The sequence below is a fragment of the Streptomyces sp. NEAU-174 genome, from assembly GCF_052665095.1.
Window position 1 is genome coordinate 57672 of the sequence record NZ_JBQTCE010000024.1, and the last position, 56982, is coordinate 114653.

Consider the following 56982-nt stretch of genomic DNA (forward strand, 5'->3'; position numbering starts at 1 on the left):
CCTACGCCTTCTACCCGCCGCTCTGGTAGCCGAACATTTCGCATAGTTCGGCAAATATGGACAACGTGGACTTGCCACTTGGTGGCCGATGCAGGTAGGCGTAGAGGGTCACACCCGCTACGGCCCGGCTTTGGAGGCGCCGCTCACCGGAGCAGCACGTTATGGCACCGGCAGCCATATGCCGAAGAACGATGGAGGAGACTATGTCACCCCGCCTCGACGACACGCGTACCGAACCCACGGGGAGTACTCGGACCACCGTTTCGTCGGCCCCCCTGCCCGAGCAGTTCACCCCCGACGTTGACGCCTCGGCGACCGTCGGCCATCTCTTCGATGAACTGCCGGAATTGTCCGATCTGCCGGAAATCCCGCCGTATGACACGGTAGCGCCGGTGGACGCGAGGGCTCTGTCGAAGACCCTTTTCGAACGTCTCGAGGTGCTGGAGGAAGGCACCCACGAGTACGCCTATGTGCGTAACACCCTGGTCGAGCTCAACTTGGCGCTGGTCAAGTTCGCCGCCTCCCGGTTCCGCTCCCGCAGCGAGCCGATGGAGGACATCGTCCAGGTCGGCACCATCGGCCTGATCAAGGCGATCGACCGCTTCGAGACCGGCCGGGGCGTGGAGTTCCCGACCTTCGCGATGCCGACGATCGTCGGGGAGATCAAGCGCTTCTTCCGCGACACCAGTTGGTCGGTGCGGGTGCCGCGGCGCCTCCAGGAGCTCCGTCTCGACCTGGCCAAGGCCGGCGACGAGCTGGCACAGCGGCTCGACCGCGCCCCCACCGTCGGCGAGTTGGCCAAGCGACTGGACATCAGCCCGGCCGAGGTCGTCGAGGGCATGGCCGCGAGCAACGCGTACACCGCGAGCTCGCTGGACGCCCAGCCGGAGGAGGACGACTCCGAGGGCGCGCTGGCGGACCGGATCGGATACGAGGACCACGGGCTCGAAGGCATCGAGTACGTCGAGTCCTTGAAGCCGCTGATCGCCGATCTGCCTGCCCGCGACCGGAAGATCCTCTCCCTGCGCTTCGTGGCCAATATGACGCAGTCGGAGATCGGTGAGGAGCTGGGCATCTCCCAGATGCATGTCTCGCGGCTGCTGTCGCGCACCCTCCGTCGGCTCCGCAAGGGTCTGATGATCGAGGAGTGACGCCTCCGCAGACGGATAAGGGCCCGCCCCCGGATCGCCCGGGACGGGCCCTTATCCGTGTGCCCCGCGCCTATGTGTGTCTCGCGTGTCTCCGTCGTGCCGTCAGACCAGGGTGCCCTCGTGCCACACCGCCGAGACCAGCGGCACTCCGGGGCGGTAGGCGAGGTGCACATGGGACGGGGCGTCCAGCAGCGCCAGATCGGCGCGGGCGCCCGGGCTCACCCGGCCCACGTCGGTACGGCGCAGGGCCCGCGCCCCACCGGCCGTGGCGGCCCACACCGCCTCGTCCGGCGTCATCCCCATCTCCCGTACGGCCAGGGCGACGCAGAACGGCATGGAGCTGGTGAAGGACGAGCCCGGGTTGCAGTCCGGGGACAGGGCGACCGTGACGCCCGCGTCGAGCAGCCGACGCGCGTCCGGATAGGTCGAGCGGGTGGAGAACTCCGCGCCCGGGAGCAGGGTGGCCACCGTCTCGCCCTGGGCCAGCGCGTCGACGTCCTGCTCGGTCAGATGGGTGCAGTGGTCGGCGGAGGCGGCGCCCAGCTCCACTGCCAGTCGCACCCCGGGGCCGTAGGAGAGCTGGTTGGCGTGGACCCGCGGGATCAGCCCGCGCTCCTTGCCCGCGGTCAGGACGGCGCGGGCCTGGTCGCCGTCGAAGGCGCCCTGTTCGCAGAAGACGTCGATCCAGCGGGCGTGCGGGGCGCAGGCGTCCAGCATCGGGCCGGTGACCAGATCCACGTACCCGGCCGGGTCGTCGGCGAACTCGGGGGCGACGATATGCGCCCCGAGGAAGGTCACCTCGTCGGTGTGGGCACCGGCGATGGTCAGGGCGCGGGCCTCGTCGTGCGAGGTCAGCCCGTAGCCGGACTTGATCTCGACGGTCGTGGTGCCCTGGCGGCGCGCCTCGGCCACATAGCGGCCGACGTTGGCGTGCAGCACGTTGTTCGAGGCGGCGCGGGTGGCGGCCACGGTGGTGCGGATCCCGCCCGCGCTGTACGGGCGGCCGGACATCCGGGCGTTGAACTCCTCGGTCCGGTCGCCCGCGAAGACCAGATGGGAGTGGGAGTCCACAAAGCCCGGAATGGCGGCCCGGCCACCGGCGTCGACCCGGTTGTCGGTGGCGGGTGCTTTGCTGGACTCACCGACCCAGGCGATGCGGTCGCCGTCGATGACGACGGCCGCGTCCCGGATCAGGCCGAGGGGGCCTTCACCGAGGGAGGGGTCATTGGTGACCAGAGTGGCGATGTCGGTGATGGCCGTCGTGGGCGTCGCGGTCGTCATCGTGGGGGTGCTCTCCTTCGTCGGCCGTGCCGGCGGCGGTGCCGGCAGCGGCCGGGTCACGGTCCGTGCAGGGCTTCGATGGCCTCGGCCAGCGCTTGCGGCACACGCGGGACGAGCTGATGGGCGCCGTCCCGTACGACATGGCGGCCGCCGACCACGGTGTGCCGGACATCCGCGCTGGTCGCCGCGAATACGGCGGTCTCCGCGCCCAGCCGGGGCGGCGGTCCCGCGGTGCGCACCGAGTCCAGCGCGATCGTGGTGAGGTCGGCGAGCGCCCCCACCTCGATCCGGCCCGCCTCCGCGCCCCAGCCGAGCGCCGCATGACCGTCCGCGGTGGCGGCCCGCAGCAGCTGGGCCGCGGTCCAGTGGCCCCGGGCGCGGGTGCGCAGCCGCTCGTCCAGCTCCATGGCGCGGGCCTCCTCCAGGATGTCGATCACGGCATGGCTGTCGCTGCCCAGCGAGAGCGGTGAGCCCGCGCTCTGGAGCTCGACGGCCGGGCCGATCCCGTCGGCGAGGTCACGCTCGGTGGTCGGGCACATACAGACGCCGGTGCCGGCGTGGCCCAGCAGCCGGATGTCGCCCGGGGTGAGATGGGTGGCGTGCACGGCGGTGGTGCGCGGGCCCAGCACCCCGTGGTCGGCGAGCAGCCGGGTGGGGGTGAAGCCGTGAGCCTCCACACAAGCGTCGTTCTCCGCCGTCTGCTCGGAGAGGTGGACGTGCAGGGGCGCCGTGTGCTCGTCGGCCCAGCCGGACACGGTCGCCAGCTGATCGACGGGGACGGCCCGTACCGAGTGGATCGCCGCGCCGATGCGGGTGTTGCCGTCGCCCTTCAGCCCGGAGACCCGCTCGGCCCAGGCTTCGGCGGTGCCGTCGGAGAAGCGCAGCTGGTGCTCGTTGGGCTCGGCCCCGAAACCGGAGGAGAGATAGCAGGTGTCGAGCAGGGTGATCCGGATACCGGCCTCGGCCGCGGCCGCGATCAGGGCCTCCCCCATCGCGTTGGGGTTGCCGTAGCGGGCGCCGCCGGGCGCGTGGTGGAGGTAGTGGAACTCCCCGACGCAGGTGATCCCGGCCATGGCCATCTCGGCGTAGACGGCTCGGGCCAGCTCGAAGTAGCTGTCCGGGGTCAGCCGGTCGGCGACGCCGTACATCACCTCGCGCCAGGTCCAGAAGGAGTCCGGTGCGCCGCCCTTGCGCTGCTGGTCGGGCCGGGCGTTCGCCTCGTCCCCGGTCTCGGCTCCGGTCCCGGCTCCCGGCTCGCCGCCGTTTTCGCCGTCCGCCGCGCCGTTCGTCCTGGCGTCCGCCTGGACGACTCCGCGCAGGGCCCGGTGGAAGGCGTGGCTGTGGGCGTTGGCCAGGCCGGGGAGCGTCAGACCACGGAGGGTGACGGACCCGGCGGGCGGCCGCGGACTCCCGGGCACCACCGCCGTGATCCGCCCATTGGCCGCGGCCACGATCACCACGTCCGACCGCACGCTTCCGTCCACCCAGGCGTGCTCCGCCCAGTACGTCTGCGCCGTCAGTGACACGCCAGGCCCTCCAGTACCTCCGCGAGTGCGGCCACACCGGCGAGGCAATCGTCCTCGCCCGCCGTCTCCGCGGGTGAATGCGAGACGCCGGTGGGGTTCCTTACAAACAGCATGGCCGTCGGAACCGACGCGGACAAAATGCCGGCGTCGTGCCCGGCCCCGGTGGGGAGGATCGGGACGCCGCCGAGCAGGCCCGAGAGCTGGTCACGCAGGTCGTGGGCGAACTCCACGACCGGGGTGAAGGACTCCCGGGTGACCCGGACGTCCACTCCGTCGCGCTGTCCGCGCTCGACCGCGGCGCGCTCGATCTCGCCGACCACGGCGGCCAGGGTCTCCTCGTCGGCCGCGCGCGAGTCCAGCCAGCCGCGGACCAGGCTCGCGATCGCGTTGACCCCGTTGGGCTCGACGCTGACCTTGCCGAAGGTCGCCAGCGCCCCGGCGAGCTTGGCCTTCTTACGGGCGGCGAGGACCGTATTGGCGTAGGTGAGCATCGGATCGCGGCGGTCCTCGATCCGGGTCGTCCCGGCGTGGTTGGCCTCGCCGTGGAAGTCGAACCGCCAGCGGCCGTGCGGCCAGATCGCGGAGGCGACGCCCACGGGGTTGTTCGTATCGTCCAGGGCGCGCCCCTGCTCGATGTGGAGCTCGACGAACGCGCCGATGCGGGCCAGCCGCTCCGGGTCCGGGCCGATGGCGTCCGGGTCGTAACCGGCGCGCTCCATCGCCCGGGGGAGGCTCAGCCCGTCCGCGTCGCGCAGGGCGTACGCCTGGTCCCGGGTGAGCTGCCCCGCCGTGAGCCGGGAGCCGACACAGGCCAGGCCGAAGCGGGCGCCCTCCTCGTCGCCGAAGTTGACGATGGCGAGCGGTTTGGTGGGGTGGGCGCCGCGTGCTCGTAGCTCGTCGAGGGCGGCGAAGGAGGAGACGACGCCCAGCGGGCCGTCGAAGGCGCCGCCGTCGGGGACGGAGTCGAGGTGGGAGCCGGTGACGACGGCGTCTCCGGCTTCCGGGTCGCCCAACCAGGCCCATTGGTTGCCGTTGCGGTCCACTTCGTAGGTGAGGCCGCGGTTTTGGGCTTGCTCCTTGAACCACGTTCTACAGTCGGCGTCCGCATTGGTCCAGGCGTAGCGGCGGTAGCCGTTTGTTGTCTTGTCCCGGCCGACCGGCTTCAGGTCGCGCCACATGTCGTGGAAAGAAGCGGGTGTGGGCAGTCGTTCCGCAGGGGCGGAACGGGTGGGCACACCCGCACCCGCAGTCGGCGACGGCGCCCGACCCCCTGCATGGGTTTCCGCTTCGTGCGCGGGTGCCGCCCGGTGGTCGGGTTGTGCCCACCCGTTCCTCCCCCAGCTACCGCTGGGAGGTGCCCCCTCCGCGGAACGATTGCCCACAACCGGCTGACGATCGTCGCTCACGCTTCTTCCTCGCGCATCGGGATCCGCACGCCGCGTTCTTGCGCTACTTCGTCCGCTCGGTCGTAGCCCGCGTCCACGTGGCGGATGACGCCCATGCCGGGGTCGTTCGTCAGGACGCGGCGGATCTTCTCGCCCGCCAGCGCCGTGCCGTCGGCGACCGTGACCTGGCCCGCGTGGATCGAGCGGCCCATGCCGACGCCGCCGCCGTGGTGGATGGAGACCCAGGAGGCGCCCGAGGCGACGTTGACCATGGCGTTGAGCAGCGGCCAGTCGGCGATCGCGTCCGAGCCGTCCAGCATGGCCTCGGTCTCGCGGTACGGGGAGGCCACCGAGCCGCAGTCCAGGTGGTCGCGGCCGATCGCCAGCGGTGCGGCGAGCGTGCCGTCGGCGACCATCTCGTTGAAGCGCTCGCCCGCCTTGTCACGCTCGCCGTAGCCGAGCCAGCAGATACGCGCGGGCAGCCCCTGGAAGTGGACCCGCTCCTCCGCCATCTTGATCCAGCGGGCCAGCGACTCGTTCTCCGGGAAGAGCTCCAGGATCGCCTTGTCCGTGGCCGCGATGTCCTTCGGGTCGCCGGACAGGGCCGCCCAGCGGAACGGGCCCTTGCCCTCGCAGAAGAGCGGCCGAATGTAGGCGGGGACGAAGCCGGGGAAGGCGAAGGCGCGCTCGAAGCCCGCCAGCTTGGCCTCGCCGCGGATCGAGTTGCCGTAGTCGAAGACCTCGGCGCCCGCGTCCATGAAGCCGACCATGGCCTCGACGTGCCTGGCCATGGACTCGCGCGCCCGCTGGGTGAAGTCGGCGGGCTTCTCGGCGGCGTACGAGGCCATCTCGTCGAAGTCCACGCCGACCGGCAGATACGACAGCGGGTCGTGGGCGCTGGTCTGGTCGGTGACGATGTCGATCGGGGCGTTCATCGCGAGGAGCTGCGGGACCAGCTCGGCCGCGTTCCCCAGCACGCCGATCGACAGGGGGCGCCGGGCGTCCCGGGCCTCGGTCGCGAGCTGGAGCGCGTGGTCCAGGCTGTCGGCGCGGACGTCCAGGTAGCGGTGGTCGATACGGCGCTCGATGGCGCGCGGATCGCAGTCGACGCAGATCGCGACGCCGTCGTTCATGGTGACCGCCAGCGGCTGGGCGCCGCCCATGCCGCCGAGGCCCGCGGTAAGGGTGATCGTCCCGGCCAGGGTGCCGCCGAACTTCTTGGCGGCGACCGCGGCGAAGGTCTCGTACGTGCCCTGGAGGATGCCCTGGGTGCCGATGTAGATCCAGGAGCCCGCGGTCATCTGGCCGTACATGGTCAGACCCAGCGCCTCCAGGCGGCGGAACTCCTCCCAGTTGGCCCAGTCGCCGACCAGGTTGGAGTTGGCGATCAGCACCCGCGGCGCCCACTCGTGGGTCTGCATGACGCCCACGGGACGGCCCGACTGGACCAGCATCGTCTCGTCCTGCTTCAGCGTGCGCAGGGTGCGGACCATGGCGTCGAACGAGCGCCAGTCGCGGGCCGCCTTACCGGTGCCGCCGTAGACGACGAGCTTGTCGGGGTGCTCGGCGACCTCCGGATCGAGGTTGTTCTGGAGCATCCGCAGGGCGGCTTCCTGCTGCCACCCCCGGGCGCTGAGCTCTGCACCACGCGGCGCCCGTACGGGTCGCGGTCCTGTCATGGGCCAAGCCTCCCTGTGCCATCAACTGGTTCGACTGCATGGACTGCGTCGACTGGATCGAGTTATTCACATCTTGATGCTGATGAATATGACTAGTCAATACCGAGGGGTTCCGCATACGCCCAGGTGGTTCCGCGACGCGGGCTCCCCGTGCTGGTCACGGCCGAGACGCGCCGGGCCACGGGGTAGCGTCACCAGGTCGTGTCCCCACGCCCGCCGAGGAGCCCTTCGTGTCCCTCCCCGCCACCCACCGCGAGGTCCGTCTGGCGGCCCTGCCCGACGGGGAGCTCACCCCCGGTCACTTCGAGGTCGTCACCGCTCCCGTCCCCGCCCCCGGCCCCGGTCAGGTGCTGGTGCGCAACCGGCTGATGAGCGTCGCCGCCGTGATGCGCCCGCTCACGCTGGCCGACCCGGACGCCTTCGGCCTGCCCCAGCTGCTGCACAAGGCCGGTGAGGTGATGCGGGGCGCAGCCCTCGGCGAGGTGGTACGGGCGCCGGGCACGGACCTCGCCCCCGGCACCCTCGTCCGCCACCGCGCGGGCTGGCGCGAGTACGCGGTCCTGAACGCCCCCGAGGTCTCGCCCGTCGACCCCGAGGTGCTGCCGGACCCCGCCGCCCATCTCTCGCAGGGGTTCACCGCCTGGCTGGGGGTGGTGCGCGGGGCCGGGGTGCGCCGTGGCGACACGGTGTTCGTCACCGGCGCGGCGGGCGGAGTGGGCTCCCTGGCCGGGCAGTTCGCCCGGCTGCACGGCGCCGCGCGGGTCATCGGCTCCACCGGCTCCCGGCACAAGGCCGACCGGCTGACGCGGGAGCTGGGCTATGACGCGGTCGTGCTGCGGGGCGCCGGGGCGGCCGGATCGATCGAGGGGCAACTGCGCGCGGCCGCCCCCGACGGCATCGACGTCCTCTTCGACACCGTCGGCGGCGAACAGCTGCGGGCCGCCCTGGCGCTGGCCCGCCGCAACGCCCGGTTCGCCCTGGTCGGCGCGCTGGCCGCACAGCTCTCCGACGACGCGCTGGCCCCGACCGCGATCAGCACCCTGGACCTGATCACCCGGAGCGTCACGCTGCGCGGCATCAGCGCGGTGGACCACCAGGACGCCATGCCCGGGTATCTGAGCGAGTTCGGCCGGGCGCTGCGCGAGGGCGCGCTCACCTACCCGTACACCCGGCTGACGGGGATCGACCGGGCGCCGGGCGCGCTGTGCGAGCTGGTGGCGGGCCGCCATCTCGGGGCAGTGCTGGTGGAGCTGTAGGCCGGGTCGGTCGGCCCGGCTCCGGGGCCGCGCTCCCCGCGACCGCCCGGCCCCGCCCCCGGAGCGCCCCCCGCGGAGCTGGTCCGCGGCCGTTCCGGATGGTTGGCTGAAAGCATGACGTCGAACGCGGTTGCGATGGCCACCCGGCGCGAACAGGCCGTACGGGCGGCCGTGGAACAGCGGCTGCTCGGCCCGGACCAGCCCGTCGTGGGGCTGCTGGACGTGGCCGGGATCCGCTCCGCGGCCGCCGGGCTGCGCGCGGCCTTCGAGGAGGTCGTGGCGCCCGGCACGCCCATCCTGCACGCCTTCGCGGTCAAGGCCGCCGCGCTCGTCCCCGTCCTGCGGCTGCTGGCCGACGAGGGCCTGGGCTGCGAGGTGGCCAGCCCGGGCGAGCTGGCGCTGGCCCGCGCGGCGGGGGTGACGCCCGACCGGATCGTCCTGGACTCCCCCGCCAAGACCGCCGCGGAGCTGCGCGAGGCCCTCGACCTGGGCATCGCCGTCAACGCCGACAACCCCCAGGAGCTGGAGCGGCTCGACGCGCTGGTGGGGCACCGCGCGGCCCCGCCCCCGCCCCTGGGCCTGCGGGTCAACCCCCAGGTGGGCGGCGGCAGCATCGACGCGATGAGCACCGCCACCGCGACCTCCAAGTTCGGCGTGGCCCTCCAGGACCCGGGGGCGCGCGCGTGGGTCGTGCGCGCCTTCGCCGAGCGCCCCTGGCTGACCCGGCTGCACGCGCACGTCGGCTCCCAGGGCTGTCCGCTGGAGCTGATGGCGGCGGGCATACGGGTGGCCTACGAACTGGCCGAGGAGATCAACGAGGCGGTCGGCCGGCGGCAGATCGACGCCCTCGACATCGGCGGCGGCCTCCCGGTGAACTTCACCTCCGACGAGGTCACCCCCGGCTTCCGGGAGTACGCCCAACTGCTGCGGGCCGCCGTGCCGGGGCTCCTCGACGGGCGGTACAAGCTGGTGACCGAGTTCGGACGGTCCCTGCTCGCCAAGTCCGGCCTGGTGCTGGCCCGGGTCGAATACGCCAAGTCCGCAGGCGGCCGCCCGATCGCGGTCACCCACGCGGGCGCCCAGCTCGCCACCCGTACGGTCTTCGCCCCCGAGGCCTGGCCCCTGCGGGTCCTGGCCTACGACGCGGAGGGCCGCCCCAAGGCCGGGACCGGCGACGGCCCGGTCCCCCAGGACATCGCCGGTCCCTGCTGCTTCGCGGGCGATCTGGTCGCCCGCGACCGGGCACTGCCGGAGCTGGCGACGGGCGACCTGGTCGCCCTGCTGGACACCGGCGCGTACTACTTCTCCAACCACTTCGCGTACAACAGCCTGCCCCGCCCGGGGATCTACGGCTTCGACGCGACGAGCCCCGACGGCAATGTGCGCTTCGCGACGGTACGGGAGCCGCAGACGGTGGACGAGATCGTGACCGAGAGCGGCGCGAAGCATGCGCTGGGGCTGAGCCGGTTGCGGTAGGGCGCGGGGCGCCCAGGCTGTGGGGCGCCCAAGCTGTGGGGCGCCCGAGCTGTTTCCCAGGCTGTGGGGCTCCGACGTCCGCCGTACAGGTGACGCTTTCGTCTGGGCCGGCGTTGATTGAGCATCGGGGCAGGTGGGGGCGGGCGCGGGCCACGTCGCCGACCACCGGCCGGTGGGGGCGAAGCCCGGTGGCGGCCTCTGTGCCCCGGAGCCAAGGCCGTTGCCGGACTGCGGGCCCCGCGTGGTCCGGCCGAGCCCGGCCACTTCCGCCTGGTGGGGGGTACCCCCTTCAAGAAAACACTTGATCTGGCGCAACTAATTTGTCAAACGTTTTCGAGAGGGGTACCCCAACCCCCCCGGCAGTCCGGATCGGCGCGAAGCCCCGGCCGGACAGGCGCCGCCACCGGGCCCGCCCCCACGGGCGGGCCGCCGGCGACGGGCCCCGGCCAGGGCACCCCTGCCCCCATGCTCAAAGGCGCCGAAGGCGCGAGACGGCGCCGCACCAACCCACGCCGCGCAACCCCGCCGGGGCAACCCCACCGGGGCAACCCCTCAGCGCCCAGCCCCCGCCATCGCCCGGGACCGCCTCGCGCCACCCGGCCCCGCGTCACCGGCCACAATCCCCGTCGTCTGGTAGCCGTCCACCGCCTTGCCCGCCGGCCGCCCCCGGGAGACCCGCTCCGTACGGACCCACAGCAGCGCGTCGTGCGCGCGCTCCCAGCGGCCCAGCCACCACGCCTTGGCCCACAGCCCGGCGCCCAGCCCCGCCAGCAGCATCCCGCCCGCCGCCGGAACGGCGAAGGACGAACCCATCGCGGCGAGGAAGGCCAGCAGCAGCCACCACCGCAGGGCGCGCCGCCGGGTCCTTACGGTCACCGCGCGGTCCTGGAGGAAGACCGCCTTGCCCGCGCGCGAGGCGTCGCGCGCCAGTTCCAGATACCGCTTGCGGCGCACCACGAACACCACGGCCCCCGCGACCAGGAAGAGCGCCGCCCCGGCGAGCACTCCGATCCGTCGCCCGGTCAGCCCCGGCACCAGTGCCCCGACCCCCGCGGCCAGCACACCGGGCCACCACAGCCACCCCGCGGGAGCCCTCACGATCACCGCCACCCGTGCCAGCGCATACGCCCCGCGCCCCACGACCGACCTCCTCACGCCTGGTGAATTCCGGAAGAAATCCCTGTCGAATCGAGGAATCTAGCCAGGATGCCTGAGAATTCGGTGAGAGGAACGGGGGTTGGCACACAGAGCGGCCCGGAGGCCCGGCTCACTCCACGAACAGGCCCCGCTCCGCCGCCTTCGCGTCGAACTCCTCCAGCCGCGCCTGCGCGTCCGGCAGCGCGTCGCACATCGCCTCCAGCAGCACCCGCCCCAGCAGCATCGGCGCGCACGCGGTGTCGAAGGCGAGGCCCGTGCCGACCGCCGCGGGCAGCAGCAGATCGCTGTGGCGGGCGACCGGGGCGAAGGCGCTGTCGGCGACGGTGACCACGGTCAGGCCCACCTCCCTGGCGTACTCCAGACCCTCCACGACCTCGCGCGGATGCCGCGGCAGCGCGAAGCACAGCAGTGCCGTCGCGCCCGCCCGCTTCGCCGCGTCCACGCGGTCGTCGAGCATCGTGCCGCCCTCGTCGAGCAGCCGGACGTCCGGATGGACCTTGCGCGCGAAGTAGGTGAAGCCGCGGGCCTGCGCGGAGGCGGCGCGCAGCCCGAGGACCGGCAGCGGACGGGAGTCGGCGAGCAGCCGTCCGGCGCGGACGACGGGGGCGGGGTCGGCCAGCAGCGCGGCGAGATGGCGCAGATTGTCGATCTCGGACTGCACGGCCTGCTGGTACTCGTTGTAGGACCCCTCGTCCGCCTCCGGCTCCGCGGGCGCGACATCGCGCAGATGTTTGCGCAGCGCCGGATAGCCGTCGAACCCGAGGGCGACCGCGAAGCGGGTCACGGACGGCTGGCTGACGCCCGCGAGCTCGGCCAGCTCGACGCTGGAGAGGAACGGCGCGTCCGCGGCCCGCCGCACCATGCAGTGGGCGATCCGCCGCTGGGTCGGGGTCAGCCGGTGGCCCTCGAAGAGCGCCTGGAGGCGGGCGGCGGTCGAGGCGCCGGAAGCGGCCGGGACGCCCGGCACCCCCGCCGACACCGCCGTGGCGCCCTCGTCCACCTGCGTCATCCGCGCACCGCCCACCCCGTCGCTCACCCCGTGTTCCGTATCCATCACGTCCTCCTGACCCTCGTACCCTCGTCCCTCAGACCCCCGCCAGCCGGTCGAGCAGCCGCGCGGCCACCGCCACATCCTCCGTCAACGGCCGGTCCTCCATCCGGGGATCGAGCACTTCCGACGCCAGGGCGAAGGCCACACCGGCCGGGAGCTCCGGGTCCGGCTCGAGCCCGCGCTGGCGCAACGCCCGTACGGCCGCGACGAGTTCACAGCCCAGGACCAGCCGGTAGTGGTCGGCCACCCGGAGCGTCTGGCGGGCGCCGAGCGAGGCGAAACTGGCTTGTTCCTCCACCCCGCGCGAGAGCACGGCGTGGCCCAGCGAGGCGGGGTGGGAGACCGCGCGCATCTCGCCGAGGGCCGCCCCCGCCGCGTATTCGAGGATCATCACGCCCGAGCTCGCGGGCGCGGCGTCGCCGAGGAAGGGGCGCAGCCGGGTGAAGTCGGGTTCGCTGAGCGCGGCGAGCCGGGCGGTGGAGAGCCGGGCGGTCTGGAGCGCGGCGAGCCGGAAGTGGTCCAGGGCGAGTGCGGTGTGCGCGGCGTAGAAGTTGCCGTGGTGGTAGGCGGCCTCGTCGGTGGAGCTGATCAGCGGGTTCTCGGCGGCGGCGTTGAACTCGACGGCCAGCACCCGCTCCAGCGCGTCCGCCGCGTCCAGCGCCGGTCCGTGGATCTGCGGCAGACAGCGGAAGCCGTACGGGTCCTGTATGCGGCCCAGCGGCGGGGTGGGCCGGGGCGGGGCGCCGAGCAGGGCGCGCATCCGGGCGGCGGCCGCGACGGAGCCGGGGTGCGGCCGGGACGCGTGGACGGGTTCGGCGTACGCCTCGTACGAGCCGCCGACCGCGATCAGCGAGAGCGCGGCCACGGCGAGCGAGGCGGACAGCAGCCGCCGCAGCTCGGCGAGGGCGAGCGCGGACTGGCCGAGGGTGAGGGCGTTGCTGCTGATGAGCGCCAGGGCGTCGTTGCTGTCGAGCGTGATGGGGTCGGGGGCGCGACGGCCAGGGACGGCCTCGGTGAGGTCCCAGGGGTGCTCGCCGACGAGCGCGAGACCGGTCTGGGCGAGCGCGGCGAGGTCCCCGGTGCCGACCGCGCCGTATTCGTTGATCACCGGGTGGGCGCCGCTGTCGAGGCCCTCGACGAGCGCGGTGACGACGGCGGGGCGCAGCCCGGCGCCGCCCGCAAGCAGCTGATTGGCGCGGACGGCCATCATGGCGCGCACCTCGCGGCCGGGCAGGGGTGCGCCGATCGCACCGGCGTGGCTGCGCAGCAGCCGCAGCCCGTGGTCGGAGTCGGCCGGGCCGACGTCCTCGGTGCGGTTGGCGCCCACACCGGTGCTGCGCCCGTAGACGCGGCCGGTGGCCGCGAGCCGGTCCGCGGTCTCCCAGGCGCGCTCGGCCAGGGCGAGCGCGGTGGGATCGGGCGCGGCGGGCCGGCTGAGCCGGTCGGCCAAGCGCACGACATCCACGACGCGTAGGCTCCGGCCGTCCAGCGTGATCCGCGGGTCGGCACCGTCGGCGCCGTCGGCCGCCGCGTGATCAGCGTCCAGCATGTGAGACAACATCCAGGGCAACCCCTCTCGAATACGCCCCTTTCGGGCCAATTGCCTAGCGCTCCGTCCGCATCGCGAGCAGAAGTAACCGGTGATTAACGCAGACCTCTTGACTTCTATTCACTCGACTATGACTGTGCATGACTATATGCAGACAGGGCAAGGGGAAGCGGATGATCAGCTTCAAGGACGTCAGTAAGCACTACCCGAACGGCACCACAGCGGTGGATCGCCTCAGTCTCGAACTCCCGGAAGGGGGCATCACCGTTCTTGTCGGCACCTCGGGCTGCGGCAAGACCACCACCCTCCGCATGGTCAACCGCATGGTCGAACCGAGCAGCGGCACGGTGAGCGTGGGCGGGCGTGATGTCCTGAAGGCGGACGCCGCCGAGCTGCGGCGCGGGATCGGCTATGTGATTCAGCAGGCGGGGCTCTTCCCGCACCGCACGATTCTCGACAACATCGCCACCGTTCCGCTGCTGCTGGGCTGGGGCCGCCGCAAGGCCCGGGCCCGCGCGGCCGAGCTGCTGGAGCTGGTCGGGCTGCCCGCCGACTCCGGCAAGCGCTACCCGCACCAGCTCTCGGGCGGTCAGCAGCAGCGCGTCGGGGTCGCCCGCGCGCTGGCCGCCGATCCGCCGGTGCTGCTGATGGACGAGCCGTTCGGGGCGGTCGACCCGGTCGTACGGACCCAGCTCCAGAACGAGCTGCTGCGGCTCCAGAGCGAGCTGCGCAAGACGGTCGTCTTCGTCACCCACGACATCGACGAGGCGGTACGGCTCGGCGACCGCATCGCGATCTTCCGCACCGGCGGCCATCTCGTCCAGTGCGCACCCCCCGCCGAGCTGCTGGCGAGCCCCGCCGACGACTTCGTGGCGGGCTTCCTGGGCGCCGAGCGCGGGCTGAAGCTGCTCTCCCTGTCCACCCTCGCCGACGTGGCACGGCAGCCCGTGCCCGCCGACGGGCAGCGCTGGCAGCTGGTCACCTCCGAGCGCGGTGAGCCGCTGGGCTGGCGCGACACCGAGGGGCCGGAGGGCGACCGGGCCCCGCTGCTGCCGGTGCGCGCACTGCGGGACGGCGACTCGCTGCTCACCGCCCTGGACGAGTCGCTGGCCTCCCCCGCCGGTCTGGTGGCCCGGGTGGACGCCGACGGGGTGCTCACCGGGGTCACCGGGCGCGAGGCGATCCATGAGTACGCGGGGCGGCGCCACGCGGAGGCGGGCCGCGCGGCCGCGCTCAAGAACGCCGCCGAGGCTCCCGAAGCCGACGGGGACCCGAAGAGCTCCGACACGAGCGTGACCGCATGACCATCGACTGGGGCTGGTTCCCCGACCATCAGGGCACTCTGGTCACGCTCACCCTGGACCACCTCTCCACCGCCGTCCCCGCCGTCCTCTTCGGGCTGCTGATCGCGCTGCCGCTGGCGGTGATCGCCCACCGGGTGCGCCCGCTGCGCGGACTCCTGCTGGGGCTCTCGAACATCCTGTTCACGATCCCCTCCATCGCGATCTTCGTCCTGCTGCTGCCGATCACCGGCCTCACCCGCTCCACCGCGATCACCGGCCTGACCATCTACACCCTGGTCGTGCTGCTCCGGAACACCGTCGAGGGCCTCGACAGCGTCCCCACCAAGGTCCGCGAGGCGTCCACCGCGATGGGCGCCCGCCCGCTGCGCACCCTGCTCACCGTCGAGCTGCCGCTCGCCTTCCCGGTGATCATGGCGGGCGTACGGGTGGCCACGGTGATGGCGATATCGCTGGTCAGCGTGGCCAGCTACATCGGGTACGGCGGCCTCGGCCAGCTGTTCACCGACGGCTTCCAGCGCAACTACCCCACCCCCGTCGTGGCCGGAGTCGTCCTGTCCCTGCTGCTGGCGCTGGTCGCGGACGCCGTGCTGGTCACCATCCAGTGGCTGTGCACCCCGTGGCTGAGGAGGCGTGCCTGACATGCTCGAACTACTCCAGAACCTCCTCCGCTGGCTGACCAGCGGTGCCCAGTGGTCCGGGCCGGACGGCATCGCCACCCGCCTGCTGGAGCACCTCCAGTACTCGGTGCTGGCCACCCTGGTCGCCGCCGCCATCGCGCTGCCGGTCGGGCTGCTCATCGGGCACACCGGGCGCGGTGCGTTCCTCGCCATCAACCTCTCCGGCTTCGGGCGGGCGCTGCCGACCGTCGGCCTGGTCACGCTGGTCTTCCTGGCCAGCGGGCTGAGCATGTGGCCGGTGTACGTCTCGCTGGTCGCCCTCGCGATCCCGGTGATCGTCACCAATACGTACGCGGGCATGGCCGCCGTGGACCCCGAGGTCAGGGACGCGGCAAGGGGCCAGGGCATGCGCTGGTACCAGGTGCTGTTCCAGGTCGAACTGCCGCTCGCGCTGCCGCTGATCATGACCGGGCTGCGGCTGGCCTGCGTCCAGGTCGTGGCCACCGCCACCATCGCCGCGTACGTCAGCTTCGGCGGACTCGGCCGCTATGTCTTCGACGGGCTCGCCCAGCGCGATCTGGTGCAGGTGCTGGGAGGGGCGGTGCTGGTCGCCGTGCTGGCCATCGCCCTGGACCTGGCGCTGGCCGGAGTGCAGCGCCTGCTGTTCCGCAACCGGCCCCCGCGCGCCCACGCGCACTGAGCGCCGCCGCCCGGCTTCACCCCGAGGCGGCTCGGCGCCCCACCGACTCAGCGACTTCACTCCGAACTCCGATCCGAGGAGACGACCCCATGAACCGCAGGAAACTGCTCGGCGGCCTGCTCGCCGGCGCCTCCGTGCCCACGCTCGCCGCCTGTAGCGGCGGCGTCACCTCGCTCAAGGGCGACGGCGGCAGCGGCGGCTCGGGCGGCGGCAGCAGCCTGGGCGGGCTGGTCATCGGCACCGCCAACTTCACCGAGAACCAGCTGCTGGGCTACCTCTACGCCGAGGCGCTGAAGGGCGCGGGCATCAAGACCAGCGTGCGGCCCAACCTCGGCTCCCGAGAGATCGTCATACCCGCCCTCCAGCAGGGCGATATCGATCTGCTCCCCGAGTACCAGGGCAATCTGCTGCTCCACTTCGACGACAAGGCCCCCCAGACCGAGGCCGGCGACCTCCAGAACGCCCTCACCGTGGCCCTGCCCAGCGGTCTGGAGGCCCTGTCGTACGCGGCCGCCGAGGACAAGGACGTCTTCTGCGTCACCCGCGAGGCCGCCCGGAAGCACGGGCTGCGCAGCTTCGCCGACCTCGCCAAGCAGAACGGCAAGCTGGTCTTCGGCGGCCCGGCCGAGGACAAGAACCGCGTGGTCGGCCTGGTCGGCCTCAAGGACCGCTACGGCGTGACCTTCAAGGAGTTCAAGGCCCTCGACGCCTCCGGGCCCCTGGTCAAGGGCGCGTTGAAGAAGGGCGACGTGGACGTGGCCAACCTCTTCTCCACCGACCCCGACATCGAGGCCAACGACTGGGTGATCCTCGCCGACCCCAAGGCGCTCATCCCCGCCCAGCACATCGTGCCCGTGATCCGCGCCGCCAAGGCCGACGCCAAGGTCCGCAAGGCCCTGGCCCGCCTCGGCGGCGCCCTCACCACCCGGGAACTGGCCCGGCTCAACAAGCTGGTGAGCAACGACAAGAAGGACCCGGACCGGGTCGCCGCCGACTGGGCCGCCAAGAACGGCCTCACCAAGAAGTAGCGGCAGGAGCACCCGTATGCCCGACTCTCTGAACTCCCTGGACCCTCTGGACTCCCCAGACCCTCTGGACTCCCTGGTCGAAAAGCGCTCGATCGACGTCGTCCCGGACGCGGAGCGCCATGGCACCGCCTTCAGCCAGTTCACCCTGTGGCTCGGCGCCAACCTCCAGATCACCGCCGTCGTGACCGGCGCCCTGGCCGTGGTCTTCGGCGCCGCCGCCTTCTGGGCGATCATCGCCCTGCTGATCGGCAACCTGCTCGGCGGAGCCGTCATGGCGCTCCACTCCGCCCAGGGACCCCGGCTCGGCCTGCCCCAGATGATCTCCTCCCGGGCCCAGTTCGGGGTCCGGGGCGCGATCGTCCCACTGCTGCTGGTCATCGTCATGTACGTGGGCTTCTTCGCCAGCGGCAGCGTGCTGGCGGGGCAGGCGGTCGGCGAACTCACCCATCTCGGCGACACCACCGGGATCGTCCTCTTCGCCCTCGTCACCGCCGTGGCGGCGGCCGTCGGCTACCGCCTGATCCACACCCTGGGGCGGATCGCGGGCGTCGTCTGCGCCCTGGCCTTCGTCTATCTGGGCATCCGGCTGCTGGACCGCACCGACCTGGCCACCCTCCTCCACGACCGGACCTTCGACTTCCCGCTCTTCCTCCTCGCGGTGTCGCTGTCCGCCTCCTGGCAGCTCGCCTTCGGCCCGTACGTCGCCGACTACTCCCGCTATCTCCCGCGCGCCACCTCCGCGAAGGCCACCTTCTCCTGGACCCTCGCCGGCACCGTCCTCGGCTCCCAGTGGTCCATGACCTTCGGCGCCCTCGCGGCCGCCGCGGCCGGCCACGCCTTCGTCGGCCACGAGGTCACGTACATCGTCGGCCTCGGCGGCGGCGCGGCCCTGATCACCTCGCTGCTCTACTTCGTCATCGCCCTCGGCAAGCTGACGATCAACGTGCTCAACACCTACGGCGGCTTCATGTCGATGGTGACCAGCGTCAGCGGCTTCCGCGGCCGCGCCACCCTCTCCCCACGCGGCCGGGCCGCCTACATCGCCGGAATCATGGTCGCGGGCACGGCGGTCGCGCTGCTCGGCAAGGACAGCTTCCTGTCCTCCTTCAAGGACTTCCTGCTGTTCCTGCTGACCTTCTTCACCCCGTGGAGCGCCATCAACCTCGTCGACTACTACGCCATCGCCAAGGAGCGCTACGACATCCCCGCCCTCAGCGACCCCAACGGCCGCTACGGCGCCTGGCGCTGGAAGGCGCTGTCCACCTACGCCCTCGGCGTCCTCGCCCAGCTCCCCTTCCTGTCCACCGCCTTCTACACCGGCCCCTTCGTCGCCCCCCTGGGCGGCGCGGACATCTCCTGGCTCGTCGGCCTCGCCGTCCCCGCCGCCGTCTACTGGCTCCTGTCCCACCGCGACACCGCCCACGTCCCGGACCGCATGATCCTCACCCCGGATCCGCCATCGGGCCGCCCGTACGTCACCGAGTCCGGGTGAGGCGGCGGGACCTCGCGGGCCAGGGTCAGGCCGGGGGGAGGAGTTTCTTCTGGGGCTTGCCCATGGCGTTGCGGGGGAGGGCCTCCAGGAAGCGCACCTTGCGGGGGCGCTTGTGGACGGAGAGCTGGGAGGCCACGAAGTCGATCAGCTCCTGTTCGCCGATGCCGTCGGCCACGACATACGCGACGATCTCCTGGCCCAGGTCCTCGTGCGGGGCGCCGACGACGGCGGCCTCGCGGACGGCCGGGTGGTCCAGCAGGGCGTTCTCGACCTCGCCCGCGCCGATGCGGTAGCCGCCGGACTTGATCATGTCGGTGGAGGCGCGGCCCACGATGCGGTGGAAGCCGTCCGGGTCGACGGCGGCGATGTCGCCCGTGCGGAACCAGCCGTCCTCGGTGTACGAACCGGCCGTGGCCTCGGGGCGGTTGAGGTAGCCGTCGAAGAGGGTCGGGCCGGTCAGCTGGAGCTCGCCGATCTCGGCGCCCTCCTCGGCGGCGATCCGGGTGCGGATGCCCGAGAGCGGGGTGCCGACGTAGCCGGGGCGGCGCTCGCCGTCGGCGCGGGTGCTGATGGTGATGAGGGTCTCGGTCATGCCGTAGCGCTCGATGGGGCGCTGGCCGGTGAGCCGTTCCAGCTCGCGGAAGACGGGGGCGGGCAGCGGGGCGCTACCGGAGACCAGCAGCCGGGCCGAGGCCAGGGCGCGGGCGGAGTCCGGGTCCTGGACGATGCGGTTCCAGACGGTGGGGACGCCGAAGTAGAGGCTGCCGTTCGCCGCCGCGTACGCCGCCGGGGTCGGCTTGCCGGTGTGGACGAGGCGGCTGCCGGTGCGGAGTGCGCCGAGGACGCCGAGGACCAGGCCGTGCACATGGAACAGCGGCAGGCCGTGGACCAGGGTGTCGTCCGGCGTCCAGGCCCATGCCGCGGCCAGCCCGTCCAGGTCGGCGGCCACCGCCCGCCGGGAGATCAGCGCGCCCTTGGGCGCCCCCGTGGTGCCCGAGGTGTAGAGGATGAACGCGGTGGACTCCGGGTCCGGCTCCGCCTTCGTCCACGCCGCGCGCTCGGCCGGGTCCACCGGGACGGTCTCGACCGGGGCGTCCACGGCCTCCCCGGTGAGCAGCAGGGTGGCGCCCGAGTCCCGCAGTATGTGGTCGCGTTCGGCCGGGCCTGAGTCCGGCGGTACGGGCACCACCGGCACCCCGGCAAGCAGCGCGCCGACCACCGCGACCACCGTCTCCGGGGTCGCGGTCGCCCGGACCGCGACGACCGGCGCACCGGCGATACGGGCCGCCACCGCGCCCGCGGCACCGAGCAGTTCCTCGCGCGAGAGCGCGCGGCCGCCGACGCTCAGCGCGTCGGGGCGGTCGTCGCCGGGCGCGGCGAGGGACGTGAGGAGAGGTGCGGTCACGGAACTGACTCCTTCCACAGCGGGCCGGGGGTACCAGGGGGTACCTCTTCACGCCCGCACGTCTTTCGGGGGCTAGCCCTACCGACAAAGCGTCCCCGCGACCGTACCGTTCCCAAGCATGGACGCCCGTGACCCGGATCTGAAAAAGGAACTCGACGCGGCCCTGCAAACCCGTAAGGAGCTGGGTGCGGAGTACGAGTCGGAGCTGGTCGACTCCTTCATGGAGAAGGTCGAGCAGCGCTTCAACGATACGGCGGACCGCCATGTCCGCCGCCAGCTCGCGGAACAGCAGATGGCGACGGCCCGCGGCAGCCGCCCGTACGCCACCGGGGCGTCCGCGGACCAGCCCCACGGCCTGGGCGTCGGCGAGCGCTTCGCCTTCGTCGGGGTCTCCCTGGTGCTGGCCATCCCGCTGTCGGCCATCGGCGTCGTGAACGAGGGCCTGCCGGGCCTGCTGATCACCTGGGCCGGAATCTTCGGCGTCAACGCCGTGCATGCCATGGGGGCCTTCTCCCGGCTCCGCCGGGGCCATGGGCAGGAGAAGAGCGGGGACTAGCGGGGACTGGGGGAAGTCTGCGCGGGGACCGCCGCACCCCGGTGACAAGCCACCGAGGGCGGGACGACGGCGGTCCCCGCGGGGACGCGGGCCGGGTCAGGGCCGGAACTCCGCGTCCAGGCGACCATGGAGGTCCGGGAGCCGCTCCGGAGGTCCTGTCGCCTTGTCTCGGGTGTCGGTGTCGTCCTTCCGACACCCACTAATCTGCCGGAGCTGTGTTAACCCTGTGCTGCGGGCGCGTGACACGTTCGTACCACTTGCCCGAAGGCGGAGTTGGGGTCCTTACGGGCCCTCACTTCGGGCCGCCTGCCAGGTACGCCAGCAGGTCCTGCCGGCTCACCACACCCTTGGGCTTGCCCTCCACCAGCACGATCGCCGCGTCCGCCGCGCCCAGCACCGCCATCAGGTCCTCGACCGGCTCACCGGAGCCGACATGCGGCAGCGGCGGGCTCATGTGCTTCTCCAGCGGGTCGGTCAGCTCCGCGCGCTTCGCGAACAGGGCGTCCAGCAGTTCGCGTTCCACCACCGAGCCGATGACCTCGGCGGCCATCACATCCGGGTGGCCGGCGCCCGGCTTGACGATCGGCATCTGCGAGACGCCGTACTCCCGCAGTACGTCGATGGCCTCGCCCACCGTCTCGTCCGGGTGCATATGGACCAGCGAGGGCAGCCCGCCCTCCTTGCCCTGGAGCACATCGCCGACCCGCACCGAGGGGCCTTCCTCCTCGAGGAAGCCGTAGTCGGCCATCCACTCATCGTTGAAGATCTTGGAGAGATAGCCGCGGCCGCTGTCGGGCAGCAGGACGACCACCACATCGTCCGGGCCGAGCCGCTCGGCGACCTTCAGCGCGCCCACGACGGCCATCCCGCAGGAGCCGCCGACCAGCAGCCCCTCCTCCTTGGCCAGCCGCCGCGTCATCTGGAAGGCGTCCTTGTCGGAGACGGCGACGATCTCGTCCGCGACGGTCTGGTCGTACGCGGTCGGCCAGAAGTCCTCGCCGACGCCCTCGATCAGATACGGGCGGCCGGAGCCGCCGGAGTAGACCGAGCCCTCGGGGTCGGCGCCGATCACCTGGACCCGGCCCTCGCTGGCCTCCTTCAGATAGCGGCCGGTGCCGGAGATCGTGCCGCCGGTGCCGACGCCCGCCACGAAGTGGGTGATCTTGCCTTCGGTCTGCTCCCACAGCTCGGGGCCGGTGGTCTCGTAGTGGGAGAGCGGGTTGTTCGGGTTGCTGTACTGGTCGGGCTTCCAGGCGCCCGGCGTCTCGCGGACCAGCCGGTCGGAGACGTTGTAGTACGAGTCGGGGTGCTCGGGGTCCACCGCGGTGGGGCAGACCACGACCTCGGCGCCGTAGGCCCGCAGCACGTTGATCTTGTCCGTGGACACCTTGTCCGGGCAGACGAAGACGCACTTGTAGCCCTTGCGCTGGGCGACCATGGCGAGGCCCACACCGGTGTTGCCGGAGGTCGGCTCCACGATGGTGCCGCCCGGCTTCAGCTCCCCGGAGCGCTCGGCGGCCTCTATCATCCGGACCGCGATCCGGTCCTTCACCGAGCCGCCGGGGTTGAAGTATTCAACCTTGGCCAGGACGGTCGCCCGGATGCCTTCGGTCACGGTGTTGAGCTTCACCAGCGGGGTGTTGCCGACCAGCTCAATCATCGATTCGTAGTACTGCACACCTGCTCCTGGTCCGGTTCCGCGGGATCTCCGCGTCGGGGCGGCCGCCGTCGCGGGGGCCGTGCTGTCAGCTTATTGCGCGCCGCCGCCCTCCGACCGGTGCGTTGGGACGAAGCCTGCACGGGGCAACAAGTTGTTAGCAAGGCGTACAAAGGAGAAGGAAGCGCGTGCGGACGTGCGGCCGTGCGGACGGAGGTGGGCTGGACCCATGTCGATGTCGAGGGCGAGGGTGGCGCGGCGGATCGCCGCCGCGGCGGCGTACGGGGGCGGCGGGATCGGGCTGCTGGGCGGGGTGACCGCCGTGCTGTTGCTCACCGAGGTGTCCCATGCGAAGCGGGTCGTGGGCGGGTCGGACGACCCGCCTCCGCGCGCGGACGGGCGATATGGCTTCGCCTTCGCCCGCAGGACCGGCCAGTCACCCTTGCGGCTGGCCTTTCTCGGCGACTCCACGGCCGCCGGACAGGGCGTCCACCGCCCTAGTCAGACACCGGGCGCGCTGCTCGCCTCGGGGCTGGCGGCGGTTGCGGAGCGCCCGGTGGACCTGCGGAACGTGGCGCTGCCGGGGGCACAGTCCAGCGATCTGGAGCGCCAGGTCACGCTGGTGCTGGAGGATCCGGACCTGCTCCCCGACGTATGCGTGATCATGATCGGTGCCAATGACGTCACCCGCCGGATGCCGCCCGCCAAGTCAGTGCGGCTGCTGTCGGACGCGGTGCGCAGACTGCGCGACAGCGGCTGCGAGGTGATCGTGGGCACCTGTCCCGACCTCGGCACGATCGAGCCCGTCTATCAGCCGCTGCGCTGGATCGCGCGGCGGCTGAGCCGACAGCTGGCCGCCGCGCAGACGATCGGGGTGGTCGAGCAGGGCGGGCGCACGGTCTCGCTGGGCGATCTGCTGGGCCCGGAGTTCGCGGCGAATCCGCGGGAGCTGTTCGGCCCGGACAACTACCACCCCTCGGCGGAGGGGTACGCCACGGCCGCGATGGCCGTCCTGCCGACCCTGTGCGACTCGCTGGGCCTGTGGCCCGAGGAGGCGCCGGAGATGCTCGACGAGGGCATCCTGCCGGTCGCCACGGCGGCGGCCGAGGCGGCCGCGGAGGGCGGCACGGAGGTCACCGCGGCCCGCGGCCCCTGGGCCCGTCTGCTGCGCCGCCAGGGCCCCACCACGAAGGAGCCCGCGGCCGTCTCCAGCTCCCCCGACACCCCGACCCCGACGTCCCCACCCCCTTCGGGCTGCTGACCCCGACCGGGCCGGGCTCGGGGGCCCACGGGCCCCCGCGCGGCCTTGCGGTGCCCCGCGTGGCCTTCTGGTGCCTCGCGCGGCCTTGCGGTGCCCGACGCGGCCTTGCGGTGCCTCGCGCGGGCCCGCCGCCCCGGGCTGGGGCCGGGGCGAGGCCTCGGGCCCGCCGACCGGACCACGCGGGGCCCACCGACCGGACCGTGCCGGGCCCCACCGACCGAGCCGCGTCGGGCCCCACCGACCGGACCACGCCGGGCCCCACCGACCGAGCCGTGCCGGGGCCTACCGGTCGGACCGTGCCGGGGCCCACCGACCGGACCACGCCGGGCCCCACCGACCGGGCCGCGTCGGGGCCCACCGACTGGACCACGCCGGGCCTCACCGACCGGACCATGCCGGGGCCCACCAACCGGACCATGCCGGGGCCCGCCGGCCGGGGCCCACCGACCGGGCCGTGCCGGGGGCCATCGACCCCGGCGAGGCCTGGTGACGCCCCGGGAGGGGCTCTGCATGGCGGGGCGCTGAGCGTACGCTTGGAAAAAAGAGTCCGGTGTCACAGCCCGCACCCCGTGACCCTGCCGATACGTACGGGTAACTTCCCTCGGAGTCCCGCCCGCACCCCGCCCCCCTGGAGCCGTGATGCCCGAAGCAGTGATCGTCTCTGCCGCCCGTTCCCCCATCGGCCGCGCCTTCAAGGGCTCGCTCAAGGATCTGAGGCCGGACGATCTCACCGCCGAGATCATCCAGGCCGCGCTCGCCAAGGTCCCCGAGCTCGACCCCCGCGAGATCGACGACCTGATGCTCGGCTGCGGGCTCCCGGGCGGTGAGCAGGGGCACAACCTGGGGCGGATCGTGGCCGTGCAGATGGGGATGGACCACCTCCCCGGCTGTACGATCACCCGCTACTGCTCCTCCTCCCTCCAGACCTCGCGGATGGCGCTGCACGCCATCAAGGCGGGCGAGGGCGACCTCTTCATCTCGGCGGGCGTCGAGATGGTCTCGCGGTCGAAGAAGGGCACCTCGGACGGGCTGCCGGACACCCACAACCCGCTGTTCGCGGAGGCCGAGGCCCGTACGGCCGCGCGCGCCGAGCAGGAGGGCTCCGACTGGCACGACCCGCGCGAGGACGACCTGCTGCCCGACCCGTACATCGCGATGGGCCAGACGGCCGAGAACCTGGCCCGGCTCAAGGGGGTCACCCGCGAGGAGATGGACGAGTTCGGCGTGCGGTCCCAGAACCTCGCCGAGGAGGCCATCAAGAAGGGCTTCTGGGAGCGGGAGATCACCCCGGTGACCACCCCCGACGGCACGGTCGTCAGCCAGGACGACGGCCCCCGCGCGGGCACCACCCTGGAGGGCGTGCAGGGCCTGAAGCCGGTCTTCCGCCCCGACGGCCGGATCACCGCGGGCAACTGCTGCCCGCTCAACGACGGCGCCGCGGCGCTGGTGATCATGTCCGACACCAAGGCGCGGGAGCTGGGCGTGACCCCGCTGGCGCGGATCGTGTCCACCGGCGTCACAGGCCTCTCCCCGGAGATCATGGGCTACGGCCCGGTCGAGGCGTCCAAGCAGGCGCTGGCCCGCGCGGGGATGTCGATCGGCGACATCGACCTGGTGGAGATCAACGAGGCGTTCGCCGCGCAGGTCATCCCGTCCTACCGCGACCTGGGCATCGACCTGGACCGGCTCAATGTCAACGGTGGCGCGATCGCCGTGGGCCACCCCTTCGGCATGACCGGCGCCCGGATCACCGGCACGCTGATCAATTCGCTCCAGTTCCACGACAAGCAGTTCGGCCTGGAGACCATGTGCGTCGGCGGCGGCCAGGGCATGGCCATGGTCATCGAGCGCCTGAGCTGAGCGCTCCGCGGGAAGTGCCACGAGATGCCGTCGTGCGTCTGCGGCCGCATCGGGGCTCCGCCCCAGACCCCCCGGGGTCCAGGGGCGAAGCCCTTCCACCCGGCGGAGCCGCATATCGGTGCTGCGGGAAGGGGTGGGGAGGGGGAAAGCGCCCCGCGGTCCCGCCGTGGCACGTCTGCCACACTGGTTCGACCCGGGCCGTGACCGAATCTCCCCCAGGTTGTGACAAAAGTCCTGGGGGAGCGCCGTCTCCCCAGCTCAGCACCGGTGACCAAAGGCCCGCCCGGTACCGAATTCTGTCCATTTGGTGATGGTATGCACTGACGTCGAGAGGCGATAAGCCTCAAGCTGAGGTAGGAATTCGGGGGATCTACAGCCAACCGGGAGTACGTCAGTGAGCCCCACGAGTCTTGTCCTCCTCCTGGCCGCGGTGACCGCCACGGCCGTAGGGGCGGCCGCCTTGCACACCGCGCGCGGTGTGCGCCGGCAGATCAGCGAGCTGCGCGCCGAGCTCGCGGCCACCGTGGCCGCCGGTGCCCGGACGGGCGGCGGAGGCGGCGGAGGCAGCGGCGAGGAGGGCGGCCCGACGGTGCCCGCGCCCCGCGCCACCCCGGCCGCCGAGATACGCGCGGCCGTCGCCGACGCGCTGGCCGAGGAGCGGGAGCGCGAGCTGGCCGAGGCGCGGGCGTTCTGGGCCGCCCAGGAGGCCAGGGACTCCGCCGGAGCGGCCGACGCCCATTCGCTGCTCAGCGGGCCGGGCGGGTTCGAGGACACCTCCCAGGACGCGCAGCTCTTCGTGCCCCGCCAGGCAGACCTGGCCGGGCTCGAACCGCTGCTCGGGCTGGACGCGCTGGGCCCCGACGCCATGGACTCCAACGGGGATCAGGAGCCCGAGGTCGAGTCCGAGGTGGAGCTGGAGCTGGGCGCCGGGGCGGAGCCCGCGGCCGAGCCCCGGGAGTCGGCCGAGCTGGCGGCGGCCCGCCGTCGCCATCCGTCCCACCCCGACTTCACTCCGTCGTCACCGGTCGCCGACCACGACCGTACGGTGACCCGGCTCACCGAGCTGGCCGACGCCCGCACCCCGCTGTCCGATGTGCGGCCCGGGCCCCTCGGCACCCTCGATGTCTACGTCTTCGCCGACGGCACCACGATCTGCATGACCCCGGGCCACCGGGAGACGGCCGAGCGGCTGGCGGACGCGCTGCGCGAGGGCACCGCCCCGGTGCTGCTCGGCGGCTCGGGCGTCTCCGGTGCTTATGCGCTCACGTTCGGTTGCGGCGAGGAGAACGTGTACGTCCTCGCCGACCGCGTCATCGCCTCGCTGTAAGGGACACGGCGCCCCGCTGGGGGCGGACCCTCGCGCCGCAAGCGGGCTCCCTCAGGCCGCAAGCGGGCCCTCAGGCGTAAGCGGACCCCCGGGCCCCAGACCGCAAGCAAGCCCTCAGACGCCGCAGCGCCCCGCCGCCTCCACCACCAGCGCCACCGCCTCCGCGGCCCCCCGCGCCACCTCGTCGTCCCCGGCGCCGCCCGGCGCACGCTCCAGCGCGTGCACCAAATCATGTCCGGCCACCGCCACCTGGTCGGCGACCACGAACAGCCCCGCGTCGGGCATGATCCGCGGCGGGGTTCCCGGCTCCTCGAGCCGCTGTGCGCGCACCGACAATTCCCTGGCCAGGGCCAGCCCTTCGGCCGCCGCGCCCGCGCGCAGCCGGGACTGCGGAAGGGCGCGCAACCGGTCGGCGAGCCGATCGACGGCGGTCAGGAGGGGGGAGACATCATCCACGCTCCGAGCGTATGCGCCACTGAGGGACTGTTGCCAACGGGCGAACACTCAGGCACGGTGAGCTGAAGGAAACCCGGGCCAGCGACCCGGGTCCGGCATGGAAGCGTCCGGAGGCGCCGATGTCCCAAATCTTCTCCGACGAGACTCACCGGAACCTACTCTCCCGCATCCCCCAGTGCACGGGCCGTGAAGTCGCAGACTGGCTGCGCACGGTCGACGAGGGCCCCGCTTTCTTCCGATTCGAGGAGAAGGTCAGCTGGCTGCGCGGCGAGCACCAGCTCGCCTACGGCCATGCGAAGGCCATCATCCATGAACACGACTTGAGGCGCGCGGCCCGCAAGCTGCTGTAGCCCGCTGCCCGGAGGCAGAAGCGTGTATGACAGACCCACCGAACGGAGCGGCTTAAGCCGCACAGGAAGAAGGGCCCGCGGAGGTCTTCACCTCCGCGGGCCCTTCTACGTGCTGTCTGCGTGCTACGCGACGCTCAGGGCCGCTAAGCAGGTCGGAGCAAGTCCGCTACGGTTCGGGCAGCGACCCGAAGGGGCGCGGGGAACTGCGCGACCAGCCACGATGCGGCCGCAGACGCACGACGGCATTTCGCGGCATTTCCCGCGGACCGCTTAGCGCTAGTCGCTAATCCCTGAAGATCGAGATCAACCGGAGCAGCTCCAGGTAGATCCACACCAGCGAGAGCGTCAGCCCGAAGGCGGCCAGCCAGGACTCCTCGCGCGGAGCGCCGTACCGGACACCGTCCTCGACCTGCTTGAAGTCCATCGCCAGGAACGCCGCGCCGAGCACGACGCCGACGAGGCCGAAGACGATGCCGAGGCCACCGCTGCGGAAGCCGAGGCCGTCCCCGCCGCCGATGGCGGCGAACAGCAGGTTGACCGCCATCAGCAGGATGAACCCGATGGCGGCGGCGAGCACAAAGCGCTGGAATCGCGCGTTCACCCGGATGAGGCGGGTCTTGTACGCGACGAGCACACCGACGAACACGGCCATCGTGCCGAGCACGGCCTGCATCGGGATGCCCGACCAGCGCTCGTTGTACACCTGGCTGATAACGCCGAGGAAGAGGCCCTCGAAGAGGGCGTAACCCATGATCAGCGCGGGCGAGGCCGTGCGCTTGAACGACTGGACGAGGCCGAGCACCATCGCCACGAGCGCGGCGCCGAAGCCCACGCCCACCGGAAGCTGCGCGATCCACGCGGCCGCGGCGGCGACGATGACGGTACCGAGGGTCATACCGGTGCGCATGACGACGTCGTCCATCGTCATCCGGCCGGTCTGAAGCGGGCCCGCCGGCGGCGCGCCGTACATCTGCTGGAGCTGTTCGGGGGTCAGATTCTGCTGGTCGCCCGCCGCATAGGGGTTCGTGGGCGCCTGTGTCTGCGCGTACGGGTTACCGCCCGCGTACGGATTGGCCTGACCGGCGGCGGGGCTCCCGGCCTGCGGCGCCGCGCCGAAACCGGCGTAGCCGCCGCTGCGGCTGAACCCCCGTCGCGAGAAGACCGGGTTGCTGCTCCTCATCTCACTCCTCCGTGGCCGCCGAGCGCGACCTTGACTCAAGAGTAATGGGTAAGCAAAGAAAGCACCCTAGTGCCCAAGGAGGATCTTTTCATGCAGGAAGAGGCCGCGCGAGGCCCCTTCGGGCCCCGCGCACGCACCTGGGGCGACCATCCACACACGCTGAGTGCGCCCACCGGATCTGAAGGTGCCCGGAACCGGACTTGAACCGGTACGCCCGCGAGGGGCAGCGAGGTTTAAGCTCGCCGTGTCTGCATTCCACCATCCGGGCAGCGGTTCCCCCTGGGCCGTACGGCGCGCATACGGCCCTCCCCTGGAAGAGAGCAGCACGAGCCTATCCGGGGACATGCCCCCGCACAGCGAATCCTCGGCCCGAGGTTGTCTTATTTTATTGGCAACTGAGGGTGCATCAGCAGCGGGGCGGGGTACCCAAAGATGCCGACGGCCATTGGACCTGCCGATATGCCCTGAACCCCCATTAACTGGGGATTGACGCAATCTCGACGCCCCGGATGGGGCGTCCTCTCCTCCTCAAGGAGGACTCCGCCAACACCAGCTACATCGCGAGACCCCCACGAGAACGGGAGCACGGGCTGATCCCTCTCCCCTTCACAACCGGAACCATGGAGTGACGTCCCGCCCACTCCCGCAGAGCACGACAGGAGTCATTCACCGTGACCACCATGCCCCTCGGCGTCAAAACCACCGCCCACTCCGCCGCGGCAGCCGCCCGCGCAACGGACCTGAGCAAGGTCTACGGCGAGGGCGAGACCCAGGTAATCGCCCTGGACTCGGTCTCCGTCGAGTTCCGCCAGGCGGAGTTCACCGCGATCATGGGCCCCTCCGGCTCCGGCAAGTCCACGCTGATGCACTGCATGGCGGGTCTCGACACCATCTCCAGCGGCTCGGCCCGGATCGGCGACGTCGAACTGACCACGCTCAAGGACAAGAAGCTCACCCAGCTGCGCCGCGACAAGATCGGCTTCATCTTCCAGGCGTTCAACCTGCTGCCGACGCTGAACGCGCTGGAGAACATCACCCTCCCGATGGACATCGCGGGCCGCAAGGCCGACCAGGCGTGGCTGGACCAGGTGGTGGCCACGGTCGGGCTGGCCGGCCGACTGAAGCACCGCCCCAACCAGCTGTCGGGTGGTCAGCAGCAGCGCGTCGCCGTGGCCCGCGCCCTGGCCGGCCAGCCGGAGATCATCTTCGCCGACGAGCCGACCGGCAACCTGGACTCCCGCTCCGGCGCCGAGGTCCTGGGCTTCCTCCGCAACTCGGTGCGGGAGCTGGGCCAGACGATCGTGATGGTGACCCATGACCCGGTCGCCGCGTCCTACTCCGATCGGGTGGTCTTCCTCGCCGACGGCCGGATCGTGGACGAGCTGCGGAACCCCACCGCCGACTCGGTACTGGACCGCATGAAGCGCTTCGACGCCAAGGGCCGTACGAGCTGACGCGGGGCGCGCGCCCGTACCAGTACGCCGCCCCGCACTCCCCCACTCCACCCCCTCAGGACTGACACCTCATGCTCCGTACAGCCCTGCGCAATGTGCTTGCGCACAAGGCCCGGTTGCTGATGACCGTGCTCGCCGTGATGCTCGGCGTGGCCTTCGTCGCCGGCACCCTGGTCTTCACCAACACCATCTCCGACGCCTACCAGAAGAGCTCCCAGAAGGGCTTCAAGGGCGTCGACGTCGCCATCACGCCCGACAAGAAGGACGACGACTCCGCCAACCCCGGTGACGCGCCCCGGCTGAGCCAGCGGCTGCTGGACCAGGCGTCCAAGGCGCCCGGCGCCACCTCCGCCTTCGGTGTGGTGAAGGGCTCCTCCGCCCTCGCCGACAAGAAGGGCGACCTGATCGGCAGCGGCTTCTCCAACCTCGGCGGCAACTACTACCCGGGCTCGGGCGGCAAGGACCCCCGGTACAACATGACCGAGGGCCGCGCCCCCAGGGCCGCGGGTGAGATCGCGCTCGACGCCAGGACCGCCGAACGCGGCCACTACAAGGCCGGGGACTCCATCCGGGTCTCCGTCGACGGCCCGGTGCGCACCGAGAAGGTCGTCGGCGTCTTCACCACCGACGACGGCAATGTCGCGGCGGGCGGCACCCTCGCGCTGTATGACACGGCCACCGCGCAGAAGCTGTTCGGCAAGCCCGGGCAGTTCGACGAGATCGATGTGAAGGCCGCCGCGGGCACCTCGCAGTCCACCCTCAAGTCGTCGATCGACAAGATCCTTCCCGAGCAGGCCAAGGCCACCACCGCCAAGAAGCTCGCCAAGGACCAGGCCAAGGCGATCGAAGAGGGCATGAGCAGCATGCAGACCGCGATGCTGGTGTTCGCCGGTATCGCGCTCTTCGTCGGCATCTTCATCATCGTCAACACCTTCTCCATGCTGGTCGCCCAGCGCACCAGGGAGCTCGCCCTGATGCGCGCGGTGGGTGCGACCCGCCGTCAGGTCACCCGCTCGGTGCTGATCGAGGCCACCGTCGTGGGCGCCGTCGCGGCCGTGGTGGGCCTCGCCGCCGGTGTCGGCATCGGCGCCGTACTGCGCTCGGTGCTCAACTCCACCGGGGCCAACGTCCCGGACGGTCCGCTGATCGTCGCGCCGACCACGGTGCTGGCCTCGGTGGTCGTGGGTGTCGTGGTGACCGTCCTCTCCGCCTGGCTGCCCGGCCGCCGCGCCGCCAAGATCCCGCCGGTCGCCGCGATGAACAGCGTGCACGCCGCGCCGACCACCCGCGGTCTGGTGCTGCGCAACACCATCGGCTCGATCCTCGCCGCGGCCGGTGCCGCGCTGGTGGTCGCCGGTGCGGGCATGGGCGGCGACGGCCAGGGCCCGATGGCGTTCGGCGCGGCCGTCCTGGTGATCGGCATCTTCGTGCTCACCCCGCTGCTGTCCCGGCCGCTGATCGCGGCCGCCGGCCCGGTGCTGCGGATCTTCGGGATGCCCGGCAAGCTGGCCCGGCAGAACGCGGTGCGCAACCCGCGCCGCACCGCCGCCACCGCCTCCGCCCTGATGGTGGGTCTCACGCTGATCACCGGTATGACGGTGATCGCCGGATCCATGCAGAAGGGGATCGACAAGATGGCGGCCGACGGGCTGAAGTCCGACTACGTCGTCAGCATGGGCGGGGGCGGCGGAACCGGCGGGCGGCCGCTGTCGCCCGAGGTGTCCAAGACCCTGGCGAAGCTGCCCGAGGTCACCACGATCAGCCCGCTGCGCTCCTCCCCCGCCCGGGTCGCCGGCGACTCCGACTCCCTGACGGGCGTCGACCCGAAGGCCATCAAGGACCTGGTGAAGGTGGACTTCACCGAGGGCTCGTTCGCCGCGCTCGGAGGCACCAAGGCCCTCATCGACGACAAGATCGCCGATGAGCACCACTGGAAGGTCGGCTCGACCATCCCGGTGACCTACGAGGACGGCCGCAGCGGCAAGCTGACCGTGGGCGGCATCTTCGAGGGCAACCAGATGATCCGCGGTGTCATGGTCGACAGCGCCACGGTCACCCCGCACATGACCACCGTCGCGGACTTCCAGGTGATGCTGAAGACCAAGGGCGGCGCCACGGAGAACAACAAGGACCTGCTGAAGAAGACGCTCGGCGAGAACCCGGCGATCAAGATCCAGAACAAGCAGGACACCTCGGACGAGATCGCCAGCGCCTTCACCCTGATGCTGAACATGCTCTACGGGCTGCTCGCCATGGCCGTGATCGTCGCCGTACTCGGTGTCATCAACACCCTGGCGATGTCGGTCTTCGAACGGTCCAAGGAGATCGGCATGCTGCGGGCGATCGGCCTGGACCGGGGCGGCGTCAAGCGGATGGTGCGGCTGGAGTCACTGGTCATCTCGCTCTTCGGCGGGGTGCTCGGCCTCGGGCTCGGCGTCTTCTTCGGCTGGGCGGCCGGTGAGCTGATCGCCACCGAGCTGCCGAGCTACGAGCTGGTGCTGCCGTGGGCCCGGATGGGGCTGTTCCTGCTGATGGCCGCCCTCGTGGGCGTCATCGCGGCGCTGTGGCCGGCCCGGCGGGCCGCCAAGCTCAACATGCTGGCCGCCATCAAGGCCGAGTAGCAGAACGAGCCGCACGGCGGCGAGCCGGAACCGGGACGTCCCCGTCCGCCCCTCTGAGGGGCGGGCGGGGACGTCCGCGTTGTGGCCGGTTTCAGCCGCGCCAGTCGCGGGCCCGCAGCGGAAGCCCCGAGGCCCCGCCCTCGGGGGTGCGGACGGCGAGGATCTGGTTGACCCCGATCCGGTTGCGCTCGAAGGAGAGGGCGGAGGCCGCCATGTAGAGCCGCCAGACCCGGGCCCGGCCCGGGGAGGTCAGCCGCACGGCCTGGGTCCAGGACCGCTCCAGGTTGGCGACCCAGCGGCGCAGCGTGAGCCCGTAGTGCTCGCGGATGGCCTCCACGTCGCGCACCTCGAAGCCCGCCTCCTCCAGCTGGGCCACGGTCCGGCCGACCGGGGCGAGCTCACCGTCGGGGAAGACATAGCGGTCGATGAACTCGTCCACGTGGTACGCCTCTTCGTCCGGCTGGGGGCGCCGGGCGATCTGGTGGTTGAGCAGCCGCCCGCCGGGCCGCAGCAGCCGGTGCAGGATGGCGGTGTACTCGGCGTACCGCACCGCGCCCACGTGCTCGGCCATGCCGATCGAGGAGATGGCGTCGTAGGGCCCGTCCGGGACCTCGCGGTAGTCCTGGACCCGGATCTCCACCTGGTCGGTGAGCCCGGCGTCCGCGATGCGCTTACGGGCGTACGCCGCCTGTTCCTCGGAGAGCGTGACGCCGACGGCGCGCACCCCGTACTCGCGCGCCGCGTGCAGCACCATCGAGCCCCAGCCGCACCCCACGTCCAGCAGCCGCTGACCGGGCTTCAGCGCCAGCTTGCGGCAGACCAGGTCCAGCTTGGCGCGCTGGGCCTCCTCCAGCGTGGAGTCCGCCCGGTCCCAGTAGGCGCAGGAGTAGACCATCGAGGGGCCGAGCACCAGCTCGTAGAAGTCGTTGCCGACGTCGTAGTGGTGGCTGATGGCCTTGCGGTCGCGGCGCAGGGAGTGCAGCGGACCGAGGGTGGTCCTGGCCTCCTCGCGCGGCGGGGGCGGCGGCAGCCCCGGCCCGGCGAGCGCGATCATCTCCCGGGCGGCGGTGCGCAGCGCGGGGGCGCGCAGCGCCTGGAGGCCGGTGCGGAGCCGGGACCGCGGCGCGGTGGCGGGGCCGCGCTCCCACAGCAGCCCGGACAGCCGGTCCAGGGCGTCGTACAGATCGCCCTCGACATCGAGGTCCCCGGCGACCCAGGCGCGGGCCAGGCCCAGCTCGCCCGGCCGCCACATGATCCTGCGCAGCGCCCTGCGGCGCCGGATGACCAGGGTGGGCGCGCCGGGCGGGCCGGTCTCGCTGTGGTCCCAGGCGCGGACGCGGATCGGGAGAGGGGTCCCCAGCACCTCCTCGGCCAGGGTGGCGATCCGCCCAGCGGCGTCGGCCATTTCGCACCTCCGTGATGGCGAGTCAGGAAGATTCACTCACCACGTAAACACCATGGAACCCGCCGTACAGTCCCGCCGACACGTCTGGAATCGGCAAAACAGCTTCAAAAGCGGGCCATCGGAGGGCGTCCGAGGGCAGACGTAAGGGCGTCCGCCCCACGGATGGCGGACGCCCTCGGCGTTCAGTTGTGCGGTTCGCGCCCGTTTGGGCGGGCCGGGCGGGCCCGTACGGTCAGGACGCCTTGGCCTTCTCGGCCGGGGCAGCGGGCTTGGCCGCGGTGGCGGCGCTGACCGGGGAGGCGGCCTCGTAGAACTCCTCGCGGGGGTTCTCGATGGCGCCGAGCGAGACGACCTCGCGCTTGAGGAACATCCCCAGCGTCCAGTCGGCGAGCACCCGGATCTTCCGGTTGAAGGTCGGCATGGCCATGCCGTGGTAGCCGCGGTGCATGTACCAGGCCAGGCGGCCCTTCAGCTTGATCTTCATCTTGCCGAAGACGATCATCGCGACGCCCTTGTGGAGGCCCAGACCCGCGACGGCGCCCTTGTTGGCGTGCTTGTACTCCTTCTGCGGGAAGCCCCGCATACCGGAGATCACGTTGTCACCGAGGACCTTGGCCTGGCGCAGCGCGTGCTGGGCGTTCGGCGGGCACCAGGCGCCCTCGCCGGCGGCGAGGTCCGGGACCTGGGCGTTGTCGCCGGCGGCCCAGATGTAATCGCTGCCCTGGACCTGGAGGCTCGGGGCGGTGTCCACATGGCCGCGCGGGCCGAGCGGGAGGCCGAACCGGGCCAGCGCCGGGTTGGGCTTGACGCCCGCGGTCCACACGATGGTGTTGGAGTCGACCTCGAGGCCGTTCTTGAGGACGACATGGCCGTCGACGCAGGAGTTCATCGAGGTCTCGAGGTAGACCTCGATACCGCGCTTCTGGAGGTGCTCGAGACCCCACTTGCCGAGCTTCGGACCGACCTCGGGGAGGATCTTGTCGGCGGCGTCGACGAGGACGAAGCGCATGTCCTCGCGCTTGACGTTCGGGTAGTACTTGGCCGCGTCACGGGCCATGTCCTCGACCTCGCCGATGGTCTCCGCGCCGGCGAAGCCACCGCCGACGAAGACGAAGGTGAGCGCCTTGCGGCGGATCTCCTCGTCCGTGGTGGAGTCGGCCTTGTCGAGCTGCTCGAGGACGTGGTTGCGCAGGCCGATGGCCTCCTCGATGCCCTTCATACCGATGCCGTTCTCAGCGAGACCGGGGATCGGGAAGGTGCGGGAGACCGCGCCGAGGGCGACGACCAGGTAGTCGAAGGGCAGCTCGTACGTCTCGCCGACGAGCGGCTGGATGACGGCGACCTTGCGGTCCTGGTCGATGGTCGACACGCGGCCGGTGAGGACCTCCGCCTTGGGGAGCACGCGCCGCAGCGGAACCACGACGTGGCGCGGGGAGATGCTGCCGGCCGCAGCTTCGGGGAGGAAGGGCTGGTACGTCATGTACGAGCGAGGGTCGACGACCGTGACGGTCGCCTCGCCGTACCGCATCTTCTTCAGAATGCGGCGCGCCGCGTACAAGCCAACGTACCCACCGCCTACAACGAGGATCCTGGGACGCTCCGTGGTGCTCATGATTCGAGTATCCAGCACCCCTTGGGGGGGACCTCGTGAGCCCCTTCACAAGCATGGTGGAGGTATCTGCTACACTCCGCCGCCCCCGTGATGGACGCCATACCGGCACAGCGGAACCACTGGCCGGATCGAGACGTTCCCACCCCTCTGAACAGGGCTTGTGACTGAACCCGCGAGTAGACCAGACGGTCCGCGCGGGGACACCGAATACCGTCCTGACACCTCACGATCCGGTCAGTTACGGGGCTCGGCCGCCGAAACCGCCCCAGAGCGCCGCATCGGGGCGGCCACCAGGCGCCTTTTTCATGTGAAGAGTTTCACGAACTTTCTCGGAGGCGGCTCGCGGAGGGCCCCCGAAGGGGGTTCCGCGGCCGCTCATACGTTATTCCGCCCGCTCAGGCGATGCTCCAGCCGAGCCCGTCGAGGATGTCGTGTTCGCTCACCACGACCTCCTCGGCGCCGGTCCTTTCCATGATCGAAAGCAGGATGAGCGCCCCCGCGCCGATCACGTCGACCCGCCCCGGGTGCATCACCGGGATCGCCGCCCGCTCCGCGTGGCTTGAGCCGAGCAGCCTGCCCGTGATCTCACGGACCTGGCCGAGGGTGATCCGGGAGTGGTGGATCGCGGAGGAGTCGTACTCCTTCAGCCCCAGCGCGATCCCGGCCACGGTGGTCACCGAACCGGCGAGACCGACCAGCGCGTGGCCGTCCGCGGGACGGCAGGCGCGGCTGAGCGGCACGGTGCGCTCGGCCAGGTCCAGCGCCCGCTCCACATCGGCCCTTATGGCGGCGATCTGATCCTCCGTCGGAGGATCGGTGATCCGGCCGTCCGCCACCAGATGGCGCTCGGTCAGCCGGACGCAGCCGATGTCCACGCTGCGGGCCGCCCGCACCCCGTCGCCGCCCTCGACGAACTCCGTCGAACCGCCGCCGATGTCCACCACCAGATACGGCCCGGCCACATGGTCATGGCCGGTGAGCTCCTTGGTGGCCCCGGTGAAGGAGAACTCCGCCTCCTGGTCCCCGGTGATCACCTCGGGCTCCACGCCCAGGATCTCCACGACCCCGCGCACGAACTCCTCGCGGTTCTCGGCGTCCCGGGAGGCGGAGGTGGCCACGAAGCGGACCCGCTCGGCGCCCAGCTCACGCACGACCTCCGCGTACTCGCGGCAGGCGGCGAAGGTGCGCTCCAGGGCCTCGGGGGCGAGCCGGCCCGTGCGGTCCACGCCCTGGCCCAGCCGGACGATCTTCATCCGGCGGTCGAGCTCGATCAGCTCCCCGGTGGCCGGATCGGCGTCCGCCACCAGGAGCCGGATCGAGTTGGTGCCGCAGTCCACGGCGGCGACGCGGGTCATGCGCTCTCCTCCCGGCCCGGGGCCTCGGTCTGGCAGGGGCTCACACACGGGCCCTTGCGCCACCACTCCGGCAGCATCGCGATCGCCTCGTCCCCCAGCGGATTGACCCCGGGGCCGGCCGCGAGGGAGTGGGCCACCAGCACATGCAGGCACTTCACCCGGTCCGGCATGCCGCCCGCGCTGGGGAAGCCCTGGAGCACCTCGACGGCGTCGCGGCGCGCGATGTAGTCCTCGTGGGCGGCGCGGTAGGCGGCGGCCAGCTCTGGGTCGGTGCCCAGCCGGGCCGTCATCTCCTTCATCACGCCCTCGGCCTCCAGCGTGCCGATCGCGGACGCGGCGCGCGGACAGGTCAGGTAGTAGAGGGTGGGGAAGGGCGTACCGTCCTCGAGCCGCGGCGCGGTCTCCACGACGTCCGGATTGCCGCAGGGGCAGCGGTGCGCGATGGCGCGCAGGCCCCGGGGCACCCGGTTCAGCTGCTCCCGTACGGCGTGGATGTCCGCGTCGGTGGGCGCGGTGGGCTCCGTCTGGGGCGGGGGCGTATCCATGAGTGGGAAAGCTCTTCTTCTTCGTTTCGATTCGAACGCCGGGTGCGGCCGGCGGCCGGAGCGCGGCGCCTCAGCGGCGCGCGCCGCCCGCCCCCGCCGCGTCCGCCGTGTCCACGGCGTCCCAGAGGTTGGTGTACCAGGGGCGGCCGGCCGCGCCCTGGTCGGTGGAGTGCTCGGTGGAGCCGGCGCCGTCCACCACGGAGTAGCCGGTCTCCCCCGGCATCAGGAAGTGCAGCCGCTCCCGGGCCTGCTGCTCGGTGTAGGCGGGGTCGCGCAGCCGGGCCTTCCGCTCCCGCAGCTTCTTCACGTCCTCGCGGGCCCGCTGGGCCTCGTGCCGCTGCTCGGCGATGTCGGAGCGCTGGGAGATGTACTGCCGCATCGGATAGGCGAGCGCCACGACGAGGGAGCAGACGACCAGCGCGAGCAGGGCGGCCCGGCCGGTCAGCCGGCCGCGGCGGCGCTTGGTGCGCACGCGGTAGACCCGGGCGGCGGCGTGCTCGCCGAGCGCCTTGAGCCTGGTCGCGGTGGAGAACCGTTCCCGATCCGCCGGCACGTCGCCTCCCCGGTGATGACTTCGCTTGGGTAACGCCGTCGAGCGACGCCGTCCCCGGCCACGGTACGGGACCACGGCCGGGGACGGGCGTCAGACGTGTCCGCTCAGCCCTTGAAGCGCGGGAAGGCGGAACGGCCCGCGTACACCGCGGCGTCGTCGAGGATCTCCTCGATGCGCAGCAGCTGGTTGTACTTGGCCACCCGCTCGGAGCGGGCCGGGGCACCGGTCTTGATCTGGCCGCAGTTGGTGGCGACGGCCAGGTCGGCGATGGTGACGTCCTCGGTCTCACCGGAGCGGTGCGACATCATGCACTTGTAGCCGTTGCGCTGGGCCAGCTCGACCGCGTCGAGGGTCTCGGTCAGCGAGCCGATCTGGTTGACCTTGACCAGCAGGGCGTTCGCGGTGTCGCTGTCGATACCGCGGGACAGCCGCTCGGGGTTGGTGACGAAGAGGTCGTCGCCGACCAGCTGGACCTTGTCGCCGAGCTGCTCGGTGATGGTCTTCCAGCCGTCCCAGTCCTCCTCGTTCAGCGGGTCCTCGATGGAGACCAGCGGGTACGCGGCGACCAGCTCGGCGTAGTACGAGGTCATCTCGGCGGCGGAGCGGGACTGGCCCTCGAACTGGTACGCGCCGTCCTTGTAGAACTCGGAGGCGGCGACGTCCAGCGCGAGCGCGATGTCCTGGCCCGGCTGGTAGCCGGCCTTCTTGACCGCCTCGAGGATCAGGTCGAGGGCCTCGCGGTTGGAGCCGAGGTTCGGCGCGAAGCCGCCCTCGTCGCCGAGGCCGGTGGACAGACCGCGCTCCTTCAGCACCGACTTCAGGGTGTGGTAGACCTCGGCCCCCCAGCGCAGGGCCTCGGAGAAGGACTCCGCGCCCACGGGGGCGATCATGAACTCCTGGATGTCCACATTGGAGTCGGCGTGCGACCCGCCGTTGAGGATGTTCATCATCGGCACCGGCAGCAGATGGGCGTTCGGGCCGCCGAGGTAGCGGAAGAGGGGGAGGTCGGACGCCTCGGAGGCGGCGTGCGCGACGGCGAGGGAGACGCCGAGGATCGCGTTGGCACCGAGCGAGGACTTGTCCGGGGTGGCGTCCAGGTCGAACATCGCCTGGTCGATCAGCCGCTGCTCGGTGGCGTCATAGCCGACCAGCTCGGGGCCGATCTGCTCGATCACGGCGAGGACGGCCTTCTCCACGCCCTTGCCGCTGTAGCGGTTCTTGTCGCCGTCACGGAGCTCGAGGGCCTCGAAGGCGCCGGTGGAGGCGCCGGACGGCACGGCGGCACGGCCGGTGCTGCCGTCGTCGAGGCCGACCTCGACCTCGACCGTGGGGTTGCCTCGCGAGTCGAGGATCTCGCGAGCTACGACGACGTCGATGGACGGCACGAGGTTCTCCTTCGTATGGGTCTGCGGTAGCAGCACGAGCCTAACGGGCCGGGAGGGCTGCGCCCCGCGTTCGCCCGCCCCACGAGACAGGGGCACGACACAAAACGCCGGATTCCGGATCAAAATCCAGAATTCCCGCGCATTGGGAAAGCCCCGGCCGGGCGCGCCATAGGGGCGGCACGCCCGGCCGGGGCCCGTCATGACCGTGGCTCAGCGGAGGTGCAGCTGCTGGCCCGGGAAGATCAGGTCGGCCTGCTCCACGATGTCCTTGTTCAGCTCGAAGAGCTTCTTCCAGCCGCCCTTGACGTCGTGAACCTTGGCGATCTTGCCGAGGGTGTCGCCGGACTTGACCTTGTACTCGCCGTCACCCTTCTTGATCGGGCCACGAGTCTGCTGCCGCGCGGCGTGCTCGGGCGCGGTGCGCGGCTGGGCCTTCGGCTGCGCCGGCTGGGCGGCCGGGGCGGACTTGGTGGTCGCCGAGGGCTGGTCCTGCGAGCCGGAGGGCGCGGACGGGGCGGAGGGGCTGCCGCCGGAGGTCAGACCCTTGCCGCAGACCGGCCAGGCGCCCTTGCCCTGGCTGCCCAGGACCTTCTCGGCGATCTGGATCTGCTGGGCCTTGCTGGCCTTGTCCGCGGTGGAGGCGTAGGCCGTGCCGCCGTAGGCGGCCCAGGTGGAGCTCGAGAACTGCAAGCCGCCGAAGTAGCCGTTGCCGGTGTTGATCGACCAGTTGCCACCGGACTCGCACTGCGCGACCTGGTCCCACTGCGAGGTGGTGGCCGCGGAGGCGGAGGTCGCCCCGATGAGCGGTGCCGCCACGGCGGCACCGGCGAGACCGGTGAGCGCGGCGATACGGGTGGCCTTGGAGGGGCGGCGGTGCTTCCCGTTGGACTTGAGCATTTTGGTTCGTTTCCTCACCGACGCCTACGAGGTGAGCTGTCGGGTTCGGACGTGAGTTGCCCGGCCGGTCGCGATGGTCGCTCCCGGCTTCACCCCTAGCCGACAAGCCCGTATCCACAGGCCACTCGGCACCTACCTTGGGTCCCCCGCTCCTGCCTTCGGCGCTGACGCGTCGGCTTCCCCCCGACCGCCGGCAGGATTCGGCGTGACGATCGACGGTGCCCGCGGTGGCGAGCGGAAAGACGTTAAACACACCTGCCAAGAACGTTCAAACACCCCAAGGGCAGTGAATGGGGCTGTAATTGATCTCACCCGGCCCACATCGGCGCAGGTGGGGCCGGGTGAGGAGGGATCGGACACGAGGTGCGCCCCGGAAAATGTGACGAGATGTATGTCTCACCGGGTCCAGATCGGGCAATTCCCCCCGAATCACTGCTCCCTGATGGTGAGGTCAAGTCGCTGACCAGGGATGATCAGATCGGGGTCGGTTCCGATGAGGTCCTCGTTGGACTCGTAGAGCCCTTCCCAACCCCGGGACACATTCTGGTGCTCGGCGATCCCTGACAGGTTGTCACCGGGGCGAACAGTGTAATCGTCGTCCGTGGAGCCCGCGTCGCGGTCCGAAGCGCCGCGCGAGGCATGGCGCCCGGAGGGCCGTGCGCTCCCCGCGTCGCCGTCGTCGGCCCCCTCCCCGGCGTCCGGGGAGCCGCGGTGGCGGCCGGAGGGCGACGGGTCGGCCGAGGGGGTCCTGGAGTCGTCCGACGCCGAGGGGCGGTCCGAGCCCGAGGGGCCGTCCGCCTCCGAATCGTGCGCATCCGAATCGTCCGCCGCCGGGTCGTCCGAGGCGGAGCCGTCCAACCCGTCGGGGGACTTGGAGGTGTGGGGCGCCTCCGTACCCTCGGCCGACCCGGACGCGTCCGGCGCGTCCGGCCCGTCGGCGCCGTCGGACGTCCCCGAACGGTCGGCGTCCGAGGAGGAGCCGTCCCGCCCCCGGTCCCCCGGGTCGTCATCGCCGCGGCCCGTCCCCGGGTCCGAGGTGGCCGTGCTGCCGGGGTCCACATCGGGGGCGCCACCGCCGTCGGTGAGCCCGGCGCCCAGCGCACAGCTCGGCCAGGCGTCGGGGCCGCGGTCGCCCAGGATCGCCTCGGCGACGGATATCTGCTGGGAGCGGCTGGCCAGGTCGGGGCGCGGGGCGTACTCCGTGCCGCCGTACTTCTTCCACATGTCGAGGGTCAGCTGGAGCCCGCCGTAGAAGCCGTTGCCCTCGTTGGCGCTCCACATACCGCCGCTCTCGCACTCGGCGACGTGATCCCAGGTGGCGGTCTGGGCGGCCTGTGCGCCGGCCGCCCCGAAGAGGGGTATGGCGAGGCCCGCTCCCGTGACCCCCGCCGCGACGATGATGGCCGGGGCCTGACGGGGGCGACGGTGTCGACCATTACCGGAACGCATGCGATTGACCTCTCCTATGGCGCTATGGCCCTATGGCGACAAGGTTTGCCGGTGAACATAGCGAGGGCACTCGATCATCACAAGGCGATGTATCCCAGGTCACGCCAAGGTCACACGGCTGATCATTCATCACCTATGTCCGCCCGTACGGGCCTTGGGGCTCTCGGCCGCCCGTTTCGCGGGGCTCAGCCGTCCGCGGAATTCCAGGTCACCGGAAGCGTGCGCAGCCCGCGCATGATCAGCCCGCCGCGCCACCGCAGATCGTCCGGATCCTCCGCGAGCCGCAGCCCGGGGAGCCGCCGCAGCAGGGTGGCGATCGCGGTCCGGGCCTCCAGCCGGGCCAGCGGGGCGCCCAGACAGTAATGGATGCCGTGGCCGTAGCCGAGGTGCTGATTGTCCCGGCGGGTGAGATCGAGGACGTCCGGCTCCGCGAACCGCTCGGGGTCCCGGTCCGCCGCGGCGAGCACCACCAGCACCGGCTCTCCCTCGGCGATGTGCTGCCCGGCGAGGGTGAGCGGCTCGGTGGCGAACCGCCAGGTGGCGATCTCCACGGGTCCGTCGTAGCGGAGCAGTTCCTCGACCCCGGCGGCGAGCAGCCGCTCGTCCCCTTCTTCCAGGGCCCGCCGCATCAGGGCGCGCTGCTCCGGATGGCGCAGCAGCGCGTAGACGCCGTTGCCGATGAGATTGACGGTCGTCTCGAAGCCGGCGAAGAGAAGGATGAAGGCCATGGCCGCGGCCTCGTTCTCGGTGAGGTGCTCACCGTGGTCGCTGGCCCGGATCAGCCCCGAGATCAGATCCTCCCCGTCCTCTTCTTCCCCGCGCTCCGCGAGCTCCAAGCGCTTGCGGTGGATCAGCGCGCCCAGATACGCCCGGATCCTCTTCACCGCGCGGGCGACTCCGCCGCGCGGGCCGCCGCCGTGCCGGATCATCGCGCCCGCCCAGTCCCGGAAGTCGTCCTGGTCCTCGCGCGGCACCCCGAGCAGATCGCAGATGGCGTAGATGGGGAGGGGGAAGGCGAACTCATGGATGAGGTCCGCCTCTCCTCTCTCTTCGAAGGCGTCGATGAGCTGATCGGTAAGCGTTTGCACCCGGGGGGCGAACGCGGCCACCCGGCGCGGCGTGAACGCCGTCGAGACCAGCCGCCGCAGCCGGGTGTGGTCGGGAGGGTCGATATTGAGCAGATGTGTCATCAGCTCGGCGCGGCGTTCGCCCGGGATGCCCACCTTGCCCTTGGCATGGGCCGCCGCACTGTGCCGCTGGGGGTTCTTCGAGAGCCGCGGATCGGCCAGCGCCCTTCTGGCGTCGGCGTAACGGGTCACCAGCCAGGCATCCACACCGCTGGGCAGCGTGGTCCGGTGCACCGGGGCGTGGTCGCGTAGCCAGGCGTACGCGGGGTAAGGATCGCTGGCGAACTCCCAGGTGAAGAGGGTGGGAGCGGAGCTGTCACGGGGCTGTTCCGACACCCCCCGACGATACCGGCGAGGGGCCGCTCTCCCCCGGTCTGTCGGAAGTAACCGCAGACAAGAGAAATAAGGGAATAAGCAGAACAAAGAGAAAAAGTGAGTCATGACCGGGATGAATGTCTAGCGGAATTCCCCATTCATCTCCACAGACCCTTCACTACCCATGCACAGCCGGGGTCGAATGCCCGGATATCTGATGGCTGGGGCCGCCCTTCGGCGGATGCCCGCGCCGCCCCGTTACGATCCGCCGGAACCCGCCCTGACGTCGGTCAACGCGGTGAACTGGAGGTGTGGCTGAAACGACGTCAGATGAACGAATGGGACTGGGGCACATGCACGGGGCCCAGTGATACCGGTGATACGATCACCGCGCTTGCCAGGCGAGCCAAGGGCGCGTAAGACACACGGCGATCCGGCACATCACGCCGAGAGGATCCCCACTCTGAGGAGCATTATGCCGCCAGTCGGGCATACGGAGCCGTTCCGGCGCACCGACGCCTGTGCGCTGCCGTCGGCAAGACGAGTGCGATGTCCCCGGAACCCGCGGGCGCCGTACGGGCGCTGACTTACCGCCGCCCCGACCATTCCAGACGCATAACGCACCACACCTCCCTAAAGTCCCTGGCGGTCTAGTCGTTTAAAGAGAGTCTCAATGACGCAATATCTACAGGATCCAGCGCTCTGGGCCCTGATCGCTGGCACGCCTCTCGCCGCAGCCGCCATTATCCGCGGGCGAAAGACGCGAGCGAATCTGCGCCAGGAGCGGGCGGAGCTAGAGAAACGCGCGGCCGACCTCGAGAACAATTACGCCGAGGCGGTGCAGGAGGCCCAGAACCGCGCCGAAGAGGCCACCAAGAGCGCGCTGAAGTCCGCCATGCGAACCCTTCAGGGCCTCGCCAACGAGCAGCAGCTGGCCATCTCCAAGACACAGGAAAAGTACGGCGAGCACCAGCTTCTCCAGGACCTCCTGGAGATCGACCATATGAACTCGCAGTTCGGTCGGCGTGCGCAGTCCATCGCCGTGCTCTGTGACGGCTGGCTGGGCCGGCAGCGAGCCGTCGCCTCGGTGTACGACGTGGTGCGCAGCGCCAAGGGCCGCATTCGTCACTACACCCGGGTGGAAATCCGCTCGCAGAGCAATTTCGCCCTGGTCAGCCGGGCCGTGGAACCGGTCGCGCTGGCGCTGGCCGAGCTTTTGGACAACGCGACCAGTTACTCCGCGCCCGACTCGCCCATCGACATCACCATCCGCACCGTCCCCAAGGGCGTGTGCGTCATCATCGACGACGCCGGCGTCGGTATGAACGAGGAGGAGAAGAACCGGGCGGACAAGCTGCTCTCGGCCACCCACGCCACCGGTGTAACGGGACTGGGCAATCCGCCGCAGTTCGGTTTCGCGGTGATCGGTGTGCTCGCCGCGCGCTATGGCTTCACGGTGTCCGTCGATTCGGCCTCTCCGTACGGTGGTGTTCGCGCGGTCGTGCTTCTCCCCGAGGACCTTCTGACCAATATGCCCGAGCCGGAAGAGCAGCCCACGACCCACGCTCCCGCAGCGGCCGAGCAGCCGGAGCCGAGCGGTTCCGCCGTGACCAGTTCCACCGTGGGCGGTTCCACCGCCGGGGGCCTGCCCAAGCGTCGCCGTAAGGGCGCGATTTCCATCGTCCCGAGAGCGGACGCCACTGCCGCGGCCCGGACGAGCGAGGAAACCGCATCGATCATGGGCGCGTTCCAGCGCGGCACTCAGTCCGGCCGCTCAGCAGCAAACCCGAACAGGGAAGGGCATGATCCTCAGTGAACAACGACCTGTCATGGATGCTTGAGAGCGCCCTGGAAGTACCAGGTGCTCGTCATGCGATCCTGGTTTCCGCCGACGGTCTGCTGATGGCCCGTTCTCAAGAGGTCAAAAAGGACGAGGCCGACACCGTCGCGGCGGCGATGAGCGGCATCCAGTCGCTGAGCCGCACCATGGCCGGCTTCTGCGGTGGCCCCCATATGACGTGGCGCCAGACCCTGGTGGAGTTCGACGGTGGCTGGGTCTTCCTCATCTCCGCGGGTGAGGGCGCGTATCTGGCGGTCTCCTCGGCGCCGGATGTCGACATGGCCGACATCACCTTCCGGATGCAGCAGCTCGTCGGGCAGCTCGGCAAGGCGCTGACCACACCACCTCGCGAAAACACCGGAATTCAGGCATGACGGCGCCAGGCGAGCAGGAGCCCGAATCCGCTCAGTTAGTGCGACCGTACGTCATCACCAACGGTCGAGGGCTTCCGGAGAACGACCAGTTCAACTTGATCACGCTGGTCACCGCCTCCGAAGAGAGACCCCCCAGCCATCTCGACCCGGAGAAGCGCGGGCTCCTGGAGCTGTGCTCGGGTGGTTATCTCTCCGTCGCGGAGATAGCCGGACACATGGGACTTCCGATCGGCATCGTGAAGGTCCTGCTGTCCGATCTCTCCACGGACGGCTACCTCGTCACCCGCGCACCCGCGCCTCCCGCGCAGCTTGTCGACGTTTCGCTCCTTCAGGAGGTGCTGGATGGGCTCCAGGCCCGTTTCGGATGATGACGTCTATCTGAACGAAGCGGTGCAGATCGCGGCCAAGATCCTGGTCGTGGGGCATTTCGCGGTCGGAAAGACGACGTTCATCGGCACCATGTCCGAGATTCCTCCGCTGCGCACCGAGGAGCGGATGACTCAGGCCGGAGCCCATGTCGACGACCTCATGGGCACCCGGGGCAAGACCACGACCACCGTGGCCATGGACTTCGGCCGGCTCACGCTCAGCGACAGACTTGTCCTGTATCTCTTCGGCACGCCCGGACAGGAGCGCTTCGTCCAGGTGTGGGAGGACATGACCCGAGGCGCCCTCGGGGCACTGATCCTCGTCGATCCCGAACGGCTCAAGGAATCCTTCCCGGTGATCGACCTGGTGGAGCACTACGGACTGCCCTATGCGATTTCCGTCAACCACTTCGACGGCACGCCGGCCCGCCCCGACGACGAATTGCGCGAGGCGCTCGACCTGCTGCCCGAGACCCCGATCGTCACCTGTGACGCACGTGACGAGAAGTCATCGGCCAACGCGCTGATAACGCTTGTCCGTTACCTACAGGAACGTACCCGCTAGGAGCACCTGATGAACATGCAATCGGATTTTCCGGCGGCGCCACCACCCGGCTGCCCCGCCCATGGCAGTGGCAAGCGGGTGCCGCTGTACGGGACGGAGTTCGCCGCCGATCCGGGTGCCTACTACACCTATATGCGCTCGTACGGCCCGACCGCGCCGGTGGAGCTCTCCCCGGGTGTCGAGGCCACGCTGGTCACGGACTACTCGGCGGCGCTCCAGCTGCTACAGAACCCGGACACCTTCCGGAAGGACTCGCGCCGCTGGCGTGAATACAACGAGGGCAAGGTCACCCGGGACAATCCGGTCGTCCCGCTCCTGGAGTACCGGCCGAACTGCATGTTCACCGACGGAGCCGAGCATATGCGGCTGCGTCAGGCGGTGACCGACAGCCTGGCCCGGGTGGATACGCATCGGCTGAGCCGCCATGTCGAACGCGTCGCGGACTATCTGATGGACCAGTTCCTCTCCCGGGGCTCGGCCGATCTGCTCAACGATTATGCCAAACTGCTGCCGCTGTTTGTTTTCAATGAGCTTTTCGGATGCCCGGCGGAGATCGGTGACCGGGTCATCTTCGGTATCTCCGGTATTTTTGACGGAATCAATGCGGAGAAGGCGAACGAGGTGCTCGGCCAGAGCGTCGGCGAACTCGTCGCATTGAAGCGTAAGCAGCCCGGTGACGATGTCACCTCCTGGCTTATGCAGCACCATGCCCAGCTGAATGATGAGGAAATGGCTCATCAGCTGGTGCTGTTGCTGGGTTCCGGTGCCGAGCCGCAGCGGAATCTCATCGCCAACGCGCTGCTGCTGTTGCTCTCGGACGAGCGGTACGCGGGGGCCGGGCTGCTGGTCGAGGACGCCCTCGACGATGTGCTGTGGAACAGCCCGCCGATGGCCAATTACGCTCCGCATTACCCGGTTACCGATGTGGACTTCGCCGGGACCCGGCTGCGGGCGGGCGATCTGGTGCTGATCTCCATCGCGGCCGCGAACAGCGACCCCGCGCTGTCCGCCTCCCGGCAGCAGCTCAGCAAGCGCGCTCACCTGGCATGGAGCGCCGGTCCGCACGCCTGCCCGGCCAAGGACACCGCCCAGCTGATCGGCGTGGTGGCCATCGAGAAACTGCTCAACAAGCTGCCGGACATCGAGCTCGCGGTGCCCGAGTCGAGCCTGACCTGGCGCCCCGGCCCATTCAACCGAGGGCTGACCGCGCTGCCTGCCCGATTCACTCCGATACGTACGGAAAAACAGCCCGTTACGCAGCAACAGATCCCCACGGGTGACCATCGCGCCCACGCCCAGAACAAGCAGGAGAAGGGCGGCTTGTGGAGTTCGTTCCTCTCATGGTGGCGAGCGTGATCTAGGTCACATCGGGAACCCATTTCATACCGCATGAATGTTCAATTGAACGGGTAGGCAATGTTGCGCAATTTATGTTGGCCAAAATCTAAGAGGAGCTGTCGTGAGGTCTCCCGCCGCCGGCGACATCACTGTCGGTCGACGATCAGCGGTACCACTCATATCCCGACCGCACCCCCACACCCGCGGCCAATCGAACACCTACCCTAATTTCGCGGAAGCACACGCGATGGGAGCCCAGATACCCGCCCCCCGGGGCGGGTATCTTCTCGTGGCACGGGAACACCGGGTATCCCCACCGCCTAAACCAAAACCGCCGTTCCTCTCGATTCAGCGGGAGGTTCGATGAACGGTTTCCGTTCGGATGAGGCACTGCTGGGTGACCTCGTCACGGGCCAGCTGACCCGGCTGTGCCACGTGGCGGGGCTGAGCGAGGCCGATACGGCCGCGTACGCGGGTGTGCTGATCGAGAGTCTGGGGGCCACGGCCGGACGGCCGCTGGCGCTGCCGCCCCCGTCGCACACCTTTCTCTCCGACGACCACAGCCCCGTGGAGTTCTCCCTGGCCTTCCTGCCGGGCCAGACCCCGGACCTGCGGGTGCTGGTGGAGCCGGGCTGCTCCAGCGGGGACGACCTGGCGGAGAACGGCCGGGCCGGTCTGCGATCGATTCACGCCATGGCGGACCGCTGGGGGTTCTCGACCGATCAGCTCGACCGGATCGAGGACCTGTTCCTCCCGCCGTCCCCCGAGGGCCCGCTGGCCCTGTGGTGCGCCCTGGAGCTCCGCCCCGGCGGCGTCCCCGGGGTCAAGGTCTATCTCAACCCCTCGGCGAACGGCGCCGACCGGGCCGCCGAGACGGTCCGCGAGGCGCTGGCGAGGCTGGGCCACGGCCAAGCGTTCGACTCGCTGCCCCGGGCGGAGGGCTTCCCGTTCTTCGCCCTGGACCTCGGCGACTGGGACGCCCCACGGGTGAAGGTCTACCTCAAGCACCCCGGGCTGTCCCCCGCCGAGGCGGGCTCCCTGCCCCGGATGACCCCCGCACCGGGCCGGGAGCGGCTGGAGGAGTTCTTCCGCACCGTCGGCGACCTCCCCGCCGGGGACTTCGCCGACGACGAGGGCGCCGACCGGCTCGCCGGGCGCCCCGCCCTCACCTGCCACTCCTTCACGGAGACGGCGACCGGGCTGCCCAGCGGATACACGCTCCACGTGCCCGTCCGCGACTACGTCCGGCACGACGGCGAGGCGCGGGAGCGGGCCGTGTCCGTGCTGCGCAGCAATGGCATGGACAGCACGGCGCTCGACCGGGCGCTGGCCGCCGTGAGCCCGCGTCCACTCGGCGACGGCGTGGGCCTGATCGCCTATCTGGCACTGGTCTACCAGCGCGGCCGGCCGCGGCGGGTGACCGTCTACGTCTCCTCCGAGGCGTACCGGACCCGGCCGCCCCGCGAGCCGGTCCCCACCCGTGACCGGGTGCGGGCCCGGCTCTGAACCCCGCCGGTACCTCGAACACCGAGCGTGCCGAGCGCGCCGGGACGCCCGACTCCGGGACCCCGCACGCCGAGCGCGCAGAAACACCGAACGACGAACAGACAGGAAGCAGGGGCAGCGTGGAGCCGTACAGGATCAAGGTTGTCGAACCGATACCCGTCACCACACGGCAGCAGCGCGAAGCGGCGCTGAAGCGTGTGAACTACAACCTCTTCGACCTGCGCGCCGAAGAGGTGACCATCGACCTGCTCACCGACTCGGGCACCGGGGCGCTGTCCGCCGCCCAACTCGCCGCCGGGATGGCGGGCGACGAGTCCTACTCGGGCTCCCGCTCGTTCTACCGCTTCCACGAGACGGTCACCGAGCTCACCGGCTACGCCCATATCCTCCCCGCCCACCAGGGGCGCGCGGCGGAGCGCGTGCTGTTCACCACCCTGCTGGAGCGCGGCGACCTCGTGCTGTCGAACACCCACTTCGACACCACCCGGGCCAATGTCGAGCTGAACGAGGCCGAGGCGCGCGACCTGCCGTGCCCCGAGGCCAAGAACCTCGACAGCACCGACCCGTTCAAGGGCAACATCGACCTGGACGCGCTCGCCCGGACGCTGTCCGGGCCCGATGGCTCCCGGGTCGCCGTGGTCGTCATGACCATCACCAACAACGGCGGCGGCGGACAGCCCGTCTCCATGGAGAACCTCAAGCGGACGGCCGCCCTGTGCCGTCAGCACGGGGTGCCGCTCTTCCTGGACGCGGCCCGGTTCGCCGAGAACGCCTGGCTGGTCACCCGCCATGAGCAGGGCTACCGCGACCGCACCCCCCGGCAGGTCGCGGAGGAGGCGTTCCGCCTGGCGGACGGCTGCATGATGAGCGCCAAGAAGGACGGCATCGTCCACATCGGCGGCTTCATCGGCACCAACGACCCGGAGCTCGCCCAGAAGTGCGAGCTGCTCCTCATCGCCACCGAGGGGTTCGCGACCTACGGCGGTCTGGCCGGACGCGACCTCGACATGATGGCGCAGGGGCTGACCGAGGTGACCGAGGTGAGCTATCTCGCCGAGCGCGCCGAGATCGCCTCCCACCTCGCCCACCGGGTCCGCGCCGCGGGCGTGGATATCGTCGAGCCCCCGGGCATGCACGCGCTCTACCTCAACGCCGGCCGGCTGCTGCCGCACATCCCGCCGCACCACTACCCCGGCCACGCCCTGGCCTGCCAGCTCTACCTGGAGGGCGGCATCCGCTCGGCCGAGCTGGGGTCGCTCTACCTCGGTGAGGAGGACGAGCACGGCAACCCGATCAAGAGCGCGCCGTACGAGCTGGTCAGGCTCGCCCTGCCGCGCCGGGTCTACACCCGCAGCCACTACGACCACGTGGGCGAGACGCTCGCGAAGATCGCCAAGAACGCGGACCAGGTGTACGGCTTCCGGATCACCGAGCAGTCCCCGATCCTGCGCCACTTCCGCGCCACGCTGGAGCCGGTGCCCGTCAGGCGCTGACCTCGGCACGGCCGCGCGCGGGCCCGGCACCGGACACCACCGGTGGCGGGCCCGCGTCGTGCGTACGCACCCGCCACGCGCCCACACCGCTCAGCCGTTGCCGAACGAGCCGCTGCTGCCCTCGCGCCAGGTGGGCCGGTCCTCGGTGCCGCGCTTGCCGGAGTCGCGAGTCCCGGGGCCGCCCAGCTCGGACGGGAACCGGCGGCGGCCGTCCCGATCCACCTCATGGGGCTCGCGGTTCTGGGTGACATAGCCGACGCTGTCCTCGTCGTCCTGGTGCCCCGGGCCATGGCCCGCCGCCCGCGCCTCGTGGTCGGCCTCCTGGACCTTCTGCCAGGAACCCGCGCGGCGCTGCGGCTGCTGGGGCGGGATCGGCTCACGGGCCCGTATCCGTATCCCCCACCACACGGCCCCGAAGCACAGGATCACGACCACCAGCCCGACGATGAACGGCCCCGTCCCGACCAGCAGGTCCCGGGTCACGGCGAGATCCTCGGTGTACGTATCCATGGCGGCCGGGTACCCGGACCCGCCCGGATATCACTCCGGCCCCACCGGCGTCACACCCGGCCCGCGTCACATCCGATTCGCGTCACACCCGGCCCGCGTCACACCCGGCCCGCGTTACAACCGGTCGCGCGTCACACCCGGCCCCGCGTCACCGCGTCGCGGAGCCCTCCGCCGCCCGGATCGCGTCACGGTAGGCGCGGGCCGCCGCGCGCAGCGCCGCCTCCGGGTCCACGCCGTCCGCCTCGGCCCGCACCGCGAGCGCCAGCAGCTCATAGCCGATGCCCGCCCCGTCCGGCAGGGCCACGTCCAGCCCGGCCATCCGGGCGCGGAAGGCCAGCTTGGCGGTCAGCGCGAGCGAGGGCTGACCGAGCGGCACCCCTTCGGTGACCGAATCGCGCCGCTTCTCGGCCGCCTTGGTCCGCAGCCAGTGGCGCCGGACGTCCTCCGGGGTCTCGGCGGCCTCGTCGCCGAAGACATGGGGATGGCGGTGGATCAGCTTCTCCACGATGCCGCCCGCCACATCGTCGATCGAGAACGGGTGCTCGGGGTCGTCCTGGGCGATCCGGGCGTGGAAGACGACTTGGAGCAGCACATCGCCGAGCTCCTCGAGCAGCGCCTCGCGGTCGCCCTCCTCGATGGCCTCGACGAGTTCGTACGCCTCCTCGATGCCGTACTTCACCAGCTCCTCGTTGGTCCGGGTGCCGCTCCACGGGCACTCGGCGCGGATCCGGTCCATGACCTGCACCAGATCGAGCAGCCGCGCGCCCGGCAGATCGTAGGAACCGGGCAGCAGCTCCAGGTCCGGCATCGCCTCGCGGCCGGATCCGGCCAGCCGCGCCAGCCCGTCGGTCAGCTCGGACTCGCCCTCGGCCGAGGTGATCACGACGGCCGTGCGGCCGCCCCCCGCCCCGCAGTAGTCGACCAGCTCGCGCGCGCCCGGCGCGCCCGGCTCCACCTCGACGCCCGCGTCCCGCAGATACGGCAGCTGCGGATGGTCCGGATCGCCGGAGAGCACCCGGTCGGCGCCGCGCAGCGCCTGCCAGGCGGGCCAGGACAGCAGTCCGGGCGCCACCCGGTGGCTGGTGGTGAGGAGGACGATGCGCCCGGTGGGGGCGGTGGCGTCGGCGGCGGCGGGCGAGTCAGGTGCGGTCACCCTTGCAACGTAACTTACGCCTGCTCGGGGGTACCGCCGGAGGTGCGCAGCCAGGCCTCCTTGGCCAGGACGGCGGTGCCCTTGGTGTTGTCCCACTTTCCGTAGCGGGGGTTCACCCGGATGTCGAGCGCCTTGGAGGTCTGTGTGAACACCTCATTGACCTTGGAGGTGCCCAGCTTGCGCAGCAGGGCGTTGCGCGTGAGGTCCATACGGACCGCCTCGTCGATCCCGCCGGGCGCGATGCCCTGCTGGAGATAGAGGCCGCGCAGGGCGGTGGCCCCGCCGCTCTGCTTCTCGGCGGCGGAGCGGGCGCGCTGGACCTCGCGGCGGGTGGGGTGGATCCCGTTGTCCTCACCGGCCCGCTCAATCACCCGGAACTGGATCATCCGGATCAGTGTGTCCTGGCTCAGCCGACCGCTGCCCGCGACCGTCTGGGCCGCCCTCGGGTCTTTGCCCTGTGCCTGCCGGACGGCCTTGACCTGCGCCTGGAGCTGGGACACGGTGATCCGGCCACCGTCCAGGACCGCCGCGGCCCCGGGCCGCGGGGCGTCGCCGCACGCGGTGATCAGCGGCGCGGAGAGCAGCAGCGCGGACGCGGCGGAGACGGTGAGCGCAGTACGGCGGCGGATCATTGAGCCTCCCGGCAGAGATCGTGCGGCGCGACAAACGATCTGGCGTTGATCGATGGTATGGAGTCGGCGCGGCCTAGGCCACTGCTTGGACAACGATTCACCACGGTCTTGGTCAGCCTCCTTGGCGCCCTCGGCCCCGGCAGGCTAGCGCGCGGGCAGCTTCGTGTCGGGGCAGCCGCCCAACACCCGCTTCATCGCGCTCTTCTCGGCCCCGGTCACCCACAGCCCGTACGCCTTCTTCACCGCCACCTGGTGCGCCACATAGTCACAGCGGTACGCCTTGTTGGGCGGCAGCCAGGTCGCCGTGTCGCCGTCGCCCTTACGGCGGTTGGCGGAGGCGTCCACGGCGATCAGATTGAGCGGATCGTTGGCGAACTCCACGCGCTTGTCCCGGTCCCACTTCTGGGCGCCCTTCTGCCAGGCGTCCGACAGCGCGACCACATGGTCGATGTCCACCTTGCTGTGACCCCGGACGAACCGGACATCGCGACCGGTGTACGGCTCGTCGGTGAGCGTGCCCGAGGCGACCAGGCAGTGGCCGTCGCGGAACCTCACGTCCTTCAGGTCGCGCTTGAGGATGTCATCGCGGGTCCCGCAGCCGTTGTCGTCGGTGTCCACCCACGAACTGCCGAACTCGCTCCGCTCGTAACCCGTCTTCGGCGCACGGCCTTTGACTGTGAGCGAGGACACAGCCGCCAGGGCCGAGCCGGACGCCGCGGGCCGACTCGAGCCGCTCCCGCCCTCGTCAGCGCCCTTGCCGTCCTGGTCACCGGCCTTGCAGCCGCCGACCGCCAACACCGCGGCCAGCACCGCGACCGAACTTCGCATCGGTATGCGAAACCGTCCCTGCAACCTTCCCGCCCCCTTCGCGTATCTTTTCGCACAGACCGCCCACACGATAAGGACCCTGGATGGACACGGCCGCAACCGCTCCGCCCGGCACCGGCGCCGAGGGGGCGACCGCCGTCATCGGGGGGCGTACCCGGCTTCTCGCGAGGGCAGGCGTACTGCGGCGGCCGAAGGCCGATCCGTACTGGCTGGCCCTCGCCCTCTTCGCCGCCTTCACGGCGCTGTCGGTCTGCCGCTACCGCCGTATGGCCACCATGTCCTGGGACCTGGGCATCTTCGAGCAGGCGATACGGGCGTACGCGCACTTCCAGGCCCCCATAGCCGATCTCAAGGGCCCCGGCGCCAATATCCTCGGCGACCACTTCAGCCCCATAACGGCGCTACTCGGCCCCGTCTACCGGCTCTTCCCCGGCCCGGTCACCCTGCTGGTCGCGCAGGCGGCGCTGTTCGCCGTCTCCGCCGTCCCCGTCGCCCGCGTCGCGGCCCGGCTGCTGGGGCGCGGCCGGGGGCTCGCGATCGGCATCGCCTACGGGGTGTCCTGGGGCATCCAGCGCGCCGTGGACTTCGACTTCCACGAGATCTGCTTCGCCGTTCCGCTCATCGCCTTCTCCCTGGAGGCGGTGATCCGCGGGCGCTGGTACCCGGCGCTGCTGTGGGCCGCCCCGCTGGTCTTCGTCAAGGAGGACATGGGCGCCACGGTGGCCGCGATCGGCGCGGTCGTGTGGATCCGCGCCCGGCGCGACCCGGAGCGCGGCCCCCGTGCCGTCCCCCTCGCCGTCGCGCTGATGGGCTTCGGCATCGCCGTCTCGGCGCTCGCGCTCGGCGTCGTCATCCCCGGCTTCAACGGCGCCGGTTCGTACGACTATTGGGACAAGGTCGGCGGCGGTGAGCAGACCGGCACGATCCCGTTCGGCACCGCGCTGCGCACCCTGCTGTGGATCCTGCTGCCGACCACCGGGCTGCTGGCGCTGCGCTCCCCGCTGCTGCTGGCCGCCGTGCCCACCCTCGGCTGGCGCTTCCTCTCCCACGACGACCATTACTGGGGCACGGACTGGCACTACAGCGCGGTGCTGATGCCGGTCGTCCTGCTGGCCCTGGTGGACGCCCTGGACCGGGTCCGCGACATCCACCGGCCCTGGCTCGCCTCGTACGCCCGTCAGCTGCCCTCGGCGGTGTGCGGCGCGGCCCTGGCGCTGTCGTCCTCCATGCCGCTGTACGGCCTCACCCAGGGCGCCACCTACGACAAGTCCCCGCAGACGCGGGCGGTGGAGCGGCTGCTGGACCGGATCCCGGACGGGGCGACGGTGGAGGCCAACGTCGGGCCGATAAGCCGGCTCACCAGCCGCTGCCGGGTGCTGTGGGTCGGCGCCACCCGGGACATACGGCCGGACTACATAGCCCTCCAGGAGCCGCCGGAGCGCACGGAGCGGCAGGTGATCGAGTACGCCGGGCAGCTCCACCCGGGCAGCTCGTACACGCCCGTGGGCTCCACCTCCGGTTACTTCGTCCTCAAGCGGGGCTAGGGGGAGTCCGGCGGATCTCGACGCCTGCGGCGGGCTGGTTCCCCTCCCCGCCCCTTCCCACAACTGGGGCTCCGCCCCAGACCCCGCTCCTCAAACTCCCCCAGCTACCGCTGGGAGGTGCCCCCCGAGGGGCTGGACGGCATGGGCTTCGGGGCGATCAGGGCGAACGGTGCCCCCTGCGGGTCCTTCACCAGCGACATCCGGCCCGCGACCATGTCGTACGGCGGGCGGAGGACCCTGCCGCCCTCGGCGGACACTTTGGCCGAAATACGGTCGGTGTCCTCCACGGCGAAGTAGACCAGCCAGTGCGGGGGCACCTCCGGCGGCATCCCCTCCCGCAGCGGCTGGAGCCCGCCGACCGTGCGGCCGTCGACGGAGAGCGCGAAATAGCCCTCGGCGCCCTCGCCCTCCATGGGGGTCGACTCCACGCCCAGCGCCTCCGCGTAGAAGGCCGAAGCCGCCTCCCGGTCGGTGGTGTTGAGCTCGTTCCAGATCAGCGTGCCCGGCTCGTTGACGAGGCCCGCGCCGGCGAAGCCGAGCGGCTGCCAGACGCCGAAGACGGCCCCCAGCGGGTCGGCCGCCACCAGCATCCGCCCGAGGTCCATCACGTCCATGACCGGCATCAGCACGGTGCCGCCGGCCCGGCTGATGGACTCCGAGGTGGCCTGGGCGTCGGCGGAGCAGAAGTAGGTGGTCCAGACGGTCGGCGGCGGGGCCTCCTCGCCCACCGACTGCGCGGACATCACGCCCGCGACGGGCTTGCCCCTCAGGGAGCAGGTCGCATAGCCGCCGGTCTCCGGAGGGCCGGCCTCTCCCTCCCAGCCGAACAGCCCGGAGTAGAAGTCCAGGGCGGCCTGTTGGTCGGGGACCATCAGATCGATCCAGCAGGGCGTGCCGGGCTGATAGGACGTGACTTCGGGCATGGGGCCGCCTCCGTATCGCCACTTCCGGCCGTGCGCGGCCGGTACGGGATGCCCCCATGGCCCATTCTCCTCCGGCCCGGGCGTCACGCCACTCGGCGCGGACGGCTACGGCGCGCAACCGCACGTCGACGGGCCGTGAACGCGGCACAGGACCTCCCGGCCGCCGCACAAAGCCGGGCGGCGGCCGACCCGAAGGCCGACCGCCGCCCGGCGGTGGTGAGTAGAGGGTGCGTCAGGCGCTGCCGACCGCGCTTCCGGCCACCCACTGGCTCCAGTCCATGTTCCATCCGTTGAGGCCGTTGTCCGGCTGGACGGTCTTGTCGTTGGAGTTCTTCACGATGACGACGTCACCGACCTGGGAGTTGTCGTAGAACCAGGCGCCGTCCGTGTTGGGGTCGCCCGCGCCCTTGGTGTCCGACAGACCGACACAGCCGTGGCTGGTGTTGACGTTGCCGAAGATGGACTTGGCGCCCCAGTAGTTGCCG

At 71.2% G+C, this 56982-nt stretch carries 49 protein-coding genes, 1 tRNA gene and 1 riboswitch (1 of these 51 cut by a window edge); of the genes, 23 read left to right on the plus strand and 27 right to left on the minus strand.

The window, feature by feature from the left end; all coding sequences use genetic code 11:
- Positions 1-203: 203 nt before the first annotated feature.
- Entirely contained in the window at positions 204-1151 is a 948-nt protein-coding gene (locus tag ACT2CW_RS44580) for an RNA polymerase sigma factor SigF (RefSeq protein WP_138915296.1), read from the plus strand.
- A gap of 102 nt (positions 1152-1253) precedes the next feature.
- On the opposite strand, the gene hutI is transcribed toward ACT2CW_RS44580, so the two are convergent.
- The 4 genes from hutI to hutU form a co-directional block, all read right to left on the minus strand.
- Positions 1254-2432 (minus strand): imidazolonepropionase, encoded by a 1179-nt coding sequence (gene hutI / locus ACT2CW_RS44585; RefSeq protein ID WP_445520725.1) that lies wholly within the window; start codon positions 2430-2432, stop codon positions 1254-1256.
- 56 nt (positions 2433-2488) lie between these two features.
- Positions 2489-3952 carry a formimidoylglutamate deiminase gene (locus tag ACT2CW_RS44590; protein WP_445520753.1) on the minus strand — a complete coding sequence of 488 codons (1464 nt, stop codon included), beginning with the start codon at positions 3950-3952 and terminating at the stop codon, positions 2489-2491.
- Entirely contained in the window at positions 3949-5136 is a 1188-nt protein-coding gene (locus ACT2CW_RS44595) for an allantoate amidohydrolase (RefSeq protein ID WP_445520726.1), read from the minus strand. The genes ACT2CW_RS44590 and ACT2CW_RS44595 overlap by 4 nt, the downstream gene beginning before the upstream one ends.
- Before the next feature lie 224 nt (positions 5137-5360).
- The gene (gene hutU / locus ACT2CW_RS44600; RefSeq protein ID WP_445520727.1) at positions 5361-7022 is read right to left on the minus strand and encodes a urocanate hydratase; all 1662 of its coding nucleotides are present in this window, start codon (positions 7020-7022) and stop codon (positions 5361-5363) included.
- A gap of 230 nt (positions 7023-7252) precedes the next feature.
- On the opposite strand from hutU, the gene ACT2CW_RS44605 reads away from it, so the two are divergent.
- Positions 7253-8278, plus strand: coding sequence for an MDR family NADP-dependent oxidoreductase (locus ACT2CW_RS44605; protein ID WP_445520728.1), 1026 nt, complete (start codon positions 7253-7255; stop codon positions 8276-8278).
- A 114-nt stretch (positions 8279-8392) separates the two neighbouring features.
- On the plus strand, positions 8393-9754 hold the full coding sequence (locus ACT2CW_RS44610) for a diaminopimelate decarboxylase (RefSeq protein WP_445520729.1): 1362 nt from the start codon (positions 8393-8395) through the stop codon (positions 9752-9754).
- A 552-nt stretch (positions 9755-10306) separates the two neighbouring features.
- Here ACT2CW_RS44610 and ACT2CW_RS44615 read toward each other — a convergent pair.
- The 3 genes from ACT2CW_RS44615 to ACT2CW_RS44625 all read right to left on the minus strand — a co-directional run bounded on the left by ACT2CW_RS44615 (position 10307) and on the right by ACT2CW_RS44625 (position 13524).
- The gene (locus ACT2CW_RS44615) at positions 10307-10894 is read right to left on the minus strand and encodes a hypothetical protein (RefSeq protein ID WP_182472560.1); all 588 of its coding nucleotides are present in this window, start codon (positions 10892-10894) and stop codon (positions 10307-10309) included.
- A gap of 127 nt (positions 10895-11021) precedes the next feature.
- On the minus strand, positions 11022-11966 hold the full coding sequence (locus tag ACT2CW_RS44620) for a MurR/RpiR family transcriptional regulator (RefSeq protein WP_206282435.1): 945 nt from the start codon (positions 11964-11966) through the stop codon (positions 11022-11024).
- A 31-nt stretch (positions 11967-11997) separates the two neighbouring features.
- Positions 11998-13524, minus strand: coding sequence for an aromatic amino acid ammonia-lyase (locus tag ACT2CW_RS44625; protein ID WP_375792341.1), 1527 nt, complete (start codon positions 13522-13524; stop codon positions 11998-12000).
- A gap of 161 nt (positions 13525-13685) precedes the next feature.
- Here ACT2CW_RS44625 and ACT2CW_RS44630 point away from each other — a divergent pair, with 161 nt between their 5' ends.
- The 5 genes from ACT2CW_RS44630 to ACT2CW_RS44650 all read left to right on the plus strand — a co-directional run bounded on the left by ACT2CW_RS44630 (position 13686) and on the right by ACT2CW_RS44650 (position 18653).
- Positions 13686-14816 carry an ABC transporter ATP-binding protein gene (locus tag ACT2CW_RS44630; RefSeq protein WP_445520754.1) on the plus strand — a complete coding sequence of 377 codons (1131 nt, stop codon included), beginning with the start codon at positions 13686-13688 and terminating at the stop codon, positions 14814-14816.
- Positions 14813-15454: an ABC transporter permease gene (locus ACT2CW_RS44635; RefSeq protein WP_445520730.1), complete on the plus strand. Its 642-nt coding sequence runs from the start codon at positions 14813-14815 to the stop codon at positions 15452-15454. The genes ACT2CW_RS44630 and ACT2CW_RS44635 overlap by 4 nt, the downstream gene beginning before the upstream one ends.
- A 1-nt stretch (position 15455) precedes the next feature.
- Entirely contained in the window at positions 15456-16133 is a 678-nt protein-coding gene (locus ACT2CW_RS44640) for an ABC transporter permease (RefSeq protein WP_138915289.1), read from the plus strand.
- 89 nt (positions 16134-16222) lie between these two features.
- Complete coding sequence (locus ACT2CW_RS44645) at positions 16223-17161, plus strand: ABC transporter substrate-binding protein (protein ID WP_086886222.1); 939 nt, start codon at positions 16223-16225, stop codon at positions 17159-17161.
- A 16-nt stretch (positions 17162-17177) separates the two neighbouring features.
- On the plus strand, positions 17178-18653 hold the full coding sequence (locus ACT2CW_RS44650; RefSeq protein ID WP_445520731.1) for a purine-cytosine permease family protein: 1476 nt from the start codon (positions 17178-17180) through the stop codon (positions 18651-18653).
- Between the two features lie 25 nt (positions 18654-18678).
- On the opposite strand, the gene ACT2CW_RS44655 is transcribed toward ACT2CW_RS44650, so the two are convergent.
- The gene (locus ACT2CW_RS44655; protein ID WP_164434462.1) at positions 18679-20058 is read right to left on the minus strand and encodes an acyl-CoA synthetase; all 1380 of its coding nucleotides are present in this window, start codon (positions 20056-20058) and stop codon (positions 18679-18681) included.
- Positions 20059-20176: 118 nt separating this feature from the next.
- On the opposite strand from ACT2CW_RS44655, the gene ACT2CW_RS44660 reads away from it, so the two are divergent.
- A complete protein-coding gene (locus ACT2CW_RS44660; RefSeq protein ID WP_164434461.1) occupies positions 20177-20614 on the plus strand; it encodes a hypothetical protein in 438 nt (145 codons plus the stop codon).
- A 292-nt stretch (positions 20615-20906) separates the two neighbouring features.
- Here the strand turns inward: ACT2CW_RS44660 and ACT2CW_RS44665 are convergent, their stop codons facing one another.
- Positions 20907-22292 carry a cystathionine beta-synthase gene (locus ACT2CW_RS44665; protein ID WP_164434459.1) on the minus strand — a complete coding sequence of 462 codons (1386 nt, stop codon included), beginning with the start codon at positions 22290-22292 and terminating at the stop codon, positions 20907-20909.
- A 208-nt stretch (positions 22293-22500) separates the two neighbouring features.
- Here ACT2CW_RS44665 and ACT2CW_RS44670 point away from each other — a divergent pair, with 208 nt between their 5' ends.
- From ACT2CW_RS44670 to ACT2CW_RS44680, 3 genes are all read left to right on the plus strand, one after another.
- A complete protein-coding gene (locus ACT2CW_RS44670) occupies positions 22501-23532 on the plus strand; it encodes an SGNH/GDSL hydrolase family protein (protein ID WP_445520732.1) in 1032 nt (343 codons plus the stop codon).
- Positions 23533-24171: 639 nt separating this feature from the next.
- Positions 24172-25392, plus strand: coding sequence for an acetyl-CoA C-acetyltransferase (locus tag ACT2CW_RS44675; protein ID WP_445520733.1), 1221 nt, complete (start codon positions 24172-24174; stop codon positions 25390-25392).
- A gap of 394 nt (positions 25393-25786) precedes the next feature.
- On the plus strand, positions 25787-26719 hold the full coding sequence (locus ACT2CW_RS44680; protein ID WP_445520734.1) for a hypothetical protein: 933 nt from the start codon (positions 25787-25789) through the stop codon (positions 26717-26719).
- Between the two features lie 114 nt (positions 26720-26833).
- Here ACT2CW_RS44680 and ACT2CW_RS44685 read toward each other — a convergent pair whose 3' ends face one another.
- Positions 26834-27175 carry a hypothetical protein gene (locus tag ACT2CW_RS44685; protein WP_445520735.1) on the minus strand — a complete coding sequence of 114 codons (342 nt, stop codon included), beginning with the start codon at positions 27173-27175 and terminating at the stop codon, positions 26834-26836.
- Between the two features lie 119 nt (positions 27176-27294).
- On the opposite strand from ACT2CW_RS44685, the gene ACT2CW_RS44690 reads away from it, so the two are divergent.
- On the plus strand, positions 27295-27525 hold the full coding sequence (locus ACT2CW_RS44690) for a DUF4287 domain-containing protein (RefSeq protein WP_037954490.1): 231 nt from the start codon (positions 27295-27297) through the stop codon (positions 27523-27525).
- 283 nt (positions 27526-27808) lie between these two features.
- Here the strand turns inward: ACT2CW_RS44690 and ACT2CW_RS44695 are convergent, their stop codons facing one another.
- Positions 27809-28705: a Bax inhibitor-1/YccA family protein gene (locus tag ACT2CW_RS44695; RefSeq protein ID WP_037954415.1), complete on the minus strand. Its 897-nt coding sequence runs from the start codon at positions 28703-28705 to the stop codon at positions 27809-27811.
- Positions 28706-28890: 185 nt separating this feature from the next.
- Positions 28891-28973, minus strand: a tRNA-Leu gene (locus ACT2CW_RS44700).
- Positions 28974-29376: 403 nt separating this feature from the next.
- Between ACT2CW_RS44700 and ACT2CW_RS44705 the strand changes: the two genes are divergently transcribed.
- Positions 29377-30159, plus strand: coding sequence for an ABC transporter ATP-binding protein (locus tag ACT2CW_RS44705; RefSeq protein ID WP_164434950.1), 783 nt, complete (start codon positions 29377-29379; stop codon positions 30157-30159).
- Between the two features lie 71 nt (positions 30160-30230).
- Positions 30231-32780, plus strand: a complete 2550-nt coding sequence (locus ACT2CW_RS44710; protein ID WP_445520736.1) for an ABC transporter permease — start codon at positions 30231-30233, stop codon at positions 32778-32780.
- Positions 32781-32871: 91 nt separating this feature from the next.
- Here ACT2CW_RS44710 and ACT2CW_RS44715 read toward each other — a convergent pair whose 3' ends face one another.
- From ACT2CW_RS44715 to ACT2CW_RS44755, 9 genes are all read right to left on the minus strand, one after another.
- Complete coding sequence (locus tag ACT2CW_RS44715; RefSeq protein ID WP_164434945.1) at positions 32872-34185, minus strand: SAM-dependent methyltransferase; 1314 nt, start codon at positions 34183-34185, stop codon at positions 32872-32874.
- A gap of 232 nt (positions 34186-34417) precedes the next feature.
- The gene (locus ACT2CW_RS44720) at positions 34418-35797 is read right to left on the minus strand and encodes an NAD(P)/FAD-dependent oxidoreductase (protein WP_086884817.1); all 1380 of its coding nucleotides are present in this window, start codon (positions 35795-35797) and stop codon (positions 34418-34420) included.
- A gap of 395 nt (positions 35798-36192) precedes the next feature.
- Entirely contained in the window at positions 36193-37152 is a 960-nt protein-coding gene (locus ACT2CW_RS44725; protein ID WP_164434943.1) for a Ppx/GppA phosphatase family protein, read from the minus strand.
- On the minus strand, positions 37149-37697 hold the full coding sequence (locus tag ACT2CW_RS44730) for a DUF501 domain-containing protein (RefSeq protein ID WP_086884819.1): 549 nt from the start codon (positions 37695-37697) through the stop codon (positions 37149-37151). The genes ACT2CW_RS44725 and ACT2CW_RS44730 overlap by 4 nt, the downstream gene beginning before the upstream one ends.
- Before the next feature lie 70 nt (positions 37698-37767).
- Positions 37768-38250, minus strand: coding sequence for an FtsB family cell division protein (locus ACT2CW_RS44735; protein WP_037954434.1), 483 nt, complete (start codon positions 38248-38250; stop codon positions 37768-37770).
- Positions 38251-38354: 104 nt separating this feature from the next.
- Entirely contained in the window at positions 38355-39635 is a 1281-nt protein-coding gene (gene eno / locus ACT2CW_RS44740; protein ID WP_164434938.1) for a phosphopyruvate hydratase, read from the minus strand.
- Between the two features lie 210 nt (positions 39636-39845).
- Complete coding sequence (locus ACT2CW_RS44745; protein WP_182472546.1) at positions 39846-40532, minus strand: LysM peptidoglycan-binding domain-containing protein; 687 nt, start codon at positions 40530-40532, stop codon at positions 39846-39848.
- A 6-nt stretch (positions 40533-40538) separates the two neighbouring features.
- Positions 40539-40706, minus strand: a riboswitch (cyclic di-AMP (ydaO/yuaA leader).
- Positions 40707-40961: 255 nt separating this feature from the next.
- A complete protein-coding gene (locus tag ACT2CW_RS44750; protein WP_445520737.1) occupies positions 40962-41981 on the minus strand; it encodes a transglycosylase family protein in 1020 nt (339 codons plus the stop codon).
- 185 nt (positions 41982-42166) lie between these two features.
- A complete protein-coding gene (locus ACT2CW_RS44755; RefSeq protein WP_445520738.1) occupies positions 42167-43444 on the minus strand; it encodes a cytochrome P450 family protein in 1278 nt (425 codons plus the stop codon).
- Between the two features lie 652 nt (positions 43445-44096).
- Between ACT2CW_RS44755 and ACT2CW_RS44760 the strand changes: the two genes are divergently transcribed.
- The 7 genes from ACT2CW_RS44760 to ACT2CW_RS44790 all read left to right on the plus strand — a co-directional run bounded on the left by ACT2CW_RS44760 (position 44097) and on the right by ACT2CW_RS44790 (position 50907).
- A complete protein-coding gene (locus tag ACT2CW_RS44760) occupies positions 44097-45239 on the plus strand; it encodes a sensor histidine kinase (RefSeq protein WP_164434930.1) in 1143 nt (380 codons plus the stop codon).
- A complete protein-coding gene (locus ACT2CW_RS44765) occupies positions 45236-45637 on the plus strand; it encodes a roadblock/LC7 domain-containing protein (protein ID WP_037954446.1) in 402 nt (133 codons plus the stop codon). Before ACT2CW_RS44760 ends, ACT2CW_RS44765 begins: the two co-directional genes overlap by 4 nt.
- Entirely contained in the window at positions 45634-46005 is a 372-nt protein-coding gene (locus ACT2CW_RS44770) for a DUF742 domain-containing protein (protein ID WP_164434928.1), read from the plus strand. Before ACT2CW_RS44765 ends, ACT2CW_RS44770 begins: the two co-directional genes overlap by 4 nt.
- On the plus strand, positions 45980-46570 hold the full coding sequence (locus ACT2CW_RS44775) for a GTP-binding protein (RefSeq protein WP_037954450.1): 591 nt from the start codon (positions 45980-45982) through the stop codon (positions 46568-46570). The genes ACT2CW_RS44770 and ACT2CW_RS44775 overlap by 26 nt, the downstream gene beginning before the upstream one ends.
- 9 nt (positions 46571-46579) lie before the next feature.
- Positions 46580-47926 (plus strand): cytochrome P450, encoded by a 1347-nt coding sequence (locus ACT2CW_RS44780; RefSeq protein ID WP_164434926.1) that lies wholly within the window; start codon positions 46580-46582, stop codon positions 47924-47926.
- A 345-nt stretch (positions 47927-48271) separates the two neighbouring features.
- Positions 48272-49414: a tryptophan dimethylallyltransferase family protein gene (locus ACT2CW_RS44785; RefSeq protein ID WP_445520739.1), complete on the plus strand. Its 1143-nt coding sequence runs from the start codon at positions 48272-48274 to the stop codon at positions 49412-49414.
- Positions 49415-49533: 119 nt separating this feature from the next.
- Positions 49534-50907 (plus strand): tryptophanase, encoded by a 1374-nt coding sequence (locus tag ACT2CW_RS44790; RefSeq protein ID WP_164434922.1) that lies wholly within the window; start codon positions 49534-49536, stop codon positions 50905-50907.
- A 90-nt stretch (positions 50908-50997) separates the two neighbouring features.
- Here ACT2CW_RS44790 and ACT2CW_RS44795 read toward each other — a convergent pair whose 3' ends face one another.
- The 4 genes from ACT2CW_RS44795 to ACT2CW_RS44810 form a co-directional block, all read right to left on the minus strand.
- Positions 50998-51417 carry a DUF6479 family protein gene (locus ACT2CW_RS44795; RefSeq protein WP_164434920.1) on the minus strand — a complete coding sequence of 140 codons (420 nt, stop codon included), beginning with the start codon at positions 51415-51417 and terminating at the stop codon, positions 50998-51000.
- Positions 51418-51565: 148 nt separating this feature from the next.
- Complete coding sequence (locus tag ACT2CW_RS44800; protein ID WP_182472540.1) at positions 51566-52570, minus strand: nucleoside triphosphate pyrophosphohydrolase; 1005 nt, start codon at positions 52568-52570, stop codon at positions 51566-51568.
- Between the two features lie 14 nt (positions 52571-52584).
- A complete protein-coding gene (locus ACT2CW_RS44805; protein ID WP_445520740.1) occupies positions 52585-53202 on the minus strand; it encodes a SurA N-terminal domain-containing protein in 618 nt (205 codons plus the stop codon).
- A 144-nt stretch (positions 53203-53346) separates the two neighbouring features.
- Positions 53347-54030 (minus strand): HNH endonuclease family protein, encoded by a 684-nt coding sequence (locus ACT2CW_RS44810; RefSeq protein ID WP_445520741.1) that lies wholly within the window; start codon positions 54028-54030, stop codon positions 53347-53349.
- Between the two features lie 83 nt (positions 54031-54113).
- Here ACT2CW_RS44810 and ACT2CW_RS44815 point away from each other — a divergent pair, with 83 nt between their 5' ends.
- Positions 54114-55574: a DUF2079 domain-containing protein gene (locus ACT2CW_RS44815; RefSeq protein WP_445520742.1), complete on the plus strand. Its 1461-nt coding sequence runs from the start codon at positions 54114-54116 to the stop codon at positions 55572-55574.
- Between the two features lie 104 nt (positions 55575-55678).
- On the opposite strand, the gene ACT2CW_RS44820 is transcribed toward ACT2CW_RS44815, so the two are convergent.
- Together ACT2CW_RS44820 and ACT2CW_RS44825 are read right to left on the minus strand one after the other, a co-directional pair.
- Entirely contained in the window at positions 55679-56497 is an 819-nt protein-coding gene (locus tag ACT2CW_RS44820) for a VOC family protein (protein ID WP_445520743.1), read from the minus strand.
- A 232-nt stretch (positions 56498-56729) separates the two neighbouring features.
- Positions 56730-56982 carry the 3' end of a L,D-transpeptidase gene (locus ACT2CW_RS44825; protein WP_182472536.1) on the minus strand. The gene runs 1025 nt beyond the window's last position, so the window shows 253 of its 1278 coding nt (coding positions 1026-1278); its start codon lies beyond the right edge, outside the window; it ends in the stop codon at positions 56730-56732.

Excerpts from the sequence above, each read along its gene's own strand:
- ACT2CW_RS44580 (WP_138915296.1), top strand. The coding sequence starts at position 204 with ATGTCACCCCGCCTCGACGACACGCGTACCGAACCCACGGGGAGTACT.
- hutI (WP_445520725.1), bottom strand. The coding sequence starts at position 2,432 with ATGACGACCGCGACGCCCACGACGGCCATCACCGACATCGCCACTCTG.
- ACT2CW_RS44595 (WP_445520726.1), bottom strand. The coding sequence starts at position 5,136 with ATGTGGCGCGACCTGAAGCCGGTCGGCCGGGACAAGACAACAAACGGC.
- hutU (WP_445520727.1), bottom strand. The coding sequence starts at position 7,022 with ATGACAGGACCGCGACCCGTACGGGCGCCGCGTGGTGCAGAGCTCAGC.
- ACT2CW_RS44610 (WP_445520729.1), top strand. The coding sequence starts at position 8,393 with ATGACGTCGAACGCGGTTGCGATGGCCACCCGGCGCGAACAGGCCGTA.
- ACT2CW_RS44620 (WP_206282435.1), bottom strand. The coding sequence starts at position 11,966 with ATGGATACGGAACACGGGGTGAGCGACGGGGTGGGCGGTGCGCGGATG.
- ACT2CW_RS44625 (WP_375792341.1), bottom strand. The coding sequence starts at position 13,524 with ATGTTGTCTCACATGCTGGACGCTGATCACGCGGCGGCCGACGGCGCC.
- ACT2CW_RS44630 (WP_445520754.1), top strand. The coding sequence starts at position 13,686 with ATGATCAGCTTCAAGGACGTCAGTAAGCACTACCCGAACGGCACCACA.
- ACT2CW_RS44635 (WP_445520730.1), top strand. The coding sequence starts at position 14,813 with ATGACCATCGACTGGGGCTGGTTCCCCGACCATCAGGGCACTCTGGTC.
- ACT2CW_RS44640 (WP_138915289.1), top strand. The coding sequence starts at position 15,456 with ATGCTCGAACTACTCCAGAACCTCCTCCGCTGGCTGACCAGCGGTGCC.
- ACT2CW_RS44645 (WP_086886222.1), top strand. The coding sequence starts at position 16,223 with ATGAACCGCAGGAAACTGCTCGGCGGCCTGCTCGCCGGCGCCTCCGTG.
- ACT2CW_RS44650 (WP_445520731.1), top strand. The coding sequence starts at position 17,178 with ATGCCCGACTCTCTGAACTCCCTGGACCCTCTGGACTCCCCAGACCCT.
- ACT2CW_RS44660 (WP_164434461.1), top strand. The coding sequence starts at position 20,177 with ATGGACGCCCGTGACCCGGATCTGAAAAAGGAACTCGACGCGGCCCTG.
- ACT2CW_RS44670 (WP_445520732.1), top strand. The coding sequence starts at position 22,501 with ATGTCGATGTCGAGGGCGAGGGTGGCGCGGCGGATCGCCGCCGCGGCG.
- ACT2CW_RS44675 (WP_445520733.1), top strand. The coding sequence starts at position 24,172 with ATGCCCGAAGCAGTGATCGTCTCTGCCGCCCGTTCCCCCATCGGCCGC.
- ACT2CW_RS44690 (WP_037954490.1), top strand. The coding sequence starts at position 27,295 with ATGTCCCAAATCTTCTCCGACGAGACTCACCGGAACCTACTCTCCCGC.
- ACT2CW_RS44695 (WP_037954415.1), bottom strand. The coding sequence starts at position 28,705 with ATGAGGAGCAGCAACCCGGTCTTCTCGCGACGGGGGTTCAGCCGCAGC.
- ACT2CW_RS44710 (WP_445520736.1), top strand. The coding sequence starts at position 30,231 with ATGCTCCGTACAGCCCTGCGCAATGTGCTTGCGCACAAGGCCCGGTTG.
- ACT2CW_RS44715 (WP_164434945.1), bottom strand. The coding sequence starts at position 34,185 with ATGGCCGACGCCGCTGGGCGGATCGCCACCCTGGCCGAGGAGGTGCTG.
- ACT2CW_RS44720 (WP_086884817.1), bottom strand. The coding sequence starts at position 35,797 with ATGAGCACCACGGAGCGTCCCAGGATCCTCGTTGTAGGCGGTGGGTAC.
- ACT2CW_RS44725 (WP_164434943.1), bottom strand. The coding sequence starts at position 37,152 with ATGACCCGCGTCGCCGCCGTGGACTGCGGCACCAACTCGATCCGGCTC.
- ACT2CW_RS44730 (WP_086884819.1), bottom strand. The coding sequence starts at position 37,697 with ATGGATACGCCCCCGCCCCAGACGGAGCCCACCGCGCCCACCGACGCG.
- ACT2CW_RS44745 (WP_182472546.1), bottom strand. The coding sequence starts at position 40,532 with ATGCTCAAGTCCAACGGGAAGCACCGCCGCCCCTCCAAGGCCACCCGT.
- ACT2CW_RS44750 (WP_445520737.1), bottom strand. The coding sequence starts at position 41,981 with ATGCGTTCCGGTAATGGTCGACACCGTCGCCCCCGTCAGGCCCCGGCC.
- ACT2CW_RS44760 (WP_164434930.1), top strand. The coding sequence starts at position 44,097 with ATGACGCAATATCTACAGGATCCAGCGCTCTGGGCCCTGATCGCTGGC.
- ACT2CW_RS44770 (WP_164434928.1), top strand. The coding sequence starts at position 45,634 with ATGACGGCGCCAGGCGAGCAGGAGCCCGAATCCGCTCAGTTAGTGCGA.
- ACT2CW_RS44775 (WP_037954450.1), top strand. The coding sequence starts at position 45,980 with ATGGGCTCCAGGCCCGTTTCGGATGATGACGTCTATCTGAACGAAGCG.
- ACT2CW_RS44780 (WP_164434926.1), top strand. The coding sequence starts at position 46,580 with ATGAACATGCAATCGGATTTTCCGGCGGCGCCACCACCCGGCTGCCCC.
- ACT2CW_RS44785 (WP_445520739.1), top strand. The coding sequence starts at position 48,272 with ATGAACGGTTTCCGTTCGGATGAGGCACTGCTGGGTGACCTCGTCACG.
- ACT2CW_RS44795 (WP_164434920.1), bottom strand. The coding sequence starts at position 51,417 with ATGGATACGTACACCGAGGATCTCGCCGTGACCCGGGACCTGCTGGTC.
- ACT2CW_RS44805 (WP_445520740.1), bottom strand. The coding sequence starts at position 53,202 with ATGATCCGCCGCCGTACTGCGCTCACCGTCTCCGCCGCGTCCGCGCTG.
- ACT2CW_RS44810 (WP_445520741.1), bottom strand. The coding sequence starts at position 54,030 with ATGCGAAGTTCGGTCGCGGTGCTGGCCGCGGTGTTGGCGGTCGGCGGC.
- ACT2CW_RS44815 (WP_445520742.1), top strand. The coding sequence starts at position 54,114 with ATGGACACGGCCGCAACCGCTCCGCCCGGCACCGGCGCCGAGGGGGCG.
- ACT2CW_RS44820 (WP_445520743.1), bottom strand. The coding sequence starts at position 56,497 with ATGCCCGAAGTCACGTCCTATCAGCCCGGCACGCCCTGCTGGATCGAT.